This window comes from Rhizobium sp. BK379 (assembly GCF_014193955.1).
GTDB lineage: Bacteria > Pseudomonadota > Alphaproteobacteria > Rhizobiales > Rhizobiaceae > Rhizobium.
Genome location: NZ_JACIAD010000001.1, coordinates 1 through 52,976 on the forward strand (window position 1 = coordinate 1; position 52,976 = coordinate 52,976).

The window sequence follows — 52,976 nt, forward strand, 5'->3', positions numbered from 1 at the left end:
GAAGCCTACATCCTGACGAAGGAAGAAGGCGGCCGTCATACGCCGTTCTTCACGAACTACCGTCCGCAGTTCTACTTCCGCACGACGGACGTGACAGGCATCGTGACGCTTCCGGAAGGCACGGAAATGGTTATGCCTGGCGACAACGTCACGGTTGACGTCGAGCTGATCGTTCCGATCGCGATGGAAGAAAAGCTTCGCTTCGCTATCCGCGAAGGCGGCCGCACCGTCGGTGCAGGCATCGTTGCTTCCATCATCGAGTAATTCATTCGGCTGCTCCGGTGGGGCAGCCGATTCGATGACATTATTATGATGCAGGCGGCGCAAGCCGCTTGCTTATTACACAGAAATGTTGCAAATGGCGCGCGAGCGCGATTTGCGTAACGCTTTGGATGACGAAGCGGCGACTAAACAAACAATAAGGTGGGTCAAAAGGCCCTGAAGAGTGGATAGGGGTGCCGTAACAGGCGTCTCTCTCGATCTTTGAAACCGGTGGTCCGCCTTAGGAAGAAAGAAAAACCCGTGTCTTGTCCAAAGACATGCGGAAAACAAACACAAGGATAACGTCGAATGAACGGCCAAAATATCCGCATTCGCCTGAAGGCGTTCGATCACCGGATTCTCGATGCTTCCACGCGCGAGATCGTGTCGACGGCGAAGCGCACCGGTGCTAGCGTCCGGGGCCCCGTTCCGCTTCCGACCCGCATCGAGAAGTTTACGGTCAACCGGTCCCCGCACATCGACAAGAAGAGCCGCGAACAGTTCGAGATGCGCACGCATAAGCGCCTGCTCGACATCGTAGACCCGACCCCGCAGACGGTAGACGCGCTGATGAAGCTCGATCTCGCCGCCGGTGTCGATGTTGAGATCAAGCTCTGAGCTTGCTCGAGCTGAGTTGGAAGGATTGAACCGATGCGTTCAGGTGTGATTGCACAGAAGGTGGGAATGACCCGCGTCTACAACGACGCCGGCGAGCATGTCCCTGTAACGGTACTGCGTATGGATGGCTGCCAGGTTGTGGCCCAGCGGACCGTAGAAAAGAATGGCTATACCGCGCTTCAGCTCGGTGCTGGCCAGGCCAAGGTAAAGAACACGTCCAAGGCTATGCGCGGCAACTTCGCCGTCGCTAATGTCGAGCCCAAGGCCAAGCTGCAGGAATTCCGTGTTTCGGAAGACAACCTGCTCGACATTGGCACCGAGCTCAAGGCCGGTCACTTTGCTGCTGGTCAGCTCGTCGATGTCACTGGCACGACGATTGGTAAGGGCTTTGCCGGCGCCATGAAGCGCCACGGCTTCGGCGGTCTTCGCGCTACGCACGGTGTGTCCGTTTCGCACCGTTCGCACGGCTCGACGGGTTCGCGTCAGGATCCGGGCAAGGTTTTCAAGAACAAGAAGATGGCTGGTCACATGGGCCAGACGCGCGTGACGACGCAGAACCTTGAAGTCGTTTCGACCGACGAAGATCGCGGTCTGATCCTGATCAAGGGTGCAGTACCCGGTTCCAAGGGTGCCTGGATCATCGTGCGCGACGCCGTCAAGTCGGCAGCGAAGTAAGGGAGCCAGACCAATGGAATTGAACGTCAAGACCCTCGAGGGAAAAGACGCTGGGAAGGTTTCGCTTTCGGAAGCGATTTTCGGCCTTGAGCCCCGCGAAGATATTCTCGCCCGCGTTATCCGCTGGCAGCTTGCCAAGAAGCAGCAGGGAACGCACCAGGCAAAGGGCCGCGCAGACGTCTGGCGCACCGGCGCCAAGATGTACAAGCAGAAGGGTACGGGCCGCGCTCGTCACCATTCGGCTCGTGCTCCGCAGTTCCGCGGCGGTGGTAAGGCTCATGGCCCGGTTGCTCGCAGCCACGAACACGACCTTCCCAAGAAGGTTCGTGCGCTCGGCCTGCGTCATGCGCTGTCCGCCAAGATCAAGGCAGACGAACTGATCATCATCGATGATCTGGTCGCCAACGAAGCAAAGACGAAGGCTCTGGCCGGCGTATTCGCAACGCTGGGCCTCACCAACGCCCTCTTCATCGGCGGCGCCGAGCTCGACGGTAACTTCAAGCTCGCTGCACAGAACATTCCGAACATCGATGTTCTGCCGATCCAGGGCATCAACGTTTACGACATCGTCCGCCGCGGCAAGCTCGTGCTTTCCAAGGCTGCCGTTGAAGCGCTAGAGGAGCGATTCAAGTGACCGATCTCCGCCACTACGATGTGATCGTTTCTCCTGCGATCACCGAAAAGTCCACGCTGGTATCGGAAAACAACCAGGTTGTTTTCAATGTCGCCAAGAAGGCGACGAAGCCGGAAATCAAGGCTGCAGTCGAGGCGCTCTTCGGCGTCAAGGTTACCGCCGTCAACACTCTGCTGCGCAAGGGCAAGACCCGCCGTTTCCGCGGTTTTGTCGGCAAGCAGCAGGACGTGAAGAAGGCTGTCGTGACGTTGGCTGAAGGCCAGACGATCGACGTCTCCACCGGTCTCTGAGGATTAATAAAATGGCATTGAAAACATTCAATCCGACGACCCCGAGCCAGCGCCAGCTGGTCATCGTCGACCGTTCTGGCCTCTACAAGGGCAAGCCGGTCAAGGCGCTGACGGAAGGTCTGACCAAGAGCGGCGGTCGTAACAACCTCGGCCGCATCACGGCCCGCTTCATCGGCGGCGGTCACAAGCGCAGCTACCGTCTGGTGGACTTCAAGCGTCGCAAGTTCGACGTTGAAGGCACCGTCGAACGTATCGAATACGATCCGAACCGTACGGCGTTCATCGCGCTCGTAACCTACACCGACGGCGAACAGGCCTACATCATCGCTCCGCAGCGCCTTGCTGCCGGCGACAAGGTCATCGCTTCGGACAAGGCTGTCGACGTCAAGCCCGGCAACACGATGCCGCTGCAGTACATCCCGGTCGGCTCCATCATCCACAATGTGGAAATGAAGCCGGGCAAGGGCGGTCAGATCGCTCGCTCCGCCGGTTCCTACGCGCAGCTCGTCGGCCGCGACCAGGGCATGGCGATCCTTCGCCTGAACTCTGGCGAACAGCGCCTCGTGCACGGCGTCTGCCTTGCTTCGATTGGTGCCGTGTCCAACCCGGACCACGCCAACATCAACGACGGCAAGGCCGGTCGTACCGTTTGGCGCGGTAAGCGTCCGCACAACCGCGGTGTCGTCATGAACCCGGTCGACCATCCGCACGGCGGTGGTGAAGGCCGCACCTCTGGTGGTCGTCACCCGGTTTCTCCGTGGGGCAAGCCGACCAAGGGCAAGCGCACTCGGTCGAACAAGTCGACCGACAAGATGATCATGCGCTCGCGTCATCAGCGTAAGAAGTAAGAGAGGAAGTCTCCAATGGCTCGTTCAGTATGGAAAGGTCCGTTCGTTGACGGCTATCTTCTCAAGAAGGCTGAGAAGGTTCGTGAAGGCGGACGTGCAGAAGTGATCAAGATCTGGAGCCGTCGCTCCACGATCCTGCCGCAGTTCGTCGGTCTCACCTTCGGCGTCTACAACGGCAGCAAGCATGTACCGGTCAGCGTCAATGAAGACATGGTCGGTCACAAGTTCGGTGAATTCTCTCCGACCCGGACCTACTACGGTCACGGCGCGGACAAGAAGGCAAAGAGGAAGTAACGATGGGCAAGGCAAAAACAGAACGCCGGCTCAAGGACAACGAAGCGCAGGCAGTCGCCCGCACGCTCCGCGTCAGCCCCCAGAAGCTCAACCTGGTTGCTGCGGCCATCCGCGGCAAGAAGGTCGAGCGCGCACTCGCTGAGCTGGAATTCTCCCGCAAGCGTATCGCAGGTGCCGTCAAGAAGACGCTCGAATCTGCGATCGCCAACGCCGAGAACAACCATGACCTCGACGTCGACGCTCTCGTCGTCGCCGAAGCTTATGTCGGCAAGTCGATCGTCATGAAGCGCTTCCACGCCCGCGGCCGCGGCCGCGCGTCGCGCATCGAACGTCCGTTCGCTCACCTGACGATCGTCGTTCGTGAAGTGCAGGCACAAGAGGAGGCCGCATAATGGGTCAGAAAATCAATCCGATTGGTTTCCGTCTTGGCATCAACCGTACCTGGGATAGCCGCTGGTTTGCGGACAATGCCGAGTACGGCCAGCTCCTGCACGAAGACCTGAAGATGCGTAAGTTCGTGATGAGCGAACTGAAGCAGGCTGGTATCTCCAAGGTGGTCATCGAGCGTCCGCACAAGAAGTGCCGCGTCACGATCCACTCGGCCCGTCCGGGCCTGATCATCGGCCGCAAGGGCGCCGACATCGACAAGCTCCGCAAGAAGCTGTCGGACATGACGAACTCCGAAACGCATCTCAACATCGTTGAAGTGCGCAAGCCGGAAGTCGACGCAACGCTCGTTGCTCAGTCGATCGCCCAGCAGCTCGAGCGCCGCGTGGCTTTCCGCCGCGCTATGAAGCGCGCCGTTCAGTCCGCGATGCGTCTTGGCGCCGAAGGCATCAAGATCACCTGCGCAGGCCGTCTCGGCGGTGCAGAAATCGCTCGTACGGAATGGTACCGCGAAGGCCGCGTTCCGCTGCACACCCTGCGCGCTGACATCGACTACGGTACGGCTGAAGCCGAAACCGCATTCGGTATCTGCGGCATCAAGGTCTGGATCTTCAAGGGCGAAATCCTTGAGCACGATCCGATGGCTTCCGAACGCCGCGCGCTGGAAGGCGACGCACAGGGCCCGGCAAGCCGCGAACGCGACCGTGGCGATCGTCGCCGCGAACGCGACAACGCGTAATTAGCGCTGGCGAAAGATAAGCTCGGAGAAGTAAGAAAATGTTGCAGCCAAAGCGTACTAAGTACCGCAAGCAGTTCAAGGGCCGCATCAAGGGCGTTGCCAAGGGCGGTTCCGACCTTGCCTTCGGCGAATTCGGCCTGAAGGCTCAGGAGCCGAACCGCGTTAACGCTCGTGAGATCGAAGCGGCTCGCCGCGCGATCACGCGTTACATGAAGCGCGCCGGTCGTGTTTGGATCCGCGTGTTCCCGGACGTTCCGGTAACCGCAAAGCCTACCGAAGTCCGCATGGGTAAAGGTAAGGGTTCCGTGGAATACTGGGCATGCAAGGTCAAGCCCGGTCGTATGATGTTCGAGATCGACGGTGTCTCCGAGGAAATCGCGCGTGAAGCGCTTCGCCTCGGCTCGGCCAAGCTCTCGGTCAAGACGCGCTTTGTACAGCGCATCGCAGAGTAAGGAGAAGGCACGATGAAAGCCGAAGAAGTACGCGGCCTCACGGCCGACCAGCTCAAGGACAAGCTCGCCGACCTGAAGAAGGAGCAGTTCAACCTGCGCTTCCAGAAGGCGACGAACCAGCTTGAGAAGACCTCGCGCATCAACGAAGTCCGCAAGGACATCGCCCGCGTGAAAACCATTGCCCGCCAGAAGGCGGCAGAAGCAAAGGCTTAAGGAAAAAAGAACATGCCGAAGCGTATTCTGCAGGGCGTCGTGGTTGGTGACAAGAACGAGAAGACTGTCGTAGTTCGCGTTGAGCGTCGTTTCGCTCATCCGCTGCTCCAGAAGACCGTTCGTCGCTCCAAGAAGTACAAGGCCCACGACGAAAACAATCAGTACAAGATCGGCGATATCGTCTCCATCGAGGAGTGCGCACCGATCTCCAAGGACAAGCGCTGGACGGTCGTTGCCGCCCAGGCCAAGTAAGAATTTTGCGCGAGGCCTTGCGTCTCGCGGAAATTTCTATATGAAGCAGCGTCGGAACGCTCGAATGCCGGGCGTTCTTTTGCTTTAAGCGCACGGAAGGTCCCGTTTGGGAAACCACCCTGGCAACGATCTATCCCGCGCTATTCAAGCTATTGCCGCGTTTTCGCTGTCCTCGTGACGAGCGGCCGGTAGACAATTTTCATAAGCCGGAAGAGGGGGCTTTGCCCAACCATTCCGGTAAGAACAAGAAGGCGACCTGATATGATTCAGATGCAAACAAACCTCGACGTCGCGGATAATTCCGGCGCCCGTCGTGTCATGTGCATCAAGGTGCTGGGCGGCTCAAAGCGCAAGTATGCCTCGATCGGCGACGTTATCGTCGTTTCGATCAAGGAAGCTATTCCGCGCGGCCGTGTGAAGAAGGGTGACGTGATGAAGGCGGTTGTCGTTCGCACCGCCAAGGACATCCGTCGTCCGGATGGCTCTGTCATCCGCTTCGACACCAATGCAGCAGTCCTCATCGACAACAAGAAAGAGCCGATCGGCACCCGTATCTTCGGACCGGTTCCGCGCGAATTGCGTGCGAAGAACCACATGAAGATCATCTCGCTGGCTCCCGAAGTACTGTAAGGAGCGGGAACGATGCAGAAGATTCGTAAGGGCGACAAGGTCGTCATGCTCGCAGGCAAGGACAAGGGCCGTACCGGCGAAGTCCTCCAAGTCCTGCCGAAGGAAGATCGCGCCGTCATTCGCGGCGTAAACCTCGTAAAGCGCCACCAGCGCCAGACACAGACCCAGGAAGCCGGGATTATTTCCAAGGAAGCTTCGGTCCACCTGTCCAACGTCTCGATCATCGACAAGGACGGCAAGCCGACCCGTGTCGGCTTCAAGGTTGTTGACGGCAAGAAGGTCCGCGTGGCCAAGCGTTCGGGAGAAGTGATCGATGGCTGAGGCAAAGTACGAGCCGCGGCTCAAGAAGGAATATGTCGAGCGGATCCGCAAGGCGCTTCAGGAGAAGTACTCCTACGCCAACGAGATGATGATCCCGAAGCTCGACAAGATCGTTATCAACATGGGTGTGGGCGAAGCCACGGCTGACTCGAAGAAGCCGACCGTTGCTGCCGCCGATCTGGCCGCCATTGCTGGTCAGAAGCCGGTCATCACCCGCGCACGCAACTCTATCGCTGGCTTCAAGGTCCGCGAAAACATGCCGATCGGCGCAAAGGTCACCCTGCGCGGCGCCCGCATGTACGAGTTCCTGGATCGCCTGGTCAACATCGCGCTTCCGCGCGTTCGCGACTTCCGCGGCCTGAACCCGAAGAGCTTTGACGGCCGTGGCAACTTCGCCATGGGCATCAAGGAGCACATTGTGTTCCCAGAAATCAACTACGACAAGGTTGATCAGATGTGGGGCATGGACATCATCGTTTGCACGACGGCCACGACCGACGACGAAGCTCGCACGCTCCTCACGGAGTTCAGCTTCCCGTTCCGTCAGTAACCGTAACGACGAGCGTAGAAAAGGAACCTGACATGGCGAAGACAAGCGCAGTTGAAAAGAACAAGCGCCGCCGTAATACGGTCGCAAACCAGGCCGCCAAGCGCGCTGCCCTGAAGGCGATCATCATGAACCAGGCTCTTCCTATCGAAGAGCGGTTCAAGGCCTCGATCAAGCTGGCATCCCTGCCGCGTGACGGATCGAAGACCCGCATTCGCAACCGTTGCGAAGTGTCCGGTCGTCCGCGCGCTTACTACCGTAAACTGCGTATGTCGCGTATCGCGCTGCGCGAACTGGGCAATCTCGGCAAGGTGCCGGGCATCGTCAAGTCGAGCTGGTAAGGAGCAGGTTAGATGACAATGACTGATCCGTTGGGCGATATGCTCACCCGTATCCGCAACGGTGCTTCGCGTCGCAAGTCGTCGGTTTCGACGCCTGCTTCCAAGCTCCGTGCACGTGTTCTCGATGTTCTCCAGTCCGAAGGCTACATCCGTGGCTATTCCGTCGTCGATTTCGGCAACGGCAAGTCCGAACTGAACATCGAACTCAAGTACTATGAAGGCGCATCGGTGATCCGTGAGATCGGCCGTGTGTCCAAGCCGGGCCGCCGGGTTTATGTCTCGGTCAAGTCCATTCCGCAGGTCGCGAACGGCCTCGGCATCACCATCCTTTCGACCCCGAAGGGCGTGATGGCCGATCACCAGGCTCGCGAACAGAACGTTGGTGGCGAGGTTCTCTGCTCGGTCTTCTAAGACTGCGCAGGGTCTCCATAGCGAACAGACAGGATTGAAACATGTCTCGTATCGGTAAGAAGCCCGTTCAGGTGCCTGCTGGGATCACGGCTACGGTCGATGGCCAGAAGGTTACCGCTAAGGGCCCGAAGGGCGAGCTGTTTTTCGTCGCAAACGACGAAATCAGCGTAAAGCTCGAAAATAATGCGGTCGTCGTAGCGCCGATCAGCCAGACGAAGGAAGCTCGTTCGAAGTGGGGCATGTCCCGCACGATGATCGAAAACATCTTCAAGGGCGTCAAGGACGGCTTCGAGCGCAAGCTTGAAATCAACGGCGTTGGTTACCGCGCTTCGCTGCAGGGCAAGAACCTGCAGCTGGCTCTCGGTTTCAGCCACGACGTGGTCTATGAACCGCCGCAGGGCATCACGATCGCTGTGCCGAAGCCGACGGAAATCGTCGTCACCGGCATCAACAAGCAGCAGGTCGGTCAGGTCGCCGCCGAGATCCGCGAATACCGCGGTCCGGAGCCCTACAAGGGCAAGGGCGTCAAGTATGCCGAAGAGCGGATTGTCCGCAAAGAAGGCAAGAAGAAGTAAGGATCACGCGAAATGGCTAGCAGGAAAGAAGCACTTGCACGTCGTGCCAACCGCGTGCGCCGTCATCTCAAGTCGGTGGCCAACGGCCGTCCGCGCCTGTCGGTTCATCGCTCGTCGAAGAACATCTACGCTCAGGTTATCGACGATGTTGCTGGCAAGACCCTTGCCGCTGCATCGACGCTCGACAAGGATCTGCGCGGTTCTCTGAAGACCGGTGCCGACACCGCAGCAGCTGCCCTCGTTGGCAAGCTCGTTGCAGACCGCGCTTCGAAGGCAGGCGTGACCGAGGTCGTATTCGACCGTGGCGCCTTCATCTATCACGGCCGCATCAAGGCCCTGGCCGATGCAGCCCGCGAAGGCGGCCTGACCTTCTAATAGTTTCCGGCCGAAGCTTTCATAGTCTTCGGCCGGATTTCACCGGACCGCAAATCGTTCCCTCGCGGAAGCCGATGCGGTCCTCATTTTGTTTGCCGATTGCACCCGGAAAAGAAAAAGGAAGAGGACAATGGCACAGGAAAGAAGGCCGCAGCGGGAAGACCGCCAGAGCCGCGAAGAGCGCGATAGCGAATTCGTCGACAAGCTTGTCGCGATCAACCGCGTCGCCAAGGTCGTCAAGGGCGGCCGTCGTTTTGGTTTCGCAGCACTCGTCGTCGTTGGCGACCAGAAGGGCCGCGTAGGCTTCGGCCATGGCAAGGCACGCGAAGTGCCGGAAGCCATCCGCAAGGCTACCGAAGCCGCCAAGCGCGAACTGATCTTCGTACCGCTGCGTGACGGCCGTACGCTGCATCACGACGTTCATGGTCGTCATGGCGCCGGCAAGGTTCTGCTGCGCTCGGCCAAGGTCGGTACCGGTATCATCGCCGGTGGTCCGATGCGCGCCGTTTTCGAAACGCTCGGCGTCCACGACGTCGTCGCCAAGTCGACCGGTTCGTCGAACCCCTACAACATGGTTCGCGCCACCTTCGACGCTCTGAAGCACCAGGTTCACCCGAAGGACATCGCAGCACAGCGCGGCATCAAGTATGCTACGCTTCAGGCTCGCCGTGCCGCTTCTGGCAACGCCTCTGAAGAATAAGAGGAGCTGACCAATGGCCAAGGCTACCAAGAAGGCTGAAGCGAAGACTGTCACGATCGAACAGATCGGCAGCCCGATTCGCCGTCCGGACGTCCAGCAGCGTACGCTGATCGGTCTCGGACTGAACAAGATGCACCGTCGCCGCACGCTGGAAGATACTCCGGCCGTTCGTGGCATGATCCGTGCAGTCCAGCATCTCGTTCGCGTCGTCGACGAGAAGTGAGCCCGGAGTAACGCTCATGAAACTCAATGAAATTAAAGACAACGAAGGCTCTACCCACAGCCGCAAGCGCCTCGGCCGCGGTATCGGCTCGGGCTCCGGCAAGACCGGTGGTCGTGGTGTAAAGGGTCAGAAGTCCCGTTCGGGCGTTGCCATCAACGGCTTCGAAGGCGGTCAGATGCCCATCTACCGTCGCCTGCCGAAGCGCGGCTTCAACAACATCTTCGCAGCCGACTACGTCGTCGTATCGCTGGGACGCATCCAGGCTGCCGTCGATGCCGGCAAGCTCGACGCGAAGGCAACCGTTGATGCAGCTGCTCTGAAGGCTGCCGGCGTCATCCGCCGTGCCAAGGACGGCGTTCGCGTTCTCGCCGACGGCGAGCTCAAGGCCAAGATCACGCTCGAAGTTGCAGGCGCTTCCAAGCCTGCCGTCGAGAAGATCGAAAAGGCTGGCGGCAAGGTAACGCTTCTTTCTGCCGCAGCGGCAGAATAATAAACTGATGATATATCGCCCGGGGTGCTTCACACCGGGCGATTTTGCTCCCATATGTGAGCCTCACAAAAACCTGCTTGGACGCGTCCGCGTCGAGACGGTAAGACTGGAAACGAGGGTGAGGCATAGGGTTGCGCCAGCAATCCGTCCGAAGCCCGGTTTTTAAAAGAAATTCATACTGATTCCGGTGCCGGCCGACTCGAGAGCGCCCGGAATTGGTAGCGCGGAGAAACGCATGGCTTCTGCAGCGGAACAACTGGCTTCAAACCTCAATTTTTCGACCTTCGCCAAAGCTGAGGATCTTAAGAAGCGCCTGTGGTTCACACTGGCAGCTCTCCTTGTGTACCGGCTGGGCACCCATATTCCGCTTCCAGGCCTCAATCCGCAGGCATATGCCCAGGCTTTCCAGGGCCAGGCAGGCGGTATTCTCGGCCTCTTCAACATGTTCTCGGGCGGCGCTGTGCAGCGCATGGCGATCTTCGCCCTCGGCATCATGCCCTACATTTCCGCTTCGATCATCGTGCAGCTCATGACCTCGGTCGTGCCGGCGCTCGAAAACCTGAAGAAGGAAGGCGAGCAGGGCCGCAAGATCATCAACCAGTACACCCGCTACGGCACGGTCATCCTCGGTGCGCTCCAGGCCTACGGCATTGCCGTTGGTCTCGAGAGCGGCAATGGCCTCGTTGTCGATCCGGGCTGGTTCTTCAAGATTTCGACCGTTCTGACGTTGCTCGGCGGCACCATGTTCCTGATGTGGCTCGGTGAGCAGATCACCTCGCGCGGCATCGGCAACGGCATTTCGCTGATCATCTTCGCGGGCATCGCAGCCGGTCTTCCGACCGCCCTTGCCGGCACGCTGGAACTCGGCCGTACCGGCGCGCTGTCGACAAGCCTCATCCTGCTGGTCATCGTCGTCGCGATCGCGGTCATTGCCGTCATCGTCTTCGTCGAACGTGCGCAGCGCCGCCTGCTGATCCAGTATCCGAAGCGTCAGGTCGGCAACCGCATGTTCCAGGGCGACACTTCGCATCTGCCGCTGAAGCTCAACACCTCGGGCGTCATCCCGGCAATCTTTGCATCCTCGCTGCTTCTTCTGCCGGCGACCCTTGCAGGCTTCGCGAGCTCGACGGCAATGCCGGCCTGGGCCACCTCGATCGTTGCAGCACTCGGCCACGGTCAGCCGCTCTACATGGTTCTATATGCCGGCCTCATTGCCTTCTTTGCCTTCTTCTACACGGCCATCGTCTTCAATCCGAAGGACACCGCCGATAACCTGAAGAAGCATGGCGGCTTTATCCCCGGTATTCGCCCGGGTGATCGTACGGCCGAATATATCGACTACGTGCTGACCCGTATCACGGTGATCGGCGCAATCTATCTCGTCTTCGTCTGCATCCTTCCTGAGATTCTGGTGTCGCAAACCGGCATTCCATTATCCCTTGGTGGGACTTCGCTTTTGATCGTGGTTAGCGTAACTCTTGATACGGTGGCGCAGATCCAGGGCCATCTGATCGCACAGCAGTACGAAGGCCTGATCAAGAAATCGAAGTTGCGTGGAGGAAAGAGGGGGCGATGAGACTTATACTTTTGGGGCCGCCGGGCGCGGGTAAGGGGACCCAGGCCCAGCGGATCGTGGAAAAGCATGGCATTCCACAGCTTTCCACGGGTGACATGCTGCGCGCCGCCGTTCAGGCAGGTACTGAAGTCGGCAAGCGCGCCAAGGCTGTCATGGACGCCGGAAACTTGGTCTCGGACGAGATTGTCAACGCCATCGTATCCGAGCGAATCGATCAGCCCGATTGCGCTAACGGCTTCATCCTCGACGGTTTCCCGCGCACGCTTGTGCAGGCAGATGCCACAGAGGCGATGCTGAAAGCCAAGGGTCTCGATCTCTCTGTCGTTATCGAATTCCGTGTCGACGACAAGGAACTGGTCCGCCGGGTGGCAGGCCGTTATTCCTGTGCCCAATGCGGCACTGTCTATCACGACTCCGACAAGGTCCCGGTCAAGGAAGGCGTCTGCGACAAGTGCGGCTCGACCCACTTCAAGCGTCGTCCTGACGACAATGCCGAGACAATGACCAAGCGTCTCGAGGTCTACTACAAGGAAACCTCGCCGCTGATCGGCTATTACTACGCCAAGGGCAAACTGAAGTCCGTGGATGGCATGGCCGAAATCGATCAGGTTACCGCCGAGATCGAAGGCATTCTTTCCAAGCTTTAAAGCTTTGAAAATAAACTTGGCGGGAACGGTTGCTTTTTTGCACTGATTCCGCTAAACCGCGCCAACTCGCGACATTCCCTGCGATCGGCGCGGATTTCCCGAAGGAAATCCGGGTTCGGTCGTTTTGCGATGTTACGAACCCGAATTTGAACGAGCGGCCTTTGGCTGCATAACGAAGCCCTATTGCCGGATGGCAACTGGAATGCAAGGAGAATAGGCGTGGCACGTATCGCTGGCGTCAACATCCCGACTGCAAAGCGCGTCGTCATCGCGCTGACCTACATTCACGGGATCGGACAGAAATTCGCGCAGGAGATCATCGAAAAGGTCGGTATTCCGGCTGATCGCCGCGTTCATCAGCTCACGGACGCTGAAGTTCTTCAGATCCGCGAAACCATCGACCGCGACTACCAGGTCGAAGGTGATCTTCGTCGCGAAACCTCGATGAACATCAAGCGTCTGATGGACCTTGGCTGCTACCGCGGCCTGCGTCACCGTCGCGGCCTCCCGGTCCGCGGTCAGCGCACGCACACCAATGCCCGTACCCGCAAGGGCCCGGCAAAGGCGATCGCTGGTAAGAAGAAGTAATTTCCGGGAAACCGGGATGGGGAGGCTGGCGGTCTGCGCCGGCCTCTTTTGAGTTTGGAGCGGGGCCATGTAGGCGCTGTTCCGGTGTAGCCGCTGGGATTACGGCGGTGAAGAGATCCAAGAAAGGAATACCATGGCTAAGGAAGCCGTCCGCGTTCGCCGTCGCGAACGTAAGAACATCTCGTCGGGTGTCGCTCACGTCAACTCGACCTTCAACAACACGATGATCACCATCACCGACGCGCAGGGCAATGCGATTGCCTGGTCGTCTGCTGGCGCCAAGGGCTTCAAGGGCTCGCGCAAGTCGACCCCGTTCGCTGCCCAGATCGCTGCCGAAGACTGCGCCAAGAAGGCTCAGGAACATGGCATGAAGTCGCTTGAAGTCGAAGTCTGCGGCCCGGGTTCCGGCCGTGAATCGGCTCTGCGCGCGCTCCAGGCTGCCGGTTTCATGATCACGTCCATCCGCGACGTGACCCCGATCCCGCACAATGGCTGCCGTCCGCGCAAGAAGCGCCGCGTCTGATCATCGCTATCGTCACCGGTGAGCGCCTCTGCGCTCCCGGTGGTTTTCAAGCTCGGTTGCCACGATTGGATGGTGGCAACGAACGGAAGGCTAAAACATGATTCAGAAAAACTGGCAGGAATTGATCAAGCCGAACAAGGTGGAGTTCTCTTCGAGCTCGCGCACCAAGGCGACTCTCGTTGCAGAGCCGCTCGAGCGCGGTTTCGGCCTCACCCTCGGCAACGCGCTGCGCCGCGTTCTGCTCTCCTCTCTGCGCGGTGCCGCTGTTACGGCCGTGCAGATCGACGGCGTGCTGCATGAATTCTCGTCGATCCCGGGCGTCCGTGAAGACGTTACGGACATCGTGCTCAACATCAAGGAAATCGCCATCAAGATGGATGGCGACGATGCCAAGCGCATGGTCGTGCGCAAGCAGGGTCCGGGTGTTGTAACGGCTGGCGACATTCAGACGGTCGGCGATATCGAAATCCTCAACCCCGAGCATGTCATCTGCACGCTCGACGAGGGTGCCGAAATCCGCATGGAGTTCACCGTCAACAACGGCAAGGGCTATGTGCCGGCCGAGCGCAATCGTGCGGAAGATGCTCCGATCGGTCTTATCCCGGTCGACAGCCTCTATTCGCCGGTCAAGAAGGTGTCCTACAAGGTTGAAAATACCCGCGAAGGACAGGTTCTCGACTACGACAAGCTGACCATGACCATCGAAACCGATGGCTCTGTCTCCGGCGAAGATGCCGTCGCTTTCGCGGCTCGCATCCTCCAGGACCAGCTTGGCGTCTTCGTCAACTTCGACGAACCGCAGAAGGAAGCCGAAGAAGAAGCAGTCACCGAACTGGCCTTCAACCCGGCGCTCCTCAAGAAGGTGGACGAGCTCGAACTGTCCGTTCGTTCGGCAAACTGCCTGAAGAACGACAACATCGTCTACATCGGCGACCTCATTCAGAAGACCGAAGCAGAAATGCTCCGCACCCCGAACTTTGGTCGCAAGTCGCTGAACGAAATCAAGGAAGTTCTCGCTTCCATGGGCCTGCACCTCGGCATGGAAGTGCCGGCATGGCCGCCCGAGAACATCGAAGATCTCGCCAAGCGCTACGAAGACCAGTACTGAGCGGCGTGAGGAAAAGTGTGAAGCGGTTTTCCGCCCGCACGCCGATCGCAGAACATAACAAAAAGGCAGGTTCTTAACGGCTGCCTTTTCCAGTCAAACAGCAGGCATATCGCCTGCATGTGCCAGGAAACGGCAGGCCCGGTAATGAAGTAAGGGCACTGCATTAAAGGAGAATAGCAATGCGCCATGGTAAAGCCGGCCGCAAGCTGAATAGAACTGCAAGCCACCGCAAGGCGATGTTCGCCAACATGGCGGCTTCGCTCATCACCCACGAGCAGATCGTTACGACCCTGCCGAAGGCCAAGGAAATCCGTCCGATCGTCGAGAAGCTCGTCACCCTCGGCAAGCGCGGCGACCTGCACGCTCGTCGTCAGGCGATCTCGCAGATCAAGGACGCTGTTGTCGTCAACAAGCTGTTCGACACGATCGCTTCGCGTTACGCTACCCGCAACGGCGGCTACCTGCGTATCATGAAGGCCGGCTTCCGCCAGGGCGACAATGCCGCTCTCGCCGTCATCGAATTCGTTGACCGCGACACCTACGCAAAGGGCGCAGCAGACAAGGCTCGCGTCGCTGCTGAAGAGCAGTCTGTCGCTGCATAAGATTTTCCGGTTGCGGAAACAGGAAAGCCGGGCTCTGCCCGGCTTTTTTCGTTGTGCGATTGAGATCGCTCCCGCTCAAGCTTTCTCAGGCGGCTGATTGATCATGGCTTCGATATTGTAGCCGTCGGGATCGAGAATGAAGCAGGCGTAATAGTGAGGCGTGTAGTCCGGGCGCGGGCCAGGTGCACCATTATCCCGCGCGCCGGCTGCCAGCGCGCTTTGATAGAAAGCATCGACTTCCGCTCTGTTATTGGCGCGGAAGGCCACGTGGATGCGTGTCAGAGGCGCAGTGCTATCGGTTTGCTGGATCTCGAACAGGCAGCCATTGCCGATGTCGAAAGCCCAGAATACCTCTTCTTTCCCAAAAGACAGCGTATACCCCAAGGGCGCGAAGGCTTTCTCATAAAAGACCCTGCTCTTCGTGAGATCGCTGACGGCGACGGTGATATGGTCAATCAAGTCTCATCCTCCTCATGGACTGAGAGGTTCAATCGGGCACGTGGATCTTGTGTTTGATGTGCTTCAGATTGGCGACGATTGTGAACGTCATGATTACCAGCAGGCACCACGAACTCCATTTGCCGATGTGCACGGTCGACCAGGCGCCGATCTGGTTCGGATAGCGCCACACGCCGAAGAAGGTGCTGATGTTCTCTGCAAGCCAGATGAAGAAGCCGATCAGGCCGAAGGCGAGAAGCAGGGGCATTTTGCGGTCCCGATCATAGGGTCTGAAGACCACGGTCGTTCGCGCATAGAGGCCGAGCGTGCAGGCGGCAATGTACCAGCGATAGTCCCCGATATAGTGATGTGTGAAGAAGTTGGCATAGATCGCCAGGGCCATCAGCCCGGCCATCCAGTAAGGTGGGTGATGTCTCACGCGCAGATCAAAAAGGCGCCAGGCCTGAATGACATAGCTGCCGACAGCCGCATACATGAAGCCGGAAAAGAGTGGCACGCCAAACAGCTTGGTGTAGGCGAAATCGGGATAGCTCCATGATGGCGCGTTGCCTGAAGTCTTGAAGACCTCCAGCGCAAAACCGACCAGATGGAAGACCGAGATCGCCTTCAATTCGTCGATGGTTTCGAGTTTTGCCCAGACCATCCATGTCTGGATGGCAAGAGCGATGATCAGCAGCAGATCGTAGCGCGGGATGCCGATGATGCCTGCACGCGGCACCAGAAAAACCGACAGAAAAAACAGACCCGCGAAGAGGCAGGCCCGGGCTTCCTTGACGCCGAAATAGAAGAATTCAAGAACGAAACGTTCAATGCCGCTGCGCGGAAGATCGGCCGGTTGGTCGATCAGATGCTTGTCCAGTAGAGGAAGCAATCCTTGAAGTGCGGCAACTTTCGGCATGTTCTTGCGACTGATCCGGACTCGTTTCGAAGCAGTAGGAAGCTATCAGGCTCGGTTAAGCCAGGACAGCACCAGCTTGATAATTTGCTGCTTCGCAATTAGGCGTTCACATCAGTTGAGATCATGGTGGTCGATTGCAATTGAGCGGAATGATTCAAGGCAGGCAGTTGCAGCGCCTCGCAGCCCTAATCCTGATCATCATTTCGGGCCTGATGCTCAGGCGCTTCGGCTATTCCGTCGATTTGCCCTTCTTCCTCGTCAAATATGGTGGATCACTGCTCTGGGGGGCGATGGTCTATTTCCTGCTGGCCGTTGTGATTGCGGGTCTCCATAGCGGAATTCGACCCGCGGCAATTACCGCGACGGCGCTTGTTGCCGCCATCTGCGTCGAGCTGTTCCGTCTATATCATGCGCCCTGGCTGGATGCCTTTCGACTGACGACCGCGGGTGCCTTGCTGTTGGGGCGGGTATTCTCGCTCTGGAATATCGTCGCATACACTATCGGGATCGCAGTCGCTTACGGGCTTGACCCCGCGCGCAAGCCATCATCGTCTTTGCAGGTCGACGCAGACCTCTAAGACGCTGTCGATGCTGCCGTACGCCCGCGTGGCCGCACTTGTCCCTTCTTGCGGCTCCGCCCGATCGGCTTGTAGGAGCGGTAGAGAATGAGAGCGATGATCAGTCCGATATAAATATACTGCTCGAGGTCGAGGATCTTCGTCGATAGCGCAAAGTGCAGCGCGGCTGAGGCACCGATGATGTAGACGAGACGATGGAGCCAGATCCAGTTCTTGCCAAGCCTGCGGATCGAGAAATTGTTGGATGTGATGGCAAGCGGGACGAGCATCGCCAATGCACCCATGCCGAACATGATGAAGGGACGCTTCACGACGTCGTCGATGACGGCAGCGATATCCAGCGCCTGATCGAGTACCATGTAGACGGTGAAATGCATCAGCGCGTAGTAGAAGGTAAGAAGACCGAGCGCGCGCCGATAGCGCAGGTAATTCCAGCCGAGGAGATCGCGGGCAGGTGTGACGGCAAGCGTCAGGATCAGGAAACGAATCGTCCAGATGCCGAGAAAGAGCTCGAATGTCTTCACCGGATCGGCGCCGAGCTGATCCGTCGCGCCGAGGTAGAAATACCAGGCGGCGGGCACGAGCCCGACGACATAGAGCAGCCAGACGGAGGCAGGTTGCCAGCGCTTCGGAATGGCGAGCGAAAACGCCGTCATCAGAAATTCACCCTCAGATCCATGCCGTCGTAGAGGCTGGCAACTTCGTCGGCATAGCCGTTGAAGGGCAGGGTGGGGTGGCGACTGGCACCAAAAAAGCCGCTTTCGCCGATGCGCCTCTCGGTCGCCTGGCTCCAGCGCGGATGGTCGACAGCAGGATTGACGTTGGCATAGAAACCGTACTCCTGCGGATTGGTGACTTGCCAGGTGTTCTTCGGCTGCTGATCGGTGAGCGTGATACGCACGATCGATTTAATGCCCTTGAAGCCGTATTTCCACGGCACCACCAGGCGCACCGGCGCGCCATTCTGGTTCGGCAGCGTTTCGCCATAGAGCCCGACGGCGAGCAGCGTCAGCGGGTGGCGAGCCTCATCCATACGCAGGCCCTCGACATAGGGCCAGTTCAGCGACTGGAAGAGGCCGGCCTGGCCGGGCATCTCCTCCGGGCGCACGACCGTCTCGAAGGCGACATATTTGGCGCTGCCCTGCGGCTCTACCCTGTCGAGAAGCGAGGCGAGCGGAAAGCCGTCCCACGGAATGACCATCGACCAGGCCTCTACGCAGCGCATGCGATAGACGCGCTCCTCGATCGGGAACTCCTTCATCAGCGCCTCGATATCGAAGGTGCCGGGCTTGTTGACCATGCCGTCGACCTTGATCGTCCAGGGCAGCGGCTTGAATTTGCCGGAGAGTGCCGCAGGATCACCCTTGTCGAGGCCGAATTCGTAGAAGTTGTTGTAGGTGGTCACGTCTTTGATCGGCGTCAGCTTGTCGTCGACCGTGTACTTGCTCTTGACGGTCGTAAGCGCCGCCGCACTCGCCTTGCCGGCGCCGTAGAGCGCCATCGCGCCAAACGTCGCAGCGCCGAGAAATTCCCGGCGCTTCAGATAGGCCTCGCGCGGTGTGATCTCCGAGGAGCGGATTTTGGGCGGACGATAGGCTGGCATTCGAATTCCTCCTGGGCGGGGCGACCCGTGAATCTTTAGACGCAGATAGCGCGCTTTGGATCAGTGTGTATGCCTTGAATCTTAGGGACGAAAAGCCAATTTTTTTTGTTCGTCCGTGATGGAATAGACGGTAACAAAAGTGCCTTGGCATCCGTATGTGCCTGATGGTGCAGCCCGTACCGCTTTGGGCATTCGCGGTAGTGACAGCTTGGGCCGATTGGATTAGGACAATTCCAAAAAGCAGCGACTGCCCGGCCTTCGCAAATCCCTTGCCGCCCGGCATCGCCAGACAATTCCTGGATATTGAGGAAGACACCGATGCCAGCTTATCGTTCCAGAACCACCACCCACGGCCGCAACATGGCGGGCGCGCGCGGCCTTTGGCGCGCCACGGGCATGAAGGATTCTGATTTCGGCAAGCCGATTATCGCTGTGGTCAACTCCTTCACGCAGTTCGTGCCCGGCCACGTGCACCTCAAGGATCTCGGCCAGCTGGTCGCCCGCGAAATCGAAGCGGCAGGCGGTGTGGCCAAGGAGTTTAACACAATTGCCGTCGATGACGGCATCGCCATGGGCCATGATGGGATGCTCTATTCGCTGCCCTCGCGCGAGCTGATCGCCGATAGCGTCGAATACATGGTCAATGCGCACTGTGCCGACGCCATGGTCTGCATCTCCAACTGCGATAAGATCACACCCGGCATGCTGATGGCTTCGCTGCGCCTCAACATACCCACGGTCTTCGTCTCCGGCGGCCCTATGGAAGCCGGCAAGGTCGTCCTGCATGGCAAGACCCATGCGCTCGACCTCGTTGACGCCATGGTCGCGGCTGCCGATGACAAGATTTCCGATGAAGACGTCAAGGTCATCGAGCGTTCCGCCTGTCCGACCTGCGGTTCATGCTCCGGCATGTTTACCGCAAACTCCATGAACTGCTTGACGGAAGCGCTCGGCCTTTCGCTGCCCGGCAACGGCTCGACGCTTGCAACGCACGCCGACCGCAAGCGCCTCTTCGTCGAAGCCGGCCACCTGATCGTCGATCTCGCTCGTCGTTACTACGAGCAGGAAGACGAGAAGGCCCTGCCGCGCGTGATTGCCTCCAAGCAGGCTTTCGAGAATGCCATGGCGCTCGATATCGCCATGGGCGGCTCCACCAATACGGTTCTGCACATCCTGGCAGCTGCGCATGAAGGCGAGGTGGATTTCACCATGGCCGACATCGACGCGCTGTCGCGCCGCGTTCCCTGCCTTTCCAAGGTCGCGCCCGCCAAGTCCGATGTTCACATGGAAGATGTTCACCGCGCCGGCGGCATCATGTCGATCCTCGGTGAGCTCGAGAAGGGTGGCCTCCTCAACCGCGACTGCCCGACGGTTCATGCCGAGACGCTCGGCGATGCGATCGATCGTTGGGATATTACCCGCACCAACAGCGATACCGTCCGCAACTTCTACCGTGCCGCTCCCGGCGGCATACCGACACAGGTTGCCTTCAGCCAGGAAGCCCGCTGGGACGAACTCGATACCGACCGCGTGGGCGGCGTCATTCGTTCCGTAGAACATCCCTTCTCCAAAGATGGCGGCCTTGCTGTCCTCAAGGGCAATCTGGCGGTTGACGGCTGCATCGTGAAGACCGCAGGTGTCGATGAATCGATCCTGAAATTCTCTGGCCCGGCCCGCGTTTTCGAAAGCCAGGATGCTTCCGTCAAGGCGATCCTCGCCAATGAGGTCAAGGCCGGCGATGTCGTCGTGATCCGCTACGAGGGCCCCAAAGGCGGCCCCGGCATGCAGGAAATGCTCTATCCGACGAGCTATCTGAAGTCGAAGGGCCTCGGCAAGGCGTGTGCGCTGATCACCGACGGCCGGTTCTCCGGCGGCACCTCAGGTCTTTCGATCGGCCATGCTTCGCCGGAAGCGGCAAACGGCGGCACGATCGGCCTGGTGCGCGAAGGCGACATGATCGATATCGATATCCCGAACCGTACGATCAGCCTGCGCGTCGACGATGCGGAACTGGCCGCCCGCCGCGCCGAGCAGGATCAGAAGGGCTGGCATCCGGCCGAGCCGCGCAAGCGCAACGTCTCGACCGCGCTCAAGGCCTATGCGGCCTTCGCAACCAGCGCCGATCGCGGCGCGGTACGCGATCTGAACGCGCGATAAGCGGGCCTATTGAAGATTAGCCGGAGCCCCTGATTGCAAATCAGGGGCTCTTTCTTTTTCAGAGATGTCGTGTCTCCGCCGGTACGGTCCACCAGCTGTTATTCCTGCCATCGAAATATTGCACCGGCGCCTCCACAAGCTCGGCGGGATCGAGATCGTCAAGGCAGGCAAGATTGATCGAGACATAGGCGCCGCCCATTGCCTCGATGTAACCGTCGCCATATGCGGGCACCCCGCAATTGTCGCAGAAGCGATGATGGCCCGAGAAGGTTCCGAACTGGTAATCGCTGATGCCTGTCTCCTCGCACAACAGGCGGAAATCCTCTGGCTTGATGTTCGTGCCCCAGTAGCGGAGCTTCCAGCAGATCGAGCAATTGCACTTTCCCGTCCCGGCCTGAATGTCGATATCGGCCTCGTAGCGGATCCGGCCGCAATGGCAGCTTCCGTGATAGGTCTTCTTCATGTGCTCCTCCTTGCGCATAGCCATGTGATATGACAACATATTGTCATTATCAACGAATGACAATATGTTGTCAATATGATCAAGAAACGAACGCCTGAAGGCGATGCCTTTGCCGCTCTTTCCATCGCCGTGATCCGGCTCTCGGCCCACTTGCAGACGGAAGGCGATGCGCTTGCCAGGCCCGCGGGGCAGACCAGCGCGCGCTGGCAGGTGCTTGCCGCGGCTGACCATGTGCCCATGTCGGTTGCAGATGCTGCGCGTGCGCTTGGCCTCGCACGTCAGGGTGTACAGCGTATCGCCGATCTTCTGGAAGGCGAGGGGCTGATTGCCTACCGCGTCAATCCCATGCACCAGCGCGCCAAACTCATGGAACTAACGGAGGCGGGCAAGAGCGCACTTGCTGATATCGCAGCGCGACAGACGGTCTGGGCGAACGAACATGGGTCCAACTACGGCGAGGACCGGCTTCACCAGGCAGCCGGTCTCATCAAAGAAATGATCGCCGAGTTCCAGAGCGGAAAAGATCAGGGCTGAACATCCTCAGAGCGGGCGATTGATGTTCTTGTAGGTCTCGCCGAGCTGCTTCAACCGATCCTGATAGGCCGCGCCGATGCAGGCGGCATCCGCGCCACAGGCCTGCCGCTTCTTCAGCCATGCGGTCTGCTCATCCTGCAGCGTGCCGCGCGCACCCATGGCCAGCAGACCCGACAGCAGCTCGAAAGTCGTCACCATCTTCACATCGGCATCATTGAGCGACCGGTCCTGACAGATCACCTTCTCATCCGGCTGCAGCTCCTTCGCATCGCAGTTGAAGCTTGCCGCCCGTGCGCCTTCCGGTGCAAGGGCGAGGAGTGTGGCGCAGATGGCAGCAGATAGGATGGTGGTCTTCATATTCTCTCCAATTGTAGGGCACTCTGTTTCGGCCTCACGGCAAAGATGATGCACCTCCGTCTTACGGCAAGGATCGAACCCATCGGCCTGCTTCCAAGCTGATGTCCCTGATCGGTGACTGCGTCCTGCATTTGAGCTTAGATATCAGTAACCTGCTTGATTTTGCTGATTCAAATTCCCAAATCCGCGATGCCTCTACCTTCCATGCTTCCGCCCCCTTTCCTTTCTAGCGTCGGGCGCTACAACATTTTTCGTAAGAGCATTTCAAAAAGGATTCCCATGCAAGGCTTGTTAAAGCACGCCTCCGTTTCGCTTCTGGCACTAACGCTCCTGCTGCCCGCCTACGCCCAGGCGCAGACCAAGACAGTGCCGGAAAGCCAGACGCAGATGCAGCTTTCTTTCGCGCCGCTGGTCAAGCAGACCTCAGGCGCTGTCGTGAATGTCTATGCTGAAAAGACTGTTCAGCGGCAGTCGCCCTTTGCCGGCGATCCCTTTTTCGAGCAGTTCTTCGGCCAGCAGATGCCGAACCGCTCCGAAAAGCAGTCTTCGCTCGGCTCCGGCGTCATCGTCGAGGCGAACGGGACCGTCGTGACGAACAATCATGTCGTCGAGGGCGCCGACGACATCAAGGTGGCGCTGTCGGACGGTCGCGAATTCCCCTGCAAGGTCGTCCTGCGTGACGACCGCCTCGATCTCGCTGTCTTGAAGATCGATAGCAAGGCGGATTTCCCGACACTGCCGATCGGCAATTCCGATGCAGTGGAAGTCGGCGATCTCGTGCTGGCGATCGGCAATCCTTTCGGCGTCGGCCAGACCGTCACCAGCGGTATCGTTTCGGCACTTGCCCGCAACCAGGTGGTCAAGAACGAGTTCGGCTTCTTCATCCAGACGGATGCGTCGATCAATCCTGGCAATTCCGGCGGCGCGCTGATGAACATGAAGGGCGAACTGATCGGCATCAACACCGCGATCTTTTCCCGCGGCGGCGGATCGAACGGTATCGGCTTTGCCATCCCCGCCAATCTGGTCAAGGTTTTTCTCACCTCTGCCGATTCAGGCGTCAAGTCCTTCGAGCGGCCCTATATCGGTGCTACCTTCGATCCGGTGACCTCTGAGGTCGCAGACGCGCTCGGCCTCGACAAGGCACGCGGCGCGCTGATCGCCAAGGTCACTGCGGATAGCCCGGCAGCCAAGTCCGGCCTCAAGGCGGGCGAGGTCATCACCGCGGTCGATGGCGTCTCCGTCGAACATCCGGATGCGCTTCTCTATCGATTGACGACAGCTGGCCTCGGCAAGTCGGTCAACCTGACGGTCATGGAAAACGGGCGTGAGCAGCAGATAGTGCTTGCCCTTGCCCGCGCGCCGGAAACCCAGCCTCGCGATCAGCGCACGATCGGCGGACATACGCCCTTTACCGGTGCGGTCGTGGAAAACCTTTCGCCGCGCGTGGCCGATGAGCTCAGGATGCCGCTCGATTCTGCGGGTGTGGTCATCTCCGACGTCGAGGCCGGTTCTCCCGCTTCCCGGCTCGGCTTCGAGCCGAAGGATATCGTCGTGTCCATCAATGGGGCCGAAGTCAAAACCAGCCGCGACCTGCAGGAGATCGCCGATTCCGATCCCAGCCTCTGGCGGGTCGAGATCGAACGCGATGGTCAGCGCATCAGGCAGTTCTTCCGATGAGTGATGACCTCTTCGCGCCGCGTGTTCCGGAAGAGGTCGCCAGCCGGCGGCCGCTTGCCGATCGTCTGCGGCCGAAGACGCTTGGCGAAGTCACCGGTCAGGAACATCTGACCGGTGAGGATGGCGTTCTGCGCCGCATGATCGAGAGCGGCTCTCTCGGCTCCATGATCTTCTGGGGGCCACCCGGTACGGGCAAGACGACAGTCGCGAGGCTGCTGTCGGGCGAGGCGGGCCTGGCCTTCGAACAGATCTCGGCAATTTTCTCCGGTGTCGCCGACCTGAAGAAGGTTTTTGAAGCAGCCCGTATGCGCCGCATGGACGGCCGCCAGACGCTGCTTTTCGTCGACGAGATTCATCGCTTCAACCGCGCCCAGCAGGATAGCTTCCTGCCGGTCATGGAGGATGGCACGGTCATTCTCGTGGGCGCCACGACGGAAAACCCGTCCTTCGAGCTCAACGCCGCTCTTCTGTCGCGCGCCCGCGTGCTGACCTTCAAGTCGCATGAGGAAGACAGCCTCGAGGAACTGCTGAAACGCGCCGAGATGGTCGAAAGCAGGCCGTTGCCGCTTACCGAGGATGCGCGCGCCAGCCTGATCCGCATGGCCGATGGCGACGGCCGCGCGGTGCTGACGCTGGCTGAGGAAGTCTGGCGCGCCGCCCGCGAGGGCGAGACTTTCGATACCGAGGGGCTGACGCGCATCGTCCAGCGCCGAGCCCCGGTCTATGACAAGGCGCAGGACGGTCACTACAATCTGATCTCGGCGCTTCACAAGTCGGTCCGCGGCTCCGACCCTGACGCCGCGCTCTATTATCTCGCCCGCATGTTTGATGCCGGCGAGGATCCGCTCTATCTCGGACGGCGGCTGGTGCGCATGGCTGTGGAGGATATCGGGCTTGCCGATCCGCAGGCCCTGGTCATCTGCAATGCCGCCAAGGATGCCTATGACTATCTCGGTTCGCCGGAAGGCGAGCTGGCGTTCGCGCAAGCCTGCGTTTATCTTGCGACCGCCCCGAAATCCAATGCCGTCTATACCGCCTTCAAGGCAGCGACGATCGCCGCCAAGCAGAACGGCTCGCTGCTGCCGCCGAAGCATATCCTCAACGCGCCGACGAAGCTGATGAAGGGCGAGGGATATGGCGAAGGCTACCGCTACGATCACGATGAGCCGGATGCCTTTTCAGGTCAGGATTATTTTCCCGAAAAGATGGGTCGCCAGACTTTTTACGATCCGCCGGAACGCGGTTTCGAACGCGAGATTCGCAAACGGCTGGATTGGTGGGCAAAACTTCGCAAGGAGCGCAATCCGCGCTGAAATCGGGCCGCGCTGAATTGGGCCGCGCTGAAATTGGGCTGCGCTAAAATCAGGCGCGCTTCTGTGCTGCTGGAGCAGCGATCAGCTTGACGGAAGAATCCGCCAGCCCATGATGGCCTTCCATGTCGACAACGATATGCCAGTGGCCGTTTTCGGGGATGGCGAGCCTGACCGGTGACTTGCGCGCGACGCCGCCGATATATTTGAAATCGAGCACTTCGGTGAACCGCTGAAAATTAGGAGCCGTCATCAGCCGCACATTGTTCACGGCGCTCAGTGACACCTCGACGATCGTTCCGGCGCGCTGTTCCTTGATATCGTAATGGGTGAAGCGGAAGTTCGGTTTCGGCATCGGTCTCGCGGCATATGTAGTCTCTGCAAGCGGGACTCTATCAGGCTGGCGGTTAAGGAAAAGTTGGAAATCCTCGGCCTGTTGCCGTTCCTGCTGTTTCAAAATGGCAGGAACGGCACAGTATTCAGTGGATATTGCCGGTGCTGCGCGCAACAGGTGCAAAATCGAGCACGATGCCCGTTGCCGCCCGGCAGATCTCATCCGGATTGTGGTTGCATTCTTCCGCCGCGAAATGGAGGGCTGCAGCTTCATTGATGAAGAGACCGCCTACCAGCCCCTCGCGATCCTGGACGATCCAGCGGCCGCCCTTGTCGCGACCGACGGTGAAGCGGGCGGGGCGGATTGTGACGGGAGCCGGAATCTGCCGGCGTTGCTGTGCATTTGCCATGGTCGTGATCCTCTGTCCGGCTCTTACTGGGAAATCAGGTGGAAGCTCATCTGCACGAGCCCGGCGAAAGCCATGACGGCGCCGAGCCGCGGTGCAACGGCGACCAGGCCGGCAAACAGCGGATGAGAGGGATCAGCCGAAACTGCACAGGCGCTTTCGCTACGTTGCAGCGGGTCAGTCTTGGCAGGCGTATCAGTCAGGCGTGACATCGTTTGTCCTTTCGAAGTCTAACTCAACCGCCGTAAGATGGCTGCGGCGGTGTCACGATCATCAAGATAGATGCCGGCGGATAGGGTTTCCATTTGGCGCCGCAAGCAAAAACATTAAAATCTCATAGGGATAGCGCGATGCGCTGGGTGCCGCCACCGACAAAGGGAGAAAGCGCCGATACGATCGCAAAGCGGCTATCCGCGTCGGCCGGTACGAGTGGCAGGCGAAGATCGGCCTCCATGCCGCGCAGCACCTGCAGCGCGTATTTCAGCAGGGCAGGATCACTCTCCGACCCAAGCGCCGTCAGCAGAGGATGCAGCCTGTCGCTGAGCGCAAGTGCAGCGGAGATATAGCTCCCATACGCCGCCTGCTGCAGCGAGGTGACGAGGCGCGGGAGGATATTGGCAGCCGCCGATACGATGCCGTCACCACCAGCGAGATGAAATGAAAGCGCCGTGCCGTCATGGCCGGAGAGGAAACGGAACCGATGTCGCAGTGTAGGTGGCAGGTTGGCGAAGCGGGCTATATCCCCGGTCGCATCGACGATGGCGACAATCGCGTCGAGCTCGGCCAATCGCCCCAGCGTTTCCACCGTCAGATCACTCGCCGTGCGCGATGGTGCATTCTCGACCAGAATTGGCAGATTGCTTGCCGCGGCGATTTGCTGGAAATGATGGAGAATGCCCTTTTGCCCCGGCTTGGAATAATAGGGCACGGTGACAAGCACGGCGCGCGCGCCGCATTCTTCCGCATCGCGTACCAGGGCGATCGTGCTTTCGGTGCAATTGGTACCGGCCGCGGCGATCACCGGAATACGGTCCGCCGCGGCCCGGACGCAGATGTCGAGCACCATGCGGCGTTCCTGCGGTGAGAGGCTGAGCCCTTCACCCGCCGCCGTGCAAAGAGCGAGTCCATCGACGCCGCTCAGCACCTGCCATTCAACGAGAGCCTCTAGTGCCGCGCCGTCGACCTCGCCGTTGTGGAACGGCGTAACGAGCGCGGTGATCGCGCCGCCTGGGCGCAGTCTTCCGGTACCGTTCATGATAAGACCTCAGAGCGAGCCGAGGATGACGTAGAGTTCCACGCAGGCGAGCACGATGCCGAAGATCATCAGCGCCTGGGCCGTGCGCTTCTCGCGCATCTGCCGATTGCCGCGTGTGATGCGGTGCGGGCGAAGCGGCAGATATTGAGGGGACATGACATCTCGCATGGCGGTAACCTTTGCTGTTGTGGCAAAGGCTACTGCCGCCTCCGATAGGAAATCCATTCGGAGTGGAAATCGAAGATATAGGAATCACATAAAGATGCGGCGTCAGCCGACGCGCTGGTTTTCCTTGTCGAGCTGCGTCACCAGCGCCAGTACGACCTCCGAGACGGGGGTCGGCACGTTGGCGGTACGCCCGAGTGCCACGACCATACCGACGAGCGGCACGATTTCCAGCGCCTTTCCGGCGAGAAAATCCTGCAGCATCGATGTGCGCACGGGACCGATGTGACGCGATTGCTGGAGCCTTTCCTCGATGCTGATGCTGAATTTTGCGCCAAGCGCGCTGCCGACCGCGCGCACTTCGTTCATGATCTTGCCGACCATCTCGAACAGCGCGGGATCGGCCATGATGTCGGTCATCAAGGCTCGCGTCAGTGCGCTGATCGGGTTGAACGCCGCATTGCCCGTCAGCTTGTTCCAGATCTCGTCGCGAATGCGCTGTGTGGTCGAGACATTGAGGTCGGCCCCGGCAAGGAGGCCGGCAACGGATTCGAGATCGGCCGACATTTCGCCGGAGGGTTCGCCGAGCACGAAACGGCCTCTATTGGAAAGTCGGATCTCGCCTGGGTTGATGACTTCCGCCCCTTGCATAGCCACGCAGCCGATCACTCGTTCCGGGCCGATCAGGCGCCACAGTTTCCCGCCGGGATCCAGTTCGTCGAACTGCAGCTCGGCATGGCCGCTTTGCGTATCGCGATGAAAATACCACCAGGGAATCCCGTTCAGGACCATGACAACGCGTGTATTGCCCTTCAGCAGCGTGGCCATGCCCTCGGCCGCCGGTCCCAGGTGATGGCCCTTGAGGCCGGTGATGATGAGATCCTGCGGTGGGAGCGTGGTCGGATCGTCGGTTGCTGTGATCCGCACATTGATCGGTTTGTCCGAATCCGCTTCATGCAGGGAAAGACCGTTCTTCCGGATCGCTTCCAGGTGCGCGCCACGGGCAACGACGGAGACTGTAGCATTCTCGCCGAGCCGGCTTGCAAGCTTGACGGCGATCGCGCCTCCAAGAGCGCCTGCTCCGTAAATACAGATCGATGTGCTCGCCATTCCTGTCTCTTCCTGTTGCTGATGACGCGGTAGACATAGGCCATCGACGTGGCAGGACGAATGAAAATCTTGACCTTTCGAACGCTCTTCACGCGGAAATGAAACAAGCGCGCCGACAGGCACGCTTGTTGTTGTCGGGAAAGGCCAGACCGTCTTAGGCCGTCTGTTCGAAGTCCGTGGAGACCGCGAGCTGACGCCACTGAGCCAGTTCCTTCTCCACGCTGGCATGTTCCTCTTCGATCTTGGCGACCGTATCGCTGCCGAAAGGCATGCGCAGCGGCGGGTTGGCGGCGTTCACCATTTCGATAATGCCGGCGGTTAGCTTGGCCGGGTCGCCCGGTTGAGCGTGGTTGGCGCTCGCCGCAAAGTCGCGCATGTTGCCAGCTGGCGTACCGACATAATCGGGGATGGAAGCCGGGCTGATCGCCAGCGAATTGTCATGCAGGAAGTCCGTGCGGAAGAAGCCGGGCTCGATGATCGTGACCTTGATGCCGAACGGTTCGACCTCGGTCGCCAGCGATTCCGACAGGCCTTCGACGGCGAATTTCGTCGAGCCATACACGCCCCAGCCAGGAAAGCCGTAATAGCCGCCAATCGAGGAGAAGTTCAGGATATGGCCCGAGCGCTGGCGGCGCATATAGGGCAACACGGCGCGGGTAACCTTCAGGAGGCCGAAGACGTTGGTGGCGTAGATCCTCTCGATCTCCTCTGCCGTTGCTTCCTCGACGGCGCCAAGCAGGCCGTAACCGGCATTGTTGGCGAGGATGTCGATGCGTCCGAAGCGGGCAACGGCAGCAGCGGCGGCCTCTTTGGCCTGGCCTTCATTGGTAACGTCGAGAGCGACGGCAAGCAGGTTCGGATGATCGCCGAACTGTTCGGTGATGGTCTTCGGGTTGCGGGCGGTGGCAACGACAACGTCGCCGGCAGCAAGAGCGTCCTTGGTCATTAGCGCGCCGAAACCACGCGATGCACCCGTGATAAACCAGACTTTCATGGCAATTCCCTTTCCTTGAGACTGTTCGTTCAGCAGTGCGCTGCTGACGGAGAGGAATTTGACGCAAATCCCGCTCATGTATAAGATTTGTTATTTGAGAGACTATGATGAGTGATATTCATTAATGAGAGCGACCGAACTTTCCGAAATGGCTGCCTTTGCCGCTGTCGCCAGGCACAAGAGTTTCCGCAAGGCGGGAGAGGAGAGGGGTGTCACCGCCTCTGCGATCAGCCACGCTGTCCTCAATCTGGAGGACCGCATCGGCATCCGGTTGCTGAACCGCACGACCCGCAGCGTCTCGCTGACGGAGGCCGGCGAACTGCTTCGCTCCCATCTCGATCCGGCCTTCGGCGAGATCAATTCCGCACTCGATGCGCTGAACCGTTTCCGCGATACCCCTTTCGGTCGCGTTCGTATCAATGTCGGGAATTCCATTGCTCCCTTCGTCGTCGGCCAGGTCATCGGGCCGCTCCTGATGACGAATCCCAATCTGCAGCTCGAGATCGCGGCGACTGACCGGCTGGTGGATATTGTCGAGGAAGGCTTCGATGCCGGCATTCGCTTCGGCGAGCGCGTTACGGAAGGCATGATCGCCGTACGCATCAAGCCGCGCATGCGCCTCGTCGTCGTCGGCTCTCCCGCCTATTTCGAAACACGGCAGCAGCCTGAGACGCCGCATGATCTGAAGCGCCATATCTGCATCCAGAACATGTTCCCCTCGGGCGCGCGTTACCCTTGGGACTTTGAAAGGGACGGCCAGGCCGTCACTTTCCACCCGACTGGTCCGCTCTCGCTCGACGACCACGAATTGATGACGGCGGCTGCCTTGAGCGGCGTGGCGCTTGCCTATGTCTGGGAGGGCAGGGTGGCGCCGCTGATTGCAAGCGGCCAACTTATCCAGGTACTCGACGAATGGTGCCAGCCGGAGGAGCCGCTTTATCTCTACTATCCCAGCCGGCGGCATATTTCGGCGGGCTTCCGGACGGTGATAGACGCGATTCGCGGCGACTAAGGCAAATCGCGTAAAAGTGTGCCGTGGTTTTGTGCCAACCACGTGCGTGGATACGAGGATCCAAAGCGTCGGAAGCGAAACTGTCGCGACATGCTTGGTGGTCAGAGTTTGGAGAATTCCAATCGGTAGACAACATCCTCTCCCGTGACAGGATCGGTGCCGGGTGCATCGCTGATGACGAGTATGTCGCCCTCCATATGCACCGGGCGGATAAGGGGCCGCTCCCATGTCGGATTCCAGGCGGCCTCCACGTGATGGATCACCTTGTCACCCTCCAGGGAATATTCGGCGGTATAGGCCAGCATCGTATCGAAGAGTGCGGCCTTTTCACTGTCGTTGGGCGCTTTGCCGTTGGGTTTCGGCCTGCGCCGGTTGGTAACGAAGGCCATCATCCGGCCATCTGCGTGATAGGCGATATATCCGATGGGATCGGCACCCATGGCGTCGCTCACCTTCCCCGTCGCAACGACGGTTCGTGTCCACGAGATCATGCGCCACGTTCCGATAAGGGCGGCTCTATCCATGATTATCCCCTCCTTAAAGTAGTCTAGCACAACTAGAAATGCAGGCTATAAATCAGGAGCCTTTCCTGGTCACAATGTTCCAATCAGAGCAGGAAAAGCTTCCGGTGATCAGTCAAAACTCCCTTTTGACTCTCGGTGGCGAAGTGGTGAAGATGCGCCGCACGAAGGAAGAGCAGCGCCGGAGGGGCGAATGAGAAAGCCGGTTTTTTCCGCTGGCAATTGGTGGAAAGTGGAGTGTCGTCGAACAATGCTGTCGGCCTTTACGGCTGCGGTTCTAATTGCCTTTCCAGCGGCCGCGCAGGAAAAGTCGACGCGGGACATGCCGGCACAGACGCCTGCCTCGCATGAACAGGTCGAAAAACTGGTGTCTCGCTGGCAGGAGCATTTCAAGGGCGCCGTAAGTCTGCGCGACCGGCGCACCGCTTTTCGCGATTTCATGGAATCGCTGCCGGAGCCGACGCGCATCCAGATCCGGCATGTCGACGCCGATGGGGTCGATGCCGAACTTATCTGGCCGGCGCGCCTTCATCATCCGGTCGGCCGGCGCGTGATCCTTTTCATCCATGGCGGCGGCTTCTATGGTGGCTCCATCCGTAGCCACAGCCTGCTTGCAGGCTCGCTTGCCAAGGCTGCGTCAAGCGATGTGCTGCTTATCGATTACCGGCTGGCGCCGGAATATGGCTATCCAGCACAGGTCAATGACGCACTGACTGCCTATCGCTATCTGCTCGACAGCGGCTACAGCAACGGAAATATCGTGGTGATGGGCGATGGCGCCGGCGGCAATCTCGCGCTCGAGGCGGTGCTGCGGCAGATGCGTTCCCGCCAGCCGCTGCCGGCAGGCGTCGTGGCACTCAGCCCCATCACCGATCTGTCCGCCTCAGGTGCATCGGTCACAGCGAACGCCACCAACGATCCCATGCTGGACAAGCATGCGCTGGATGCGCTGCGCAAGGCCTATCTCGGCAACAATTCTCCGACCGATCCCGACATTTCTCCGCTCTATGCCAATCTCACCGGTTTTCCGCCCTTGCTGCTGCAGGTCGGCTCCGGCGAGCTGCTGCTCGACGATACGCTGCGGCTGGCCGACAAGGCGCAAAAGGCCGGCGTCGACGTGACGGCCGAGGTCTGGCCGGGAATGCCGCATCATTGGCAGCTTTTCCCTTCGGTGCTCGATGATGCCGACAAGGCCGGCCAGAGGATCGCCGAATTCGCGATTATGCATTTTGCAGACCCGCCCGCACAGTAAGGCCAATCCACAACGGCGCGATCTGAGCTTCTACGAGTGGTTCGAATTCAGCCCTTCGATCGGCCGGCCGATGGCGAGATTCTGACGGAGTTTGGGATCGAGCCGCTCGGCATAGGCATGATCGGGTGCTGCACCCAGCGCATCCAGCATCTTGGAGAAGAAGCAGCGTGCTGACGCTGCTGCGGTGACATCGAAGATCTCCGTGTCACTTAGCCCGTGCCGCTTCAGACCATCGATGTCCTGCTGCGTCACCGAGGTCGCATCGCGCGCCACCTTGGCGGCAAAATCCATGATTGCCCGCTCGACTGCATCAATGGGCGCTTTTTCGCTGCCGCCGGCGACTGCCGAAAGGCTGTCGTTGGTGAAGCCGTCGCGCAGCAGCACCGAACCATGCGCAAGCATGCAGTAGGACGATTTGAGTTCCCTGGCCGCCGCCAGCGTCACCAGCTCATAACGCCGCTGGCTCATATGGCCGCGAATACTGGCAAGCAGCGTCCCCCAATGCTCCATCACCTCTGGCCGGTGGCCGAAAGCCCGGTACATGTTCGGCAGATAGCCGTAGCTCGCTTCTGCCGAAGCGTACATCGAAGCCGTCTTCTCGCTGGCGGATGCATCGGGGGTATGAATGAAAGCCATGGCACGATCCTCCCTTGATCCATTGGGAGAATAGAGCGGCATCCTGCGACATCAATCTGCCGGCCGACCGCTTCTGCAAGACGGATACCTGACACCTTGCCCGGCCGCCTGGCTCTGCCGCTGGCGGTAGAATGGCAGGATATGGTGTTCCGTCAGCGGCGCCATATTGATCCCGCCCGCTTCCGACGGCGATATCCAGCGGACCTCCTCGATCTCCGCCGTTGCTTTGATATCGGCGTCCTTCGCATGCACCAGGAAGACTTCGGCGACGACGAGATGATCCGGCTCGTTTGCCGCCGGCGCCTGAAATTGGCCCAGGAATTCGAGTTCGGCAGCTGTTGCGGTGACGCCGATTTCTTCTGACAGCTCTCGAGACAGGGCCTGCTCTGGCGTCTCTCCCGGCTCGATCTTGCCGCCCGGCTGCATGAAGGCCGCCGTGCCGCGCTTGCGCACCAGAAGCGTGTCGCCATTGCTCCGCAATAACAGCGCAGCCGATATTCTGATCGTTTTCATCATGTGGAAATCTGACCGGATTCGCCGCCGCGATTCAACTGCCGTATCCTCATCGGCCGTTTGTCAAAACGCGCCTGACCACCTATATGAGCGGCTCAGAGACAGGAAGTGGATGTAACAATGTTTCAGGCGGCGTCGATCGAAGTGGAAAACAAGGCCGAGTTCTACCGCGAGCTTGCCCAGCAGCTGCAGGGGCTGCTCGAAGGCGAGCCGGACCTGATCGCCAACGCCGCCAACACGTCGGCCCTGATGTACCAGATGATGCCCGATCTCAACTGGGCGGGCTTCTATTTGCTTAAGGATCAGGAGCTCGTCCTTGGGCCGTTCCAGGGCAAGCCGGCCTGTGTGCGCATCCCTGTCGGCCGTGGCGTATGCGGCACGGCAGTCAAGGAGCGCGCCTCGATCCTCGTGGCAGATGTCCATGCATTTCCTGGCCATATCGCCTGCGACGCGGCATCCCGATCCGAACTCGTCGTCCCGATCCGAAATGGCGAAGAGATCGTCGGCGTTATCGATCTGGACAGCCCGCTTCCCGCCCGCTTCGATGCCGACGACCAGGCCGGGATCGAACGTCTGGCCGAAATCTTCGCTGGGGCAACCCGTTTCTGAGGGCGGCGGCGTGGCGGCGATCCGTCGCTACGCTTAAACTGTCAGCGAAGCCAATAGCGACGGATTAATCGAGCGCCGGGAACGCGAAACGTCCGGCAAGCATCGCCAGAGGCAAGATCGCAGCCGAGAAAAGCAGCACGATATTGTGCCAGCGCGAGTACCACGGAAAAGCAGTGTCGCTCGGGAGCGAGTACGCTACATGATAGCCGAGGATCGCGCCGAACGAATGCCAGGCAAGCACAATAAGCGAGCCGTAAGCGCCCGGGATCGAAAGCGTGATGAAGAGCCGGATCAAACCGGCCGTAACCGAAACCCCACCGACGAAATAGGCAATCGCCATCAGGCCGCGTCCGAGATAAGCCATCACGACGTCAGGACCGAATAGCAAGCCGATAACGGCGGCGCACACGGGGCGGCGCACACGGAATGCTTCGAAAACCTGCATGAAAATCCCGGCTTCAGAGGCTGACTTGTAGCAAGTTGTATCCGATGCCGTGAAAAACGCCAGCCGCCTCCTTGCCGCGGCCAGACGATGAAAGTCGGATGGTCGATCGCAGCAGCCTGCGCAAATGACGAAATCTTGATCGGCGGCGGCGTTCTCGGAAAGCCGGACTGGCCTATTTCCTTAGCCGACACCGACATGCACTGCGTCCGGTGTCACCGATTATCGGTTTGGGGGTAGATCAAAATGTCCCAATTTCGAAAACTGCTGATCGTAGGATCAGCTGTCATCGTGGCGGTCATTACTTCGTCCTGTGCGACAAGCTCGGATAGTTCGATACAGACCGGCTCTGTTGGCTATGGATCGCAAAGCACCGACTTTGGGCTCCGGCCGGCCTGCCTCGGCGGATTTGGCAACGATCGCCCTTGCAGTTACTAGCGTGAGGCGCGGTTCTGCTCCGCAGGCCCGAACAGGGTGCGGACAAAAGTGATGCAATAGGACGCAGGACTTTGTGACTGCGAGGCCTCGCATATTATTGACAATAAGATAGGTTACGCGAAATCAGCCATTGCCTGATTGTACGAAGCCGACCGCAATTTTGGGGCGGCAGATTTTATAAGTTTTGGGAGATATCTGATGGAATATCGTCGTTTGGGAAAGTCGGGTCTGAAAGTGAGCGAGTTCTCCTTCGGATCGTGGGTCACTTTCGGCAAGCAGGTCAACGGCGGCGACGCTGTCGATCTCATGAAGCTCGCCTATGACAGCGGGATCAATTTCTTCGATAATGCCGAGGGTTACGAGAGCGGCAAATCCGAAATCGTCATGGGCGAGGCGCTGAAATCGCTCGCCTGGAGCCGCGACAGTTATGTCGTCTCGAGCAAGGTCTTCTGGGGTGGTCAGAAGCCGACGCAGCGTGGCCTGTCGCGCAAGCATGTGACGGACGCCTGCCATGCGGCGCTCAAGCGGCTTCAGGTCGACTATCTCGACCTCTACTTCTGCCACCGCCCGGATATTGACACTCCGATCGAAGAAACGGTCCGCGCGATGCACGATCTCGTTGCCCAGGGCAAGGTGCTCTACTGGGGAACGTCGGAATGGTCTGCCCAGCAACTGACGGAAGCCTATGCTGTCGCCCGGGATCTGCGCATCACGCCGCCGACCATGGAGCAGCCGCAGTACAACATCTTCGAACGTCAGAAGGTCGAAGCAGATTACCTTCCGCTCTACGACCTGATTGGCCTCGGCACCACCATCTGGTCACCGCTCGCTTCCGGCGTTCTGACAGGCAAATACAATGACGGCGTACCGGCCGACAGCCGCATGAACCTGCCGGGCTACGAATGGCTGAAGGAAAAATGGTCCACCGACGCTGGTCGCGCCCAGCTGGAACAGGTGCGTCAGCTTGCCGGGCTCTCGAACGAGATCGGGCTGTCGATCACCCATCTCGCCCTTCTTTGGTGCCTCGCCAACAAGAACGTCTCGACCGTCATCCTCGGCGCCTCGCGCGCAAGTCAGCTACAGGACAATCTCGCCGCCCTCTCGCACAAGGACAAGGTGACATCAGACGTGCTGGAGCGGATCGACAGCATTGTCGGCAACAAGCCGGAAGCACCGCGCCGCTTTTAGGCAAGGCCAAAGCTAGATCGAGCACCTTTGCTCTCATCTTTATTCCGATACGAAAATGGCCGGGCCTTTTGGTTCGGCCATTTCATTTTTACTGTGCTTCATTGAGCGCGCGTCAGAGCAGGAGCTCACCGCTGTATCTGTCACAGGCTGATGGTCACCGTCGTTCCTGTCGGATTGCCTTCGAGAGTTACGCTCCCGTGGTGACGGGTCACGATCTGCTTCACGATGCTCAATCCGAGGCCGGCACCCGTGCTCCGTGGTGTGACCCTGTAGAATGGTTCGAACACGAGGTTTCGGTGCGCCGCTGGAATGCCGGGACCCTCGTCCGAAACCGAGACGCCGCCACGTTCTGACACGCGAACCGATATCGTGCCAGTATTTCCGCCATGGTCGATCGCATTGCGCACAAGGTTGCCTATGGCGCGTGACATCGCCGACGGACTTACCAGGCGATAAAGCTCGTCGACCTCACTGTCGAACGAGATCTCATATCCATTTCTTATGGCAATCGGGGCTTGGTCGGCAACGACGTTCCTGGCGACTTCCACAAGGTCGACCTGTTCAAAGAGATCCGGAGACTGCTCGCTCCGTTCGAAGTCGAGCAATTGCTCCGCCGTCTCCCGCAGACGTCCGATGTCATCCATCATGATGTCGCGGGTGTTTCCCTCCAGGGTCGTATCGATACGCGTCTGCATGACGGCAATCGGCGTGCGGAGCTCGTGCGCGGCGTCGATCAGAAAACGTTCCCTCGCTGCGAACTGCTGCTCAAGCCGCTCCAGAACGGAGTTGAATGCGTGGATAAGTGGAACGACTTCGCTCGGAACCCGATCCACTGGAAGCCGTGATCCCGGCTGGCGCGGGTCGATCTCCGGAGCCTTCCGAACGACGTCGTTCAGTCCTGAGAGCGAACGCCTGACCAATCGCGGCACGGCGAAGAAGAGGGCGGGTAGGGTAACTGCAAGCAGGGGCACGTAAATCTTGTACGTACCGCCAAGCATCGTGAGGAATATCGACTCGTTTCCGTTGCGGCCGCCATAAAGTACCCGGATCTCGGTGGTGTTGATCTCGATGTCGTCGACTGAAGCCGGTACAGGGGCGTTTGCCCCCGTGCCACGAATGTCGGCGTCCTTGATAAGCGACACGAACTTGGTCAGCTGTAGGTACGCAGCTGGAATGTTCCCATATGCCACTGCCGTTCCGTCCGGGGCTGCGGCGTAGAAAAAGAGATTGGGCGTATCATTTTTCAACGCTCGGAGCTGTTCGCTGTCTTCGATGCGAAGCCCTCGTCCGGGTTCGTAGCTCAAGGACCCTTCCAGGGCGTTCAGAAGCCGGTGCTCCATGCTGACGTTCGGAGAAAGGATCATCGCCCCGTAGATACACAGGCCAACGATCACCGATGCCGTAGTGCCGACAAATAGCAGGCTGAGCTGCCAGTTTAGTCTCCACCACAGCGACGTATTCGGAAATCGCATCAATGTTCCTTCAGCAGGTATCCGACCCCACGGATGTTGTGGATGGACACGCCGGCGTCCGCTTCAGCGAGCCGTTTTCTCAGTCGTGACACATGCGCATCCAGCGCGTTGGATTGGATCGTCTCTTCGTAATTGTAGATTTCGGTTTCCAGCGCCGATCTGAGGACGGTCCTGCCCTTTCGCTTTGCAAGGGTAACGAGCACCATCAGCTCTCGACGAGGCAGGTCGAGCTGCAGTTCGCCAACCGTGACGTCCATCCGGATCGGATCCACGGTCATCCGCCCTGCAACTATGGACGGCTCCGCCAGGGCCGACGGGCGTCGCAATACCGCGCGCAATCGAGCGAAAAGCTCCTCCATCAGAAACGGCTTGCCCAGATAGTCGTCGGCACCGAGGTCCAGGCCCGCAACCCTCTCCTTCGGTTCATTTCTGGCGGTCAGCACGATGACCGGCGTCGCGGCGCCTGAGCTTCGTAGCCAGGGAATGAATGTGATGCCGTCGCCGTCCGGCAGGCGTCGGTCGAGCACGATCGCATCGTAGGTCTGTTGTCGAGCCAGTTCGATTGCGTCCTCAAGAAGAGCGGTGTGGTCGACCGCGATGCCCTTCTTGCCGAGAGAGGCCGCAACCGTTTCCGCCAGCCTGATCTCGTCTTCGACCAATAGGATTTTCATGTCTCGCCCACCTTTCCGATCCTATGTTCACGACGACCATTGCGACAGGATTACGGCGTGAGCGTTCGAATGAGGGAAGTCACGGCCGTGGCGAACTGGATAGAGCGGATCGCATGCGAGATTGCCGACCGCCTCTGAATAAAAAACTCCAGGCGCGTGACGCCTGGAGCTTTATTGATTGCTCTGCTCTGAAGGAAATCAGATCTCCGTCCGACCTGACCGGTTTGGCGGCCAGCTAGATCTGAATTTCCCGAAGAGGTCAGCTGCAGCCGCTGGTGGCGCCGCAAGTATCGCACTTCTCGCAGGTGCCGTTGCGCACCATGGTGAAGTTCTGGCACTCGGAACACATGTTGCCAGTATAGCCCTGCATGATCGAGCGGGCGCGGCGTTCGGCTTCCATCTTCTTGGCTTCCGTCTTGGCGGTTGCAGCATCGGCTGCGGCCTTGTCGGAGAAGAGGGCGGTTGCTTCGCTGCCGGCTTCTTCGACCACTTCTTCGGCGATCTCTTCCGCCAGTTCCTTGGCCCGTTCTTCATAGTCGCGCTTGAAGGCGACGATTTCGGAGGTGGAGATGGCGACAGTCGGCTCCAGCTTGCGGGCTGCGGCACCTGCAAAGGACGTTACCGAACCGCTCGAGGAGGCGCGGGCAGGGGCTGCCGTTGCCGCACCCTTGGGCTCGCCGAGCTGACGGTCGCTGCCGGTGTTGGAGACCAGCGTCGGCTTGTAGCCGCGCGTCCAGCCCGTCGAGACGAGGTTCGTCTTGCCTTCCTGGATGCCCTTGCCGAGTGCCGTGTTGGAGAAGTCGGACGTATCCACATGGGCCAGATCGTGACGGCCGAGGTAGGAGACGGCGAGTTCGCGGAACACGTAGTCGAGGATCGACGTGGCGTTCTTGATCGCGTCATTGCCGATGACGATGCCGGCCGGCTCGAACTTGGTGAAGGTGAAGGCCTCCACATATTCTTCCAGCGGCACGCCGTATTGCAGGCCGAGCGAGATGGCGATGGCGAAGTTGTTCATCATCGCGCGGAAGGCAGCACCTTCCTTGTGCATGTCGATGAAGATTTCGCCGAGGCGGCCATCGCCGAATTCACCGGTGCGGAGATAAACCTTGTGACCGCCGACGGCAGCCTTCTGGGTGTAACCCTGACGGCGGTTCGGCAGCTTCTCGCGTTCTCGGGAAACACGCTCGATCACCTTCTCGATGATCTTTTCGGTGACCGTCACGGCCTGGGCGGCAAGCGGCTGCTGGATCAGATCCTCAAGCGCATCTTCGTCGCTCTCGTCCTCGATCAGCGAGGCGTTGAGCGGCTGCGACAGCTTGGAGCCGTCACGGTAGAGGGCGTTTGCCTTCAGACCGAGCTTCCAGGACATCATATAGGCGTTCTTGCAATCGTCGACCGTTGCCTCGTTCGGCATGTTGATCGTCTTGGAGATCGCTCCCGAGATGAAGGGCTGGGCAGCCGCCATCATGCGGATATGGCTTTCGACCGAGAGGTAACGCTTGCCGATCTTGCCGCACGGATTGGCGCAATCGAAGACCGGCAGATGCTCCTTCTTAAGGAAAGGCGCGCCTTCCAGCGTCATCGCACCGCAGACGTGGATATTGGCAGCCTCGATATCCTTCTTCGAGAAGCCGATATGCTCGAGCAGGCTGAAGCTCATGTCGCTGAGCTGTTCGTCGGAAACCTTCAGCGTGGTCTTCAGGAAGTCGGCGCCGAGCGTCCACTGGTTGAAGACGAACTTGATGTCGAAGGCACTCTTCAGAGCGGCGTTGACGGCTTCCACCTTCTCGTCGGTGAAGCCCTTGGTCTTCAGCGTCGAGGGGTTGATGGCCGGTGCCTGGTTCAGGTTGCCGTGACCGACAGCATAGGCTTCGATTTCGGCGATCTGGCTTTCGGAATAGCCGAGGGTGCGCAGCGCATCCGGAACAGCGCGGTTGATGATCTTGAAGTAGCCGCCGCCGGCAAGCTTCTTGAACTTTACGAGTGCGAAATCAGGCTCGATGCCGGTCGTGTCGCAATCCATGACGAGGCCGATCGTGCCGGTCGGTGCGATGACCGAGACCTGCGCGTTGCGGTAGCCGTGCTTTTCGCCGAGTTCCAGCGCCTTGTCCCAGGCGGACATGGCATGGGCTGCGAGATCCTGGTCCGGGTTTTCCGAATGGATCAGCGCGACCGGGTTGACCGAGAGCGCTTCGTAGCCGGCGTTTTCGCCATGAGCGGCACGGCGATGGTTGCGGATGACGCGCAGCATGTGCTCGCGGTTCGGCTCGTAATTCGGGAACGGGCCGAGTTCGGCGGCCATTTCGGCCGAGGTTGCGTAGCAGATACCGGTCATGATCGCCGTCAGCGAGCCGGCAATGGCACGGCCTTCGGCGCTGTCATAGGGGATGCCCGTCGACATCAGCAGGCCGCCGATATTGGCATAGCCGAGGCCGAGCGTGCGGTATTCGTAGGAGAGTTCGGCAATGCGCTTCGACGGGAACTGCGCCATCATGACCGAGACTTCGAGCACGACCGTCCACAGGCGAACGGCGTGTTCGTAGTCGCCGATATTGATGCGCTTGGTGGCCTTGTCCTTGAACTGTAAGAGGTTCAGCGAAGCAAGGTTGCAGGCCGTGTCGTCGAGGAACATATATTCCGAGCACGGGTTCGAGCCGCGGATCGGGCCGCCGGCCGGCGATGTGTGCCAGTCGTTCATCGTCGTGTTGAAGTGGATGCCCGGATCGGCCGATGCCCAGGCGGCATAGGAAATCGTTTCCCAGAGGTCGCGGGCCTTCAGCGTCTTCATCACGCGGCCATCCTTGCGGGCGGTCAGGTTCCAGTCGCCATCTTCCTCGACGGCGCGCAGGAAGTTGTCCTTGATCGAAACCGAGTTGTTGGAGTTCTGGCCGGAAACGGTGAGATAGGCTTCCGAATCCCAGTCCGTGTCGTAGGTCTTGAACTCCATGTCCTTGTAGCCCTGGCGGGCGAACTGGATGACGCGCTGGACGTAGTTTTCCGGAACCTGGGACTTCTTGGCGTCGCGGATTTCGCGCTTCAGGGCAGGGTTCTTCGCCGGGTCGAAGCAATCGCCATTGTCGGCTTCGCAATTGACGCAGGCCTTCATGATCGCCTTCAGATGCTTGGCGACGACCTTGGAGCCGGTCACAAGAGCAGCAACCTTCTGCTCTTCCTTGACCTTCCAGTTGATATATTCCTCGATATCCGGATGGTCGATATCGACGACGACCATCTTGGCCGCACGACGCGTCGTACCACCAGACTTGATGGCGCCGGCAGCGCGGTCGCCGATCTTCAGGAAGCTCATCAGGCCGGAGGAGCGGCCGCCGCCGGAAAGCTTTTCGCCCTCGCCGCGCAGCATCGAGAAGTTGGAGCCGGTGCCCGAGCCGTACTTGAACAGGCGTGCTTCGCGAACCCAGAGGTCCATGATGCCGCCTTCGTTGACGAGATCGTCTTCAACGGACTGGATGAAGCAGGCATGCGGTTGCGGATGTTCGTAAGCCGACTTGGACTTGGTGATCTTGCCGGTGAAGGGGTCGACATAGAAGTGACCCTGGCCGGGGCCGTCGATGCCGTAGGCCCAGTGCAGGCCGGTGTTGAACCACTGCGGGGAGTTCGGAGCAACGCGCTGCGTGGCGAGCATATAGGCAAGCTCGTCCTTGAACGCTGCCGCATCTTCTTCCGAAGAGAAATAGCCGCCCTTCCAGCCCCAATAGGTCCAGGTGCCGGCGAGACGATCGAAGACCTGACGGGCGTCGGTTTCCGAGCCGGTCTGTTCGTCCTTCGGCAGGCCCTTCAGCGCCGCGTCGTCGGCTACGGAGCGCCACAGGAAAGAGGGGACATCATTTTCTTCCACCTTCTTCAGGCGGGCGGGGACGCCGGCCTTGCGGAAATACTTCTGCGCCAGAACGTCGGTGGCGACCTGGGAGAACTGCGCGGGGACGTCGATGTTTTCGAGGCGGAAGACGATCGACCCATCCGGGTTCTTGATCTCACTCGTCGCCTTGCGGAATTCGATATCCGCATAGGCGCCTTGACCAGCCTTCGTAAACCGACGTTCGATGTGCATTTTCTCTACCTCGTGTTGGCACCCGAAAGGGCGCAAAATTCCCACCCGGCTCCACGTTGTCGCTTCGTGTGGCCAGTCTTGTTCCATCTTGTGACAGGATTGTCATCCGGAGATGCTTGTCCTGTATCTTGTGGTGAGGCTGGCTGCAAACACTAAATATAGTGTTAACAGCTTATTTTTACCAGTCCCCCGTGTCGCTTTCTGGAGGCTGGAAAACGGCGCAAAAATCCTCAGGGGTGTTACCGTTCTCGACGGTGCAACACCCTGATTATGCGTCCAATTTTCCTTGGGAGAACCGGGCTCGTTACCTCCGGTTCAGTCGCCGCCGCAACATCTGGAACATTAACTTTGAATCAGCTGATTCCGTCAAGGGGTGGAACGTAACCGAATGCTAACCACAACATCTTGTGGATGCACCTGTGGAGACTGGGGAAAGTCGGGTAAGCCTGAAAATACAAGGGCTTGCAACGAGGCTCGGGCAAACGAAAGGACGAAAAGGCAAAAAAATCGACTGCGGCAAAAGTTGGGATGGCTTTTGCGACGTAAATGCGCATTCCGATTCGTTCAGGGAAATCAGGACTTTCTAGAGCGCATCGATGGCAATCGTGACGGTCGCTGTGCCGATCGGCTCGCCCTTTTCGTCGGTGACGACGAAGCTTGCCTGAGTCTCCAGAAGCTGGGTCGACTCGTCGCGCTCCGCCCCGCCGATATAGATGTCACGCGAAGCGACGGCGAAGGTTTTCAGAAACTTGTCCTCGTCGCCCTGCCAGTAATCGGTCGTGACGGTACTCTGGCCGACATTGAGACCGTGGCAGTCGGTGACGAAGAATTCCAAAATCGTTCCCTGAGAATCGTCCTGCTTTGTCATGAGGTATTGCGAGACGGATTTCGCCATCAGCGTCTTGGCCATCTGAAGGCCGCCCTGCGCGACCTCAGCCCGGTAGGTCTCGTCCAGGACCCGCATATCCATCTCGCTGACATCACCGAGTTTGGCATTCTGCTCCTGAATCGCCTTTACGACGACAGGGGCCTCCGCCATCGGCCGGACGAAGGTCTCGACATATTCGCGCACGACGCCGACATAAGCCGGCTCCGCTTCGGCCGGCTTGTTGGAAGTGAGGCAGCCGATCAGCCCGAAAGCTACTGCCGTTCGAATCTTGCCCCAGCAAGCCATTGCACGCCCCAACCGCATCCCGTCATACTCTTAGCCCGGCCGCTACGACCGTTAGTTGCCTGAGGTTATGCTAATGAAATAAAACGGACGTTACCGAACTGGTGCGGAAATTCACCATCGGCGAGACCAAGATTGGAACAATTTTCAGTTGTATGATTAAGGACTGCTCGCCGTCAGCCGCGAGCGCCCTTGGCAATCGGCTCCTGATAGGTGAAGCCCATGTCCCAGGGGAAGTAGATCCAGGTATCCTGGCTGACTTCGGTAATGAAGGTATCGACGGTCGGTACGCCCTTCGGCTTGGCGTAGACGCAGGCGAAATGCGCCTTCGGCAGCATCGCGCGCACCTGGGCGGCGGTCTTGCCGGTATCGGTGAGATCGTCGACGACAAGCACGCCTTCGCCGCCATTTTCTGTGAGCTCCGGTGCAATGCCCTTCAGCAGCACCATGTCGCCTTGATTGACGTAATCATGATAGGAGGCGATGCAGACGGTTTCGATGAGGCGGATGTTCAATTCGCGTGAAATGATCGCCGCTGGAACGAGGCCGCCGCGGGTGATGCAGACGATCGCCTTGAACTCCTGGCCGAGGCCGGCGAGCCGCCAGGCAAGCGCACGCGCATCGCGGTGGAACTGATCCCAGGAAACAGGGAAGGCTTTATCGGGAAGGGACATCGGGCTACTCCGCGGCATGAAGAAACGACACGCCGTTTGCCGGCGACCGAGGAACATCGGCTGGCAAAACGCAAATCGCGCAGCCGGAACTGCGCGATGGATGCCGAAGCCTGATATCATCGGTCGCCGCAATTAGCGGGATTTGGCGGCAAAAGGCAAGAGCGGCCTTAACGCGAGAGTAAAGTCAGCGCCGTCATGGACTGCAAAAGCGTCTTTGTCGTACCGCCGAAAATCGCCTGCCAGAGCCAGGAATGCGTGTAGGCGCCCATGACCAGAAGGTCGATGCTGTCGTCTGAAAGCCGGTTTTCGATGACATGCGAGGTGTTCTTGTCACCGCTTGCAGCCGTGGCAAGTGTCACGTTCACGCCGTGGCGGGCAAGCGTCGCTGCGATCTCTGCGCCGGCAGTTGTCGCCGAATGTGTCGCCGTCTCGGTCGGATCGACAGAGAAGATTTCCACTGCTTCGGCAGCCTTCAGGATCGGCAGGGCATCGAAGGTGGCGCGCGTCGCTTCCTTCGAGCCGTTCCAGGCAATCAGCACGCGCTTGATCGGCTTTGGCTGGCGGATGATGTAGGGAATCATCAGGACCGGGCGGCCGCTTTCGAACAGGAATTCATCGACATCCACATGGCTGTCGGAGGGTTTTGCCGGATCGGCCTGTGAGGCGATCAAAAGGTCGGCGCTGCGCGCGCTTTCGATCAGTGGCGCCGAGCCGTAACCCGTCGACGTCGCAAAGGCGTGCCATTCGAAGGAAGCGCCGGCCGCCGCCGCGCGGGCGCGGAATATCCGCTCGACCTCGATGGTCTCTGAATGGGCCATGTCCTGAAGCGCTTGCACAGCGACCGGATCGGGAATCTCCATCGGTGCGACCAGCGGCACGGCGGCAATGGTTTCGGCATGCAGGCCGATCACATGGGCGCCGCTTTCCGCGGCAATGGCAAAGGCGAAATCGGCAACGGCGCCGCTATTATCTGCTGTATCCAGAATGGCGAGAATGGTTTTGTAAGACATATCAATTCTCCTTTGCGGCTAAAAAATCGCGTTCCGCGAGGAAAGGAATGCGCCGGAATGCACCACGGTTCCTTGACCGGGATCAAGATTGCGACACTCGCCCCTCACGCTTCTGCCTGATAATTTTCGGCAATGTCCTTCCTGCGTTTGATATCTTCGATCATGGCCCGCACCTCCGCGCCTGCAGCCTCGATCACGTCCTGTGAGCGCCCGCGCACCACGATCTCGGTCGAAAATTTCTGACCCACGTAACGCGGGTACGAGCCGATGCTGGTTTCGGGATGTGCCTTCTGGATAGCCGTCAGTGGCGTGCCGATCTCGCCTTCGCCATAGGGGCAGGCGATTGCCAGCGAGAGGACAGGCGTACCCGTTCTCAGTGTCGGCAATACATTGTCGACCATCGCCTGGAAGACCTGCGGAACACCTGCCATGACATAGACATTGCCGATGATGAAGCCAGGCGCGGTCGATACCGGATTGGCGATATGGGCAGCGCCACGCGGCATGCGGGCCATGCGCTGGCGCGCCTCTGTGAATTCCATCTCCCGGCGCTTGTACATCTCGGCAAGCAGCACCATCGCCGCCGCATCGTGCTCGCAGGGCACACCAAAGGCTTTGGAGACAGCATCCGCGGTGATATCGTCATGCGTCGGCCCGATGCCGCCGGACGTGAAGACATAGTCATATTTGCGGCGTAGCGCGTTCAGCGCCTCGACGATCGCATCCTCCTCGTCGGCGACGATGCGAACCTCTTTCAGGTCGATGCCTGAAATGGTCAGCATATCGGCGAGGTGGCCAATATTCTTGTCCTTGGTACGGCCGGAAAGAAGCTCGTCGCCGATGGCAAGCATGGCGGCGGTGACGACAGTCTCATTGCTCATGGGGATATTTCCGTAGTGTGAAGCTCGCAAATAGGTAGCGCCGTTTGGTCGCTTTGCAAACGGCAAAGCGGAAAGCCCATTCAATCGAAAATGAAACGGCAAGTGAAATTTCGTCTACAGGCAGTGAACACTGCGTTCTTGTGCGCGGGGCTATGTTGGGCCGGATGCGCTGGTAGAACGATGGCAGTCACGAAATTCAATCATCCTTGATGGAGATAACAATGGCGAAGATTCTCGTCCTCTACTATTCGGCCTATGGCCACATCGAAACCATGGCTTACGCCGTAGCCGAAGGCGCAAAGTCTGCCGGCGCTGATGTTGTCGTCAAGCGCGTGCCGGAACTGGTCTCGGAAGAAGTCGCCAAGGCTTCCTATTACAAGCTCGACCAGGCAGCTCCGATTGCGACCGTCGACGAACTGACCGACTACGACGCGATCATCGTCGGTGCCGGCACGCGCTTCGGCACGGTTGCTTCCCAGATGCGCAATTTCTGGGACCAGACCGGCGGCCTCTGGTTCACCGGCAAGCTCGTCGGCAAGGTCGGCTCGATGTTCACCTCGTCCGCTACGCAGCACGGTGGCCAGGAATCGACAATCCTCGGTTTCGTCCCGACCTTCCTGCACCACGGCATGGCCTATGTCGGCCTTCCCTATGCCTTCCAAGGTCAGATGGGCACGGAAGAAGTAAAGGGCGGCTCGCCCTACGGCGCATCCACCATCACCAACGGTGACGGCTCACGCCAGCCTTCGGCAATCGAACTTGAAGCCGCCAAGTATCAGGGCGCGCATGTCGCCAAGATCGCGGCAAAGCTCGCCTGAGTTCAGCTTGAATCTTTTCGATGAACGGCGGTCCTTCGGGGCCGCCGTTTTATTTTGGGATGTTGTTCACCGCACAGTTTTTCGATCGCCAGCAGGGCAGCATAAACATTTTCTTGACGAATCCGCCTAAGTCGTTGATCTGGACGGCGCGCGAGCGTGGCGAAACTGGTAGACGCAAGGGACTTAAAATCCCTCGGCCTTAGGCTTTACGGGTTCGATCCCCGTCGCTCGCACCATCTTTATAAATGTGTTCGAATGTGCTTGTATAATGTGGATAAACCATAGGCAGTGCTTGTCTATGGCGCCGTTGCTGCAAGAAATGTAGGCATTGTGCGGTTGAGTAAGGGTTGTCTTAGTGGGAGTAAGACGATGGTTTACGACTGGGATGGAGCAAGAACGCGGCGCATCAGGCTCTTCAAGATGAGCGCTCTTCTCCTGTTGGGTACGGCTATGGCAGCGGTGCCGCTGTTCCTCTGGGCGGTGCAGTTCCGCGGCTTCTAGTTTTCCGATCCACTGCCAGTGTCTGGCAAATTACACAGCGGCATTCGCCCCGGTTTTCGTTTCACGCCATTTGTTAAAGACCCAGCCGGCGACCAGGCCGATTGCGGCGCCTGCTGCCTTGACGCCTGCATCGTGAAGGCGCGCATGCCGCGTCGGCGACAGGTATTGCAGATATTCGATCGCGAACGCACCGAGGATCAGCAGCACGGCAACCATTTTCCATTGCTTCGGATAGGCAAGAGCAAAAGCCAGCCCGGCCGCCAGATAAGCCGAGGCACGATCGATATCGGGTGTTTCGATCGTGTGGGGACGCAATTCGATCGGTGAAACTGTGACGAACACGATGAAGGCGAGAAGAAGCCATGCCAGCGGCTTTGTGATCTTGGATGTCATGCTGCTGTCATATTAGCAATTGCTATGGACCATCAAGTTAAAAGCCGTCCACCTGAGGGTGATTTTGGGCTTAATCCGAAGACGCGCTTAAGGAAGCCTTTCATCGAGCGAACCGCAAATAGCGCAAACGGGCTTCTTTCCGCTGCCTGCCTGTGTCATAGCGGCGTCAGGATTTTGAAGAATGGACGAACGCCCGTGACGAGACACGATGTCGAAGGCGCAGAAGAGGCAATGCGCAGCCTTTTCCCCGCCACGCCGCTGCAGCTCAATGATCACCTTTCCGCCCGCTACGGTGCCGATATCTGGCTGAAGCGCGAGGATCTGTCGCCGGTGCGCTCGTACAAGATCCGCGGCGCGTTCAATTTCTTCCGCAAGGCAATTGCCGAAGGGGCGGGCGGCAAGACTTTTGTCTGCGCATCGGCCGGCAATCACGCGCAGGGCTTTGCCTTCGTCTGCCGCCATTTCGGCGTCCCGGGCGTCGTCTTCATGCCGGTCACCACGCCGCAGCAGAAGATCGACAAGACCCGCATGTTTGGCGCCGGTTTCATCACCATTGAACTCATCGGCGATTTCTTCGATCAGTGCTACCAGGCTGCCCGCGATCACGTCGAGGCGATCGGTGGCGTCATGGTGCCGCCCTTCGATCATGTCGATATCATCGAGGGGCAGGCGACAGTGGCCGCCGAAATCATGCAGCAGCTTCCCGAAGGCGTTTTGCCTGACATGATCGTCCTGCCGGTCGGCGGCGGCGGGCTTGCCGCCGGCATTACCGGTTATCTCGATGGCATCGTCGCAAAGTCCGATTTCATCTTTACCGAACCTGCCGGCGCGCCGAGCTTGCGCCGCAGCCTTGAGGTGGGGCAGGTCGTGACACTTCCGAAGGTCGACAATTTCGTCGATGGCGCGGCCGTCGCCCGCATCGGTGACCTGAATTTCGCGGCTCTGAAGGGTTTCTCGGCCGATCAGGTCAGGCTGATGCCGGAAAATGCCATCTGCGTCACCATCCAGGAGATGCTGAACGTCGAAGGTGTCGTGCTGGAGCCGGCCGGCGCCCTGTCGCTGACGGCGATCGCCGCCATGGATCGCGCGGCCATCAAGGGCAAGACGATCGTTGCCGTCGTCTCTGGCGGCAATTTTGATTTCGAGCGGCTGCCCGATGTCAAGGAAAGGGCCATGCGCTACGCCGGCCTGAAGAAATACTTCATCCTGCGCCTTGCCCAGCGCCCTGGTGCGCTACGCGATTTCCTCAATCTGCTCGGACCGCATGACGACATCGCCCGCTTCGAATATCTGAAGAAATCGGCGCGCAATTTCGGTTCGATCCTGATCGGCATCGAAACGACGGCTCCGGAGAATTTTGCAACGCTGGTTGCCAATTTCGAAAGCGCGGGCATGGGCTTCGAAGACATTACCGAGAACGAGATCCTCGCAAACCTGATCATTTGACTTTGCGTCAACTGCACTGCGTGCTAAAGGCGGATTATGGCTTCGTTCCTTTCAAACATTCTTTCGGTATTCTCCGGCGGCGGCAAATCCTCCAGCGAGGCGGCTGCAGGTCCTTCCGGCGAGCCCCAGCTCTATGGTGATTGCACCATCTATGCCGAGCCGCAGAAGGAAGGCGGCCAGTATCGTCTTGCCGGCCGTATCGAAAAGAAGGTCGGCGAGGAGGTTTTGGTGCGCAAGTTCATTCGCGCAGATCTCTTCTCTTCGTCTGACGATGCGATCGAATGCACCGTGCGCAAGGCGCAGCAGATCATCGATCAGCACGGCCCTTCTCTCTTCAATGACGGCGAGAAGCTGCGTCAAGTGTAAGCACCCGTTGATCGGGCAGGACTTGTTCGAGCTACATTTCCCGTTGTTTTTCAAATCCATGACCGCATTCCAGCAACGGAAATTGCTGCTTTGCTCACCTAATCTTAAAGGATTGCGGTAAAGGTGGCGCCTGCAGGTTTTGCAGGGCGCCGCATGTGTTTGAGCTTTCCGGACGATTGACCAGAAAATCCGCTGCTGCGGCTGCGTCTCTCTCGCGCGGTCGCGCTGTCGGTGGAGGGCCGTGATGGAGCTCTTCAACACCGCGCTCGTCATCGTCGAAGCCGTCGGCTACTTCGCGCTGATGGTCAGCCTCCTGCATTTTCGTCAGCGCCTCGGACTGGGTGTTTTCCTGACTGCGCTCGGCGTCATGCATTTCATGGAGACCTACCTCGCTGCGGTCTTCTATGTTTCCCTGCCGTTCGGGAACGTCTCGCCGGGCTCTTCGATCTTCTTTTCCGGCAAGCTGATGATGATCCTCATGCTCTATCTGCAGGAGGATGCGTCGACCGTTCGCCAGCCGATCTATGGCCTGTTTTTCGGCAATCTCCTGACCGTTGCCATCGCCTGGGTGCTGCAGCTTCATCAGCCGCTGGAGCTGTCGCCGGGCCATCCGGCCGATGTCAACTTCCTGAAGGAAATGGGCTGGCTGATGGTATGGGGAACGGCAATCCTCTATCTCGACTCGCTCGGCATCATCCTGCTCTACGAGAAGCTCGGCGATTTCATGCGCCGGCGCGTGGTGCTGCGCTTCATGATCTCGGGCCTTGTGGTTCTGACCTTTGACCAGATCTGTTTCTTCAGCGGCCTGCATTATTTCGTGGGCGTCCCGATGGCGGCCTTCTGGGCGGGATGGAAAGCCAAGATGCTGGCCGTCTGCCTCTATTCCCTGATGTTTGCCGTCTACGAATATCACATCAGACGGAACGGCGTTGCAGCCTCGGCCCGCTCGATAAGCGACCTTTTCGGCGATCTGACATTCCGCGAACGCTACAACGATCTTCTGGAGCGCACCGGTCGCGATATGCTGACTGGTGTCTATGATCGCAGCCGCATGGAGCTGGAGGCGCCGCTGATGGTGCGCGAGGCGCTGCGGCAGGGTCAATATGCCACCGTTCTCATCATCGACGCAGATCACTTCAAGGACGTCAACGACGGCTTCGGCCATCTGCAGGGCGACGAGGTTCTGAAGGCCATCGCCAGCAGGCTCGGAACGACGCTGCGCTCCAGTGATCGTATCTTTCGTTTCGGCGGCGAAGAGTTCGTCGCCGTCTGCCCCGGTACAGGCCATGAGGAAGGCCTGCTCTTGGCGGAACGCCTGCGCTGGACGATCGTGACAAGTGTGAAGACACCCGACGATGCCTCGGTATCGGTTAGCATAGGGGTTGCCACTGCGGACGAGGACGGCGTCAGCTTCACAACCGTGCTGTCGGCGGCAGACAGCCGCCTTTATGATGCAAAGAAGAGCGGCCGCAACTGTGTCGTCGGCCGCTCCGGAGTGGTTAGGGTCGTCTAGATCCCGCGCGCTCAGGCGGCGCGGAAGACCTTGGCGCCGGAGGGAGCGCTCGTCATGCCGCCGTCGACGGTAATCTCGATCCCCGTAACATTGCTGGAATCGTCGGAGGCGAGATAGAGCGCAGCCTTTGCGATCTCGTCTGCTTCGCTCATGCGGCCAAGCGCACTCATGCTTCCGAGCTTTTCTTCGAGTGCCGACATCGCATCTTCCGTCTGCGCATAGGGCGACCAGATCGGTGTGCGCGTGCCGCCCGGCGTTACCTGATTGACGCGGATACCGCGCGGCGCAAGTTCGGAGGCAAGGTTGCGGGTCATGGAGCGCACGGCGCCCTTCGTGGCGGCATAGGCCGACCAGCCTGGTGCGCCGAGAACGGCATGGACCGAGCCGTTGAGGATGACGGATGCGCCATCATTCAGATGCGGAAACGCTGACTGAACCGTGAAGAAGACCGAGGTCAGGTTGGTGCTGATGATCTTTTCGAACTGTTCCAGCGACGTCTGGCCGAGCGGCGTTGCGCCGCCGATACCGGCATTGGCAAAGACGATATCGAATTTGCCGACGGCGGAAGCTGCCTCGGTGAAGATCTTCTCCGCGGCCGCTACGTCGGTCAGATCAATCTTCAGTGCGAGCACGTCGCCGCCAAGCGCTTTCTTGGCCGCTGCGAGCGTTTCCGGGTTACGGCCGGTAATGATGACCTTCGCGCCTTCGGCAACGAAAACCTTGGCGGTGGCAAGCCCGATACCGCTGTTGCCGCCGGTGATGAGCGCGACCTTGTTCTTGAGACGCATGGGAATGGCTCCTATTGGAAAATGTCCCGATCTGGATTATGATCGATATCTAGAAGGATTATGATCATAATCCAGATAAGTCAAGTCCGCATGTCGGGAGATTTCAATGGGCCATTCGCAACTGGAAAAACAGAAGACGCACGACAGGATCATCGAGATCGCGTCCAGGCGCCTCCGGGAGAAGGGGCTTGAGGGTATCGGCGTTGCCGACCTGATGAAGGAGGCCGGGCTGACGGTCGGCGGCTTTTACAAGCATTTTGCGTCACGCGATGAGATGGTGGCGGAAGCCATGAAACTGGCTTTCGGATCCTGGGAAGCGAAAGTGCGTTCAGAGGGCAGGGCGCCGGCAGATATTCCGATCGCGGAATATTCCGCCAACTATCTGAGCGAGGTTCATCGTGACGACGTAAGCGGCGGCTGCCCTTTTGCTGCGCTGACGGCCGATCTCGCCCGCAGCGACGGGAAATGCCGGTCGCTTGCGACCGAGCAGCTGAAGACGAATCTGGAGAACATGACAGACCGTATGAGCGCGGGCGATGAGGCTGAGGCGCGCCGCAAGGCAATCATCGTCTCGTGCCTGATGAGTGGCGCGCTCGGCCTTGCGCGCATCGCGGATGATGAAAAACTCTCCGACGAAATTCTGGAAACGGCCCGAGCTTTCGTCAATGATTTCTAGGCAAAATGAAAGGGCCGGCTTGCGCCGGCCCCTCGAGTGGAACTTCGAATTTGCAGGTTAGGCAGCGAGAGCAAGCTCGTCGACGCGCGACTTTGCGGCGCCGATAGCCTTTTCTGCAGCTTCCGGGCCGAAGGCGAGGCCTTCGACATAGATGGTCTCAATGTCGGCAATGCCGAGGAAGCCGAGAACCGACTTCAGGTAAGGAACCGCATGATTCATGCCGGCAGCCGGACCCTGGGAATATACGCCGCCCGAAGCAAGGACGACATAGACCTTCTTGCCGGTAGCAA

At 59.3% G+C, this 52,976-nt stretch carries 70 protein-coding genes, 1 tRNA gene and 1 pseudogene (1 of these 72 running past the window's edge); 45 read left to right on the forward strand and 27 right to left on the reverse strand.

Annotated elements, in window-relative coordinates; all coding sequences use genetic code 11:
* The 28 genes and pseudogenes from tuf to rplQ form a co-directional block, all read left to right on the forward strand.
* Positions 1–264, forward strand: a pseudogene (gene tuf, locus FHT93_RS00005) (elongation factor Tu); the annotation flags it as partial.
* A 306-nt stretch (positions 265–570) separates the two neighbouring features.
* Positions 571–879 (forward strand): 30S ribosomal protein S10, encoded by a 309-nt coding sequence (gene rpsJ / locus FHT93_RS00010; RefSeq protein ID WP_003547547.1) that lies wholly within the window; start codon positions 571–573, stop codon positions 877–879.
* Between the two features lie 33 nt (positions 880–912).
* Positions 913–1,554 (forward strand): 50S ribosomal protein L3, encoded by a 642-nt coding sequence (rplC, locus tag FHT93_RS00015; RefSeq protein ID WP_018115521.1) that lies wholly within the window; start codon positions 913–915, stop codon positions 1,552–1,554.
* Positions 1,555–1,567: 13 nt separating this feature from the next.
* Complete coding sequence (gene rplD, locus FHT93_RS00020; protein WP_007812861.1) at positions 1,568–2,188, forward strand: 50S ribosomal protein L4; 621 nt, start codon at positions 1,568–1,570, stop codon at positions 2,186–2,188.
* Positions 2,185–2,478: a 50S ribosomal protein L23 gene (locus FHT93_RS00025; protein ID WP_007812862.1), complete on the forward strand. Its 294-nt coding sequence runs from the start codon at positions 2,185–2,187 to the stop codon at positions 2,476–2,478. The genes rplD and FHT93_RS00025 overlap by 4 nt, the downstream gene beginning before the upstream one ends.
* A gap of 11 nt (positions 2,479–2,489) precedes the next feature.
* Positions 2,490–3,326, forward strand: coding sequence for a 50S ribosomal protein L2 (gene rplB, locus FHT93_RS00030; protein ID WP_018115520.1), 837 nt, complete (start codon positions 2,490–2,492; stop codon positions 3,324–3,326).
* A gap of 15 nt (positions 3,327–3,341) precedes the next feature.
* Complete coding sequence (gene rpsS / locus FHT93_RS00035; RefSeq protein WP_007531666.1) at positions 3,342–3,620, forward strand: 30S ribosomal protein S19; 279 nt, start codon at positions 3,342–3,344, stop codon at positions 3,618–3,620.
* Positions 3,621–3,622: 2 nt separating this feature from the next.
* Complete coding sequence (gene rplV / locus FHT93_RS00040) at positions 3,623–4,012, forward strand: 50S ribosomal protein L22 (protein WP_018115519.1); 390 nt, start codon at positions 3,623–3,625, stop codon at positions 4,010–4,012.
* Complete coding sequence (gene rpsC, locus FHT93_RS00045; protein ID WP_003573793.1) at positions 4,012–4,746, forward strand: 30S ribosomal protein S3; 735 nt, start codon at positions 4,012–4,014, stop codon at positions 4,744–4,746. Before rplV ends, rpsC begins: the two co-directional genes overlap by 1 nt.
* A 38-nt stretch (positions 4,747–4,784) precedes the next feature.
* Positions 4,785–5,198, forward strand: a complete 414-nt coding sequence (gene rplP / locus FHT93_RS00050; protein WP_003573792.1) for a 50S ribosomal protein L16 — start codon at positions 4,785–4,787, stop codon at positions 5,196–5,198.
* A gap of 12 nt (positions 5,199–5,210) precedes the next feature.
* Complete coding sequence (gene rpmC / locus FHT93_RS00055) at positions 5,211–5,411, forward strand: 50S ribosomal protein L29 (RefSeq protein WP_018115518.1); 201 nt, start codon at positions 5,211–5,213, stop codon at positions 5,409–5,411.
* A gap of 12 nt (positions 5,412–5,423) precedes the next feature.
* Complete coding sequence (gene rpsQ, locus FHT93_RS00060; protein ID WP_018115517.1) at positions 5,424–5,663, forward strand: 30S ribosomal protein S17; 240 nt, start codon at positions 5,424–5,426, stop codon at positions 5,661–5,663.
* A 261-nt stretch (positions 5,664–5,924) separates the two neighbouring features.
* A complete protein-coding gene (gene rplN / locus FHT93_RS00065) occupies positions 5,925–6,293 on the forward strand; it encodes a 50S ribosomal protein L14 (RefSeq protein WP_003573790.1) in 369 nt (122 codons plus the stop codon).
* A gap of 12 nt (positions 6,294–6,305) precedes the next feature.
* Positions 6,306–6,614, forward strand: coding sequence for a 50S ribosomal protein L24 (gene rplX / locus FHT93_RS00070; protein WP_018115516.1), 309 nt, complete (start codon positions 6,306–6,308; stop codon positions 6,612–6,614).
* Positions 6,607–7,164 (forward strand): 50S ribosomal protein L5, encoded by a 558-nt coding sequence (gene rplE, locus FHT93_RS00075; RefSeq protein WP_018115515.1) that lies wholly within the window; start codon positions 6,607–6,609, stop codon positions 7,162–7,164. Before rplX ends, rplE begins: the two co-directional genes overlap by 8 nt.
* 32 nt (positions 7,165–7,196) lie before the next feature.
* On the forward strand, positions 7,197–7,502 hold the full coding sequence (gene rpsN, locus FHT93_RS00080; RefSeq protein WP_018115514.1) for a 30S ribosomal protein S14: 306 nt from the start codon (positions 7,197–7,199) through the stop codon (positions 7,500–7,502).
* A 12-nt stretch (positions 7,503–7,514) separates the two neighbouring features.
* Positions 7,515–7,913 (forward strand): 30S ribosomal protein S8, encoded by a 399-nt coding sequence (rpsH, locus tag FHT93_RS00085; protein WP_004674934.1) that lies wholly within the window; start codon positions 7,515–7,517, stop codon positions 7,911–7,913.
* Between the two features lie 41 nt (positions 7,914–7,954).
* Positions 7,955–8,488 carry a 50S ribosomal protein L6 gene (rplF, locus tag FHT93_RS00090; protein ID WP_018115513.1) on the forward strand — a complete coding sequence of 178 codons (534 nt, stop codon included), beginning with the start codon at positions 7,955–7,957 and terminating at the stop codon, positions 8,486–8,488.
* Positions 8,489–8,500: 12 nt separating this feature from the next.
* A complete protein-coding gene (gene rplR / locus FHT93_RS00095; RefSeq protein ID WP_018115512.1) occupies positions 8,501–8,863 on the forward strand; it encodes a 50S ribosomal protein L18 in 363 nt (120 codons plus the stop codon).
* Between the two features lie 130 nt (positions 8,864–8,993).
* Complete coding sequence (rpsE, locus tag FHT93_RS00100; protein ID WP_007812885.1) at positions 8,994–9,563, forward strand: 30S ribosomal protein S5; 570 nt, start codon at positions 8,994–8,996, stop codon at positions 9,561–9,563.
* Positions 9,564–9,576: 13 nt separating this feature from the next.
* A complete protein-coding gene (rpmD, locus tag FHT93_RS00105) occupies positions 9,577–9,786 on the forward strand; it encodes a 50S ribosomal protein L30 (protein ID WP_007812887.1) in 210 nt (69 codons plus the stop codon).
* A 16-nt stretch (positions 9,787–9,802) separates the two neighbouring features.
* Entirely contained in the window at positions 9,803–10,276 is a 474-nt protein-coding gene (rplO, locus tag FHT93_RS00110) for a 50S ribosomal protein L15 (RefSeq protein ID WP_018115511.1), read from the forward strand.
* A gap of 235 nt (positions 10,277–10,511) precedes the next feature.
* Positions 10,512–11,852, forward strand: coding sequence for a preprotein translocase subunit SecY (secY, locus tag FHT93_RS00115; protein WP_018115510.1), 1,341 nt, complete (start codon positions 10,512–10,514; stop codon positions 11,850–11,852).
* Entirely contained in the window at positions 11,849–12,499 is a 651-nt protein-coding gene (locus tag FHT93_RS00120) for an adenylate kinase (protein ID WP_113013519.1), read from the forward strand. Before secY ends, FHT93_RS00120 begins: the two co-directional genes overlap by 4 nt.
* A gap of 219 nt (positions 12,500–12,718) precedes the next feature.
* Entirely contained in the window at positions 12,719–13,087 is a 369-nt protein-coding gene (gene rpsM, locus FHT93_RS00125) for a 30S ribosomal protein S13 (RefSeq protein ID WP_018115508.1), read from the forward strand.
* Between the two features lie 133 nt (positions 13,088–13,220).
* Positions 13,221–13,610, forward strand: a complete 390-nt coding sequence (gene rpsK, locus FHT93_RS00130) for a 30S ribosomal protein S11 (RefSeq protein WP_003547577.1) — start codon at positions 13,221–13,223, stop codon at positions 13,608–13,610.
* A gap of 97 nt (positions 13,611–13,707) precedes the next feature.
* Positions 13,708–14,718 (forward strand): DNA-directed RNA polymerase subunit alpha, encoded by a 1,011-nt coding sequence (locus tag FHT93_RS00135; protein WP_018115507.1) that lies wholly within the window; start codon positions 13,708–13,710, stop codon positions 14,716–14,718.
* Positions 14,719–14,897: 179 nt separating this feature from the next.
* Positions 14,898–15,320, forward strand: a complete 423-nt coding sequence (gene rplQ / locus FHT93_RS00140) for a 50S ribosomal protein L17 (protein ID WP_007812897.1) — start codon at positions 14,898–14,900, stop codon at positions 15,318–15,320.
* Between the two features lie 75 nt (positions 15,321–15,395).
* On the opposite strand, the gene FHT93_RS00145 is transcribed toward rplQ, so the two are convergent.
* Both FHT93_RS00145 and FHT93_RS00150 read right to left on the reverse strand, forming a co-directional pair.
* The gene (locus FHT93_RS00145) at positions 15,396–15,779 is read right to left on the reverse strand and encodes a VOC family protein (RefSeq protein WP_113013520.1); all 384 of its coding nucleotides are present in this window, start codon (positions 15,777–15,779) and stop codon (positions 15,396–15,398) included.
* A 28-nt stretch (positions 15,780–15,807) separates the two neighbouring features.
* Positions 15,808–16,677 carry a DUF817 domain-containing protein gene (locus FHT93_RS00150; protein ID WP_113013521.1) on the reverse strand — a complete coding sequence of 290 codons (870 nt, stop codon included), beginning with the start codon at positions 16,675–16,677 and terminating at the stop codon, positions 15,808–15,810.
* A gap of 149 nt (positions 16,678–16,826) precedes the next feature.
* Here FHT93_RS00150 and FHT93_RS00155 point away from each other — a divergent pair, with 149 nt between their 5' ends.
* On the forward strand, positions 16,827–17,255 hold the full coding sequence (locus FHT93_RS00155) for a DUF2809 domain-containing protein (RefSeq protein ID WP_183845846.1): 429 nt from the start codon (positions 16,827–16,829) through the stop codon (positions 17,253–17,255).
* Here FHT93_RS00155 and msrQ read toward each other — a convergent pair.
* Positions 17,252–17,911: a protein-methionine-sulfoxide reductase heme-binding subunit MsrQ gene (gene msrQ / locus FHT93_RS00160; protein ID WP_183845847.1), complete on the reverse strand. Its 660-nt coding sequence runs from the start codon at positions 17,909–17,911 to the stop codon at positions 17,252–17,254. The two genes, FHT93_RS00155 and msrQ, sit on opposite strands and share 4 nt — an antisense overlap.
* Positions 17,911–18,858 (reverse strand): protein-methionine-sulfoxide reductase catalytic subunit MsrP, encoded by a 948-nt coding sequence (gene msrP, locus FHT93_RS00165; RefSeq protein WP_183845848.1) that lies wholly within the window; start codon positions 18,856–18,858, stop codon positions 17,911–17,913. Before msrP ends, msrQ begins: the two co-directional genes overlap by 1 nt.
* 318 nt (positions 18,859–19,176) lie before the next feature.
* On the opposite strand from msrP, the gene ilvD reads away from it, so the two are divergent.
* Positions 19,177–21,015, forward strand: a complete 1,839-nt coding sequence (gene ilvD, locus FHT93_RS00170) for a dihydroxy-acid dehydratase (RefSeq protein ID WP_018115501.1) — start codon at positions 19,177–19,179, stop codon at positions 21,013–21,015.
* A gap of 58 nt (positions 21,016–21,073) precedes the next feature.
* Here the strand turns inward: ilvD and FHT93_RS00175 are convergent, their stop codons facing one another.
* Complete coding sequence (locus FHT93_RS00175) at positions 21,074–21,478, reverse strand: GFA family protein (RefSeq protein ID WP_183845849.1); 405 nt, start codon at positions 21,476–21,478, stop codon at positions 21,074–21,076.
* Between the two features lie 75 nt (positions 21,479–21,553).
* On the opposite strand from FHT93_RS00175, the gene FHT93_RS00180 reads away from it, so the two are divergent.
* Entirely contained in the window at positions 21,554–22,012 is a 459-nt protein-coding gene (locus FHT93_RS00180; protein ID WP_183845850.1) for a MarR family winged helix-turn-helix transcriptional regulator, read from the forward strand.
* Positions 22,013–22,018: 6 nt separating this feature from the next.
* On the opposite strand, the gene FHT93_RS00185 is transcribed toward FHT93_RS00180, so the two are convergent.
* Complete coding sequence (locus FHT93_RS00185) at positions 22,019–22,369, reverse strand: lysozyme inhibitor LprI family protein (protein WP_183845851.1); 351 nt, start codon at positions 22,367–22,369, stop codon at positions 22,019–22,021.
* 279 nt (positions 22,370–22,648) lie between these two features.
* Here FHT93_RS00185 and FHT93_RS00190 point away from each other — a divergent pair, with 279 nt between their 5' ends.
* The gene (locus FHT93_RS00190) at positions 22,649–24,049 is read left to right on the forward strand and encodes a DegQ family serine endoprotease (protein WP_183845852.1); all 1,401 of its coding nucleotides are present in this window, start codon (positions 22,649–22,651) and stop codon (positions 24,047–24,049) included.
* Positions 24,046–25,362, forward strand: a complete 1,317-nt coding sequence (locus tag FHT93_RS00195; protein WP_113117196.1) for a replication-associated recombination protein A — start codon at positions 24,046–24,048, stop codon at positions 25,360–25,362. Before FHT93_RS00190 ends, FHT93_RS00195 begins: the two co-directional genes overlap by 4 nt.
* 49 nt (positions 25,363–25,411) lie before the next feature.
* Here the strand turns inward: FHT93_RS00195 and FHT93_RS00200 are convergent, their stop codons facing one another.
* From FHT93_RS00200 to FHT93_RS00230, 7 genes are all read right to left on the reverse strand, one after another.
* Positions 25,412–25,714 (reverse strand): DUF1883 domain-containing protein, encoded by a 303-nt coding sequence (locus FHT93_RS00200; RefSeq protein ID WP_113013527.1) that lies wholly within the window; start codon positions 25,712–25,714, stop codon positions 25,412–25,414.
* 124 nt (positions 25,715–25,838) lie between these two features.
* Positions 25,839–26,102, reverse strand: a complete 264-nt coding sequence (locus tag FHT93_RS00205; RefSeq protein WP_018115494.1) for a hypothetical protein — start codon at positions 26,100–26,102, stop codon at positions 25,839–25,841.
* Between the two features lie 23 nt (positions 26,103–26,125).
* Positions 26,126–26,311: a hypothetical protein gene (locus FHT93_RS00210; protein ID WP_183845853.1), complete on the reverse strand. Its 186-nt coding sequence runs from the start codon at positions 26,309–26,311 to the stop codon at positions 26,126–26,128.
* A 122-nt stretch (positions 26,312–26,433) separates the two neighbouring features.
* Entirely contained in the window at positions 26,434–27,354 is a 921-nt protein-coding gene (gene dapA / locus FHT93_RS00215) for a 4-hydroxy-tetrahydrodipicolinate synthase (RefSeq protein WP_183845854.1), read from the reverse strand.
* Positions 27,355–27,363: 9 nt separating this feature from the next.
* Positions 27,364–27,510: a hypothetical protein gene (locus tag FHT93_RS00220; RefSeq protein ID WP_018115491.1), complete on the reverse strand. Its 147-nt coding sequence runs from the start codon at positions 27,508–27,510 to the stop codon at positions 27,364–27,366.
* 114 nt (positions 27,511–27,624) lie between these two features.
* On the reverse strand, positions 27,625–28,629 hold the full coding sequence (locus FHT93_RS00225) for a 2-dehydropantoate 2-reductase (RefSeq protein WP_183845855.1): 1,005 nt from the start codon (positions 28,627–28,629) through the stop codon (positions 27,625–27,627).
* Positions 28,630–28,783: 154 nt separating this feature from the next.
* Positions 28,784–29,623: an oxidoreductase gene (locus FHT93_RS00230; protein WP_183845856.1), complete on the reverse strand. Its 840-nt coding sequence runs from the start codon at positions 29,621–29,623 to the stop codon at positions 28,784–28,786.
* Between the two features lie 124 nt (positions 29,624–29,747).
* Between FHT93_RS00230 and FHT93_RS00235 the strand changes: the two genes are divergently transcribed.
* Positions 29,748–30,635 carry a LysR family transcriptional regulator gene (locus FHT93_RS00235; protein ID WP_183845857.1) on the forward strand — a complete coding sequence of 296 codons (888 nt, stop codon included), beginning with the start codon at positions 29,748–29,750 and terminating at the stop codon, positions 30,633–30,635.
* Positions 30,636–30,736: 101 nt separating this feature from the next.
* Here the strand turns inward: FHT93_RS00235 and FHT93_RS00240 are convergent, their stop codons facing one another.
* The gene (locus FHT93_RS00240) at positions 30,737–31,159 is read right to left on the reverse strand and encodes a lipocalin-like domain-containing protein (protein ID WP_183845858.1); all 423 of its coding nucleotides are present in this window, start codon (positions 31,157–31,159) and stop codon (positions 30,737–30,739) included.
* A 319-nt stretch (positions 31,160–31,478) separates the two neighbouring features.
* On the opposite strand from FHT93_RS00240, the gene FHT93_RS00245 reads away from it, so the two are divergent.
* Positions 31,479–32,408 (forward strand): alpha/beta hydrolase, encoded by a 930-nt coding sequence (locus tag FHT93_RS00245; protein WP_183888205.1) that lies wholly within the window; start codon positions 31,479–31,481, stop codon positions 32,406–32,408.
* 30 nt (positions 32,409–32,438) lie between these two features.
* Here FHT93_RS00245 and FHT93_RS00250 read toward each other — a convergent pair whose 3' ends face one another.
* A complete protein-coding gene (locus tag FHT93_RS00250; RefSeq protein WP_018115484.1) occupies positions 32,439–33,044 on the reverse strand; it encodes a carboxymuconolactone decarboxylase family protein in 606 nt (201 codons plus the stop codon).
* A gap of 51 nt (positions 33,045–33,095) precedes the next feature.
* On the reverse strand, positions 33,096–33,560 hold the full coding sequence (locus FHT93_RS00255; RefSeq protein WP_113117220.1) for an NUDIX domain-containing protein: 465 nt from the start codon (positions 33,558–33,560) through the stop codon (positions 33,096–33,098).
* A gap of 117 nt (positions 33,561–33,677) precedes the next feature.
* Between FHT93_RS00255 and FHT93_RS00260 the strand changes: the two genes are divergently transcribed.
* Positions 33,678–34,166, forward strand: coding sequence for a GAF domain-containing protein (locus tag FHT93_RS00260; RefSeq protein ID WP_183845859.1), 489 nt, complete (start codon positions 33,678–33,680; stop codon positions 34,164–34,166).
* A gap of 64 nt (positions 34,167–34,230) precedes the next feature.
* Here FHT93_RS00260 and FHT93_RS00265 read toward each other — a convergent pair whose 3' ends face one another.
* A complete protein-coding gene (locus FHT93_RS00265; RefSeq protein ID WP_183845860.1) occupies positions 34,231–34,611 on the reverse strand; it encodes a hypothetical protein in 381 nt (126 codons plus the stop codon).
* Positions 34,612–34,854: 243 nt separating this feature from the next.
* Between FHT93_RS00265 and FHT93_RS35465 the strand changes: the two genes are divergently transcribed.
* On the forward strand, positions 34,855–35,046 hold the full coding sequence (locus tag FHT93_RS35465) for a hypothetical protein (protein WP_246781527.1): 192 nt from the start codon (positions 34,855–34,857) through the stop codon (positions 35,044–35,046).
* Between the two features lie 198 nt (positions 35,047–35,244).
* The gene (locus tag FHT93_RS00270) at positions 35,245–36,234 is read left to right on the forward strand and encodes an aldo/keto reductase (RefSeq protein ID WP_183845861.1); all 990 of its coding nucleotides are present in this window, start codon (positions 35,245–35,247) and stop codon (positions 36,232–36,234) included.
* Positions 36,235–36,374: 140 nt separating this feature from the next.
* Here the strand turns inward: FHT93_RS00270 and FHT93_RS00275 are convergent, their stop codons facing one another.
* From FHT93_RS00275 to FHT93_RS00305, 7 genes are all read right to left on the reverse strand, one after another.
* A complete protein-coding gene (locus tag FHT93_RS00275; RefSeq protein ID WP_183845862.1) occupies positions 36,375–37,706 on the reverse strand; it encodes a HAMP domain-containing sensor histidine kinase in 1,332 nt (443 codons plus the stop codon).
* A complete protein-coding gene (locus tag FHT93_RS00280) occupies positions 37,706–38,377 on the reverse strand; it encodes a response regulator transcription factor (RefSeq protein WP_183845863.1) in 672 nt (223 codons plus the stop codon). Before FHT93_RS00280 ends, FHT93_RS00275 begins: the two co-directional genes overlap by 1 nt.
* 259 nt (positions 38,378–38,636) lie before the next feature.
* Positions 38,637–42,449, reverse strand: a complete 3,813-nt coding sequence (locus FHT93_RS00285) for a vitamin B12-dependent ribonucleotide reductase (RefSeq protein ID WP_183845864.1) — start codon at positions 42,447–42,449, stop codon at positions 38,637–38,639.
* 583 nt (positions 42,450–43,032) lie between these two features.
* Positions 43,033–43,623: a hypothetical protein gene (locus FHT93_RS00290; RefSeq protein WP_183845865.1), complete on the reverse strand. Its 591-nt coding sequence runs from the start codon at positions 43,621–43,623 to the stop codon at positions 43,033–43,035.
* Positions 43,624–43,796: 173 nt separating this feature from the next.
* On the reverse strand, positions 43,797–44,294 hold the full coding sequence (gpt, locus tag FHT93_RS00295; protein WP_018115475.1) for a xanthine phosphoribosyltransferase: 498 nt from the start codon (positions 44,292–44,294) through the stop codon (positions 43,797–43,799).
* A gap of 167 nt (positions 44,295–44,461) precedes the next feature.
* Positions 44,462–45,304, reverse strand: coding sequence for a universal stress protein (locus tag FHT93_RS00300; protein WP_029869073.1), 843 nt, complete (start codon positions 45,302–45,304; stop codon positions 44,462–44,464).
* 104 nt (positions 45,305–45,408) lie between these two features.
* Positions 45,409–46,185, reverse strand: a complete 777-nt coding sequence (locus FHT93_RS00305; RefSeq protein WP_018115473.1) for a competence/damage-inducible protein A — start codon at positions 46,183–46,185, stop codon at positions 45,409–45,411.
* Positions 46,186–46,406: 221 nt separating this feature from the next.
* Between FHT93_RS00305 and wrbA the strand changes: the two genes are divergently transcribed.
* The 3 genes from wrbA (at position 46,407) to FHT93_RS35870 (ending at position 47,504) form a co-directional block, all read left to right on the forward strand.
* A complete protein-coding gene (gene wrbA / locus FHT93_RS00310; protein WP_018115472.1) occupies positions 46,407–47,003 on the forward strand; it encodes an NAD(P)H:quinone oxidoreductase type IV in 597 nt (198 codons plus the stop codon).
* 150 nt (positions 47,004–47,153) lie between these two features.
* Positions 47,154–47,239: transfer RNA gene (locus FHT93_RS00315), tRNA-Leu, on the forward strand.
* A gap of 133 nt (positions 47,240–47,372) precedes the next feature.
* Positions 47,373–47,504 (forward strand): hypothetical protein, encoded by a 132-nt coding sequence (locus tag FHT93_RS35870; protein ID WP_018115471.1) that lies wholly within the window; start codon positions 47,373–47,375, stop codon positions 47,502–47,504.
* Positions 47,505–47,534: 30 nt separating this feature from the next.
* On the opposite strand, the gene FHT93_RS00320 is transcribed toward FHT93_RS35870, so the two are convergent.
* Positions 47,535–47,897 carry an antibiotic resistance protein VanZ gene (locus FHT93_RS00320; RefSeq protein WP_018115470.1) on the reverse strand — a complete coding sequence of 121 codons (363 nt, stop codon included), beginning with the start codon at positions 47,895–47,897 and terminating at the stop codon, positions 47,535–47,537.
* 195 nt (positions 47,898–48,092) lie between these two features.
* On the opposite strand from FHT93_RS00320, the gene ilvA reads away from it, so the two are divergent.
* From ilvA to FHT93_RS00335, 3 genes are all read left to right on the forward strand, one after another.
* The gene (gene ilvA, locus FHT93_RS00325) at positions 48,093–49,343 is read left to right on the forward strand and encodes a threonine ammonia-lyase (protein ID WP_183845866.1); all 1,251 of its coding nucleotides are present in this window, start codon (positions 48,093–48,095) and stop codon (positions 49,341–49,343) included.
* Positions 49,344–49,379: 36 nt separating this feature from the next.
* Positions 49,380–49,709: an HlyU family transcriptional regulator gene (locus FHT93_RS00330; protein ID WP_183845867.1), complete on the forward strand. Its 330-nt coding sequence runs from the start codon at positions 49,380–49,382 to the stop codon at positions 49,707–49,709.
* Between the two features lie 241 nt (positions 49,710–49,950).
* Complete coding sequence (locus FHT93_RS00335) at positions 49,951–51,222, forward strand: GGDEF domain-containing protein (protein ID WP_183845868.1); 1,272 nt, start codon at positions 49,951–49,953, stop codon at positions 51,220–51,222.
* 11 nt (positions 51,223–51,233) lie between these two features.
* Here the strand turns inward: FHT93_RS00335 and FHT93_RS00340 are convergent, their stop codons facing one another.
* On the reverse strand, positions 51,234–52,010 hold the full coding sequence (locus tag FHT93_RS00340) for an SDR family oxidoreductase (RefSeq protein ID WP_018115466.1): 777 nt from the start codon (positions 52,008–52,010) through the stop codon (positions 51,234–51,236).
* Positions 52,011–52,116: 106 nt separating this feature from the next.
* Here FHT93_RS00340 and FHT93_RS00345 point away from each other — a divergent pair, with 106 nt between their 5' ends.
* Positions 52,117–52,686 carry a TetR/AcrR family transcriptional regulator gene (locus FHT93_RS00345; protein ID WP_018115465.1) on the forward strand — a complete coding sequence of 190 codons (570 nt, stop codon included), beginning with the start codon at positions 52,117–52,119 and terminating at the stop codon, positions 52,684–52,686.
* A gap of 57 nt (positions 52,687–52,743) precedes the next feature.
* On the opposite strand, the gene FHT93_RS00350 is transcribed toward FHT93_RS00345, so the two are convergent.
* Positions 52,744–52,976: the 3' portion of an FMN-dependent NADH-azoreductase gene (locus FHT93_RS00350; protein WP_018115464.1), read on the reverse strand. 382 nt of this gene lie beyond the right edge of the window; only the last 233 of its 615 coding nucleotides appear in the window; its start codon lies beyond the right edge, outside the window — the gene reads right to left on this strand; its stop codon occupies positions 52,744–52,746.

Coding starts and splice junctions, on each gene's coding strand:
- rpsJ (WP_003547547.1), top strand. CDS start 571: ATGAACGGCCAAAATATCCGCATTCGCCTGAAGGCGTTCGATCACCGG.
- rplC (WP_018115521.1), top strand. CDS start 913: ATGCGTTCAGGTGTGATTGCACAGAAGGTGGGAATGACCCGCGTCTAC.
- rplD (WP_007812861.1), top strand. CDS start 1,568: ATGGAATTGAACGTCAAGACCCTCGAGGGAAAAGACGCTGGGAAGGTT.
- rplB (WP_018115520.1), top strand. CDS start 2,490: ATGGCATTGAAAACATTCAATCCGACGACCCCGAGCCAGCGCCAGCTG.
- rpsS (WP_007531666.1), top strand. CDS start 3,342: ATGGCTCGTTCAGTATGGAAAGGTCCGTTCGTTGACGGCTATCTTCTC.
- rplV (WP_018115519.1), top strand. CDS start 3,623: ATGGGCAAGGCAAAAACAGAACGCCGGCTCAAGGACAACGAAGCGCAG.
- rpsC (WP_003573793.1), top strand. CDS start 4,012: ATGGGTCAGAAAATCAATCCGATTGGTTTCCGTCTTGGCATCAACCGT.
- rplP (WP_003573792.1), top strand. CDS start 4,785: ATGTTGCAGCCAAAGCGTACTAAGTACCGCAAGCAGTTCAAGGGCCGC.
- rpmC (WP_018115518.1), top strand. CDS start 5,211: ATGAAAGCCGAAGAAGTACGCGGCCTCACGGCCGACCAGCTCAAGGAC.
- rpsQ (WP_018115517.1), top strand. CDS start 5,424: ATGCCGAAGCGTATTCTGCAGGGCGTCGTGGTTGGTGACAAGAACGAG.
- rplN (WP_003573790.1), top strand. CDS start 5,925: ATGATTCAGATGCAAACAAACCTCGACGTCGCGGATAATTCCGGCGCC.
- rplX (WP_018115516.1), top strand. CDS start 6,306: ATGCAGAAGATTCGTAAGGGCGACAAGGTCGTCATGCTCGCAGGCAAG.
- rplE (WP_018115515.1), top strand. CDS start 6,607: ATGGCTGAGGCAAAGTACGAGCCGCGGCTCAAGAAGGAATATGTCGAG.
- rpsN (WP_018115514.1), top strand. CDS start 7,197: ATGGCGAAGACAAGCGCAGTTGAAAAGAACAAGCGCCGCCGTAATACG.
- rpsH (WP_004674934.1), top strand. CDS start 7,515: ATGACAATGACTGATCCGTTGGGCGATATGCTCACCCGTATCCGCAAC.
- rplF (WP_018115513.1), top strand. CDS start 7,955: ATGTCTCGTATCGGTAAGAAGCCCGTTCAGGTGCCTGCTGGGATCACG.
- rplR (WP_018115512.1), top strand. CDS start 8,501: ATGGCTAGCAGGAAAGAAGCACTTGCACGTCGTGCCAACCGCGTGCGC.
- rpsE (WP_007812885.1), top strand. CDS start 8,994: ATGGCACAGGAAAGAAGGCCGCAGCGGGAAGACCGCCAGAGCCGCGAA.
- rpmD (WP_007812887.1), top strand. CDS start 9,577: ATGGCCAAGGCTACCAAGAAGGCTGAAGCGAAGACTGTCACGATCGAA.
- rplO (WP_018115511.1), top strand. CDS start 9,803: ATGAAACTCAATGAAATTAAAGACAACGAAGGCTCTACCCACAGCCGC.
- secY (WP_018115510.1), top strand. CDS start 10,512: ATGGCTTCTGCAGCGGAACAACTGGCTTCAAACCTCAATTTTTCGACC.
- FHT93_RS00120 (WP_113013519.1), top strand. CDS start 11,849: ATGAGACTTATACTTTTGGGGCCGCCGGGCGCGGGTAAGGGGACCCAG.
- rpsK (WP_003547577.1), top strand. CDS start 13,221: ATGGCTAAGGAAGCCGTCCGCGTTCGCCGTCGCGAACGTAAGAACATC.
- FHT93_RS00135 (WP_018115507.1), top strand. CDS start 13,708: ATGATTCAGAAAAACTGGCAGGAATTGATCAAGCCGAACAAGGTGGAG.
- rplQ (WP_007812897.1), top strand. CDS start 14,898: ATGCGCCATGGTAAAGCCGGCCGCAAGCTGAATAGAACTGCAAGCCAC.
- FHT93_RS00150 (WP_113013521.1), bottom strand. CDS start 16,677: ATGCCGAAAGTTGCCGCACTTCAAGGATTGCTTCCTCTACTGGACAAG.
- FHT93_RS00155 (WP_183845846.1), top strand. CDS start 16,827: ATGATTCAAGGCAGGCAGTTGCAGCGCCTCGCAGCCCTAATCCTGATC.
- msrQ (WP_183845847.1), bottom strand. CDS start 17,911: ATGACGGCGTTTTCGCTCGCCATTCCGAAGCGCTGGCAACCTGCCTCC.
- msrP (WP_183845848.1), bottom strand. CDS start 18,858: ATGCCAGCCTATCGTCCGCCCAAAATCCGCTCCTCGGAGATCACACCG.
- ilvD (WP_018115501.1), top strand. CDS start 19,177: ATGCCAGCTTATCGTTCCAGAACCACCACCCACGGCCGCAACATGGCG.
- FHT93_RS00175 (WP_183845849.1), bottom strand. CDS start 21,478: ATGAAGAAGACCTATCACGGAAGCTGCCATTGCGGCCGGATCCGCTAC.
- FHT93_RS00180 (WP_183845850.1), top strand. CDS start 21,554: ATGATCAAGAAACGAACGCCTGAAGGCGATGCCTTTGCCGCTCTTTCC.
- FHT93_RS00185 (WP_183845851.1), bottom strand. CDS start 22,369: ATGAAGACCACCATCCTATCTGCTGCCATCTGCGCCACACTCCTCGCC.
- FHT93_RS00190 (WP_183845852.1), top strand. CDS start 22,649: ATGCAAGGCTTGTTAAAGCACGCCTCCGTTTCGCTTCTGGCACTAACG.
- FHT93_RS00195 (WP_113117196.1), top strand. CDS start 24,046: ATGAGTGATGACCTCTTCGCGCCGCGTGTTCCGGAAGAGGTCGCCAGC.
- FHT93_RS00200 (WP_113013527.1), bottom strand. CDS start 25,714: ATGCCGAAACCGAACTTCCGCTTCACCCATTACGATATCAAGGAACAG.
- FHT93_RS00205 (WP_018115494.1), bottom strand. CDS start 26,102: ATGGCAAATGCACAGCAACGCCGGCAGATTCCGGCTCCCGTCACAATC.
- FHT93_RS00210 (WP_183845853.1), bottom strand. CDS start 26,311: ATGTCACGCCTGACTGATACGCCTGCCAAGACTGACCCGCTGCAACGT.
- dapA (WP_183845854.1), bottom strand. CDS start 27,354: ATGAACGGTACCGGAAGACTGCGCCCAGGCGGCGCGATCACCGCGCTC.
- FHT93_RS00220 (WP_018115491.1), bottom strand. CDS start 27,510: ATGTCCCCTCAATATCTGCCGCTTCGCCCGCACCGCATCACACGCGGC.
- FHT93_RS00225 (WP_183845855.1), bottom strand. CDS start 28,629: ATGGCGAGCACATCGATCTGTATTTACGGAGCAGGCGCTCTTGGAGGC.
- FHT93_RS00230 (WP_183845856.1), bottom strand. CDS start 29,623: ATGAAAGTCTGGTTTATCACGGGTGCATCGCGTGGTTTCGGCGCGCTA.
- FHT93_RS00235 (WP_183845857.1), top strand. CDS start 29,748: ATGAGAGCGACCGAACTTTCCGAAATGGCTGCCTTTGCCGCTGTCGCC.
- FHT93_RS00240 (WP_183845858.1), bottom strand. CDS start 31,159: ATGGATAGAGCCGCCCTTATCGGAACGTGGCGCATGATCTCGTGGACA.
- FHT93_RS00245 (WP_183888205.1), top strand. CDS start 31,479: ATGCCGGCACAGACGCCTGCCTCGCATGAACAGGTCGAAAAACTGGTG.
- FHT93_RS00250 (WP_018115484.1), bottom strand. CDS start 33,044: ATGGCTTTCATTCATACCCCCGATGCATCCGCCAGCGAGAAGACGGCT.
- FHT93_RS00255 (WP_113117220.1), bottom strand. CDS start 33,560: ATGATGAAAACGATCAGAATATCGGCTGCGCTGTTATTGCGGAGCAAT.
- FHT93_RS00260 (WP_183845859.1), top strand. CDS start 33,678: ATGTTTCAGGCGGCGTCGATCGAAGTGGAAAACAAGGCCGAGTTCTAC.
- FHT93_RS00265 (WP_183845860.1), bottom strand. CDS start 34,611: ATGCAGGTTTTCGAAGCATTCCGTGTGCGCCGCCCCGTGTGCGCCGCC.
- FHT93_RS35465 (WP_246781527.1), top strand. CDS start 34,855: ATGTCCCAATTTCGAAAACTGCTGATCGTAGGATCAGCTGTCATCGTG.
- FHT93_RS00270 (WP_183845861.1), top strand. CDS start 35,245: ATGGAATATCGTCGTTTGGGAAAGTCGGGTCTGAAAGTGAGCGAGTTC.
- FHT93_RS00275 (WP_183845862.1), bottom strand. CDS start 37,706: ATGCGATTTCCGAATACGTCGCTGTGGTGGAGACTAAACTGGCAGCTC.
- FHT93_RS00280 (WP_183845863.1), bottom strand. CDS start 38,377: ATGAAAATCCTATTGGTCGAAGACGAGATCAGGCTGGCGGAAACGGTT.
- FHT93_RS00285 (WP_183845864.1), bottom strand. CDS start 42,449: ATGCACATCGAACGTCGGTTTACGAAGGCTGGTCAAGGCGCCTATGCG.
- FHT93_RS00290 (WP_183845865.1), bottom strand. CDS start 43,623: ATGGCTTGCTGGGGCAAGATTCGAACGGCAGTAGCTTTCGGGCTGATC.
- gpt (WP_018115475.1), bottom strand. CDS start 44,294: ATGTCCCTTCCCGATAAAGCCTTCCCTGTTTCCTGGGATCAGTTCCAC.
- FHT93_RS00300 (WP_029869073.1), bottom strand. CDS start 45,304: ATGTCTTACAAAACCATTCTCGCCATTCTGGATACAGCAGATAATAGC.
- FHT93_RS00305 (WP_018115473.1), bottom strand. CDS start 46,185: ATGAGCAATGAGACTGTCGTCACCGCCGCCATGCTTGCCATCGGCGAC.
- wrbA (WP_018115472.1), top strand. CDS start 46,407: ATGGCGAAGATTCTCGTCCTCTACTATTCGGCCTATGGCCACATCGAA.
- FHT93_RS35870 (WP_018115471.1), top strand. CDS start 47,373: ATGGTTTACGACTGGGATGGAGCAAGAACGCGGCGCATCAGGCTCTTC.
- FHT93_RS00320 (WP_018115470.1), bottom strand. CDS start 47,897: ATGACATCCAAGATCACAAAGCCGCTGGCATGGCTTCTTCTCGCCTTC.
- FHT93_RS00330 (WP_183845867.1), top strand. CDS start 49,380: ATGGCTTCGTTCCTTTCAAACATTCTTTCGGTATTCTCCGGCGGCGGC.
- FHT93_RS00340 (WP_018115466.1), bottom strand. CDS start 52,010: ATGCGTCTCAAGAACAAGGTCGCGCTCATCACCGGCGGCAACAGCGGT.
- FHT93_RS00345 (WP_018115465.1), top strand. CDS start 52,117: ATGGGCCATTCGCAACTGGAAAAACAGAAGACGCACGACAGGATCATC.